Raw genomic sequence first — 55,272 nt, 5'->3', positions numbered from 1 at the left:
TTTTTCGTCGGCCGTCACTTTCATGTCGACCGTGAGGCGCCCGCCGTCTATCAAGCGGCCGAACAGCAATTCGTCGGCCAGGGCGCGGCGAATCGTGTCCTGGATCAGGCGCTGCATCGGCCGCGCGCCCATCAGCGGGTCAAAGCCCTTCTTGCCGAGGTACTTGCGCAGCGTGTCGGTGAAGGTGACTTCGACCTTCTTCTCGGCCAGCTGGGTCTCGAGCTGCAGCAGGAACTTGTCGACCACGCGCAGGATGACGGCTTCGTCGAGCGCCTTGAAGCTGACGGTGGCGTCCAGGCGGTTGCGGAACTCGGGCGTGAACAGGCGCTTGATGTCGGCCATCTCGTCGCCGGACTCGCGCGGGTTGGTAAAGCCGATGGTCGCCTTGTTCATCGTCTCGGCACCGGCATTGGTGGTCATGACGATGATGACATTGCGGAAATCGGCCTTGCGCCCGTTGTTGTCCGTCAGCGTGCCGTGGTCCATGACCTGCAGCAGCACGTTGAAGATGTCCGGGTGCGCCTTCTCGATCTCGTCGAGCAGCAGCACGGCATGCGGTTTCTTGGTGATGGCCTCGGTCAGCAGGCCGCCCTGGTCGAAACCGACATAGCCCGGGGGCGCGCCTATCAGGCGGCTCACGGCATGGCGCTCCATGTACTCGGACATGTCGAAGCGGATCAGCTCAATGCCCATGATGTAGGCCAGCTGCTTGGCGGCTTCCGTCTTGCCGACGCCCGTGGGGCCGGAGAACAGGAAGGAGCCAATCGGCTTGTCGTCCTTGCCCAGGCCCGAGCGCGCCATCTTGACGGCGGACGCGAGCACGTCGAGTGCCTTGTCCTGGCCGAAGACCACGCTCTTGAGGTCGCGCTCCAGCGTCTTGAGCTTGCCGCGGTCGTCGTTGGACACGTTGGCCGGCGGGATGCGCGCGATCTTGGCCACGATCTCCTCGACCTCGGCCTTGCTGATGATCTTCTTGCGCTTGGACGCGGGCAGGATGCGCTGGGCGGCGCCGGCTTCATCGATGACGTCAATCGCCTTGTCGGGCAAGTGGCGGTCGTTGATGTACTTGGCGCTGAGCTCGGCCGCGGCCTGCAGGGCGGCCACGGCGTACTTGACGCTGTGGTGCTCTTCAAAGCGCGACTTCAGGCCCTTGAGGATGTCGACGGTTTCCTGCACGGTCGGCTCGACCACGTCGACCTTCTGAAAGCGACGCGACAGGGCCGCGTCTTTTTCGAAGATGCCGCGGTATTCGGTGAAGGTGGTCGCGCCTATGCACTTGAGCTGGCCCGAGCTGAGCGCGGGCTTGAGCAGGTTGGACGCGTCCAGCGTGCCGCCCGAGGCCGCGCCGGCACCGATCAGGGTGTGGATTTCGTCGATGAAGAGGATGCCGTTGGGCTTGTCCTTCAGCGCCTTGAGCACGCCCTTGAGGCGCTGCTCGAAGTCGCCGCGGTACTTGGTGCCCGCGAGCAAGGCGCCCATGTCCAGCGAATACACATTGGCTTCGGCCAGGATCTCGGGCACGTCTTTCTGCGTGATGCGCCAGGCCAGGCCCTCGGCGATGGCGGTCTTGCCCACGCCAGCCTCGCCGACCAGCAGCGGGTTGTTCTTGCGGCGGCGGCAGAGGATCTGGATGACGCGCTCGACCTCGTACTGGCGGCCGATCAGCGGGTCGATCTTGCCGTCCTTGGCGAGCTGGTTCAGGTTGACGGTGAACTGCTCGAGCGGAGAGGCTTTTTCGTTCTTCTCGCCGCCCTCTTCGTTCTCGGCCGCGCTCTCGCCGGCCTTGGCGGGCTCGGGCGGGTCGCTCTTCTTGATGCCGTGGGCGATGAAATTCACCACGTCCAGGCGGGTGACACCTTGCTGGTGGAGGTAATACACGGCGTGCGAGTCTTTTTCGCCGAAGATGGCAACCAGCACATTGGCGCCGGTGACTTCCTTCTTGCCGTTGCCGGTGGACTGCACGTGCATGATGGCGCGCTGGATCACGCGCTGGAAGCCCAGCGTGGGCTGCGTATCGACATCGTCGGTCCCGGCGACCTGCGGGGTGTTGTCCTTGATGAAGTTGGCAAGCGACTTGCGCAGATCATCCACGTTGGCGGAGCATGCGCGCAGCACTTCCGCGGCACTGGGGTTGTCCAGCAAGGCAAGCAGGAGGTGCTCGACGGTGATGAACTCGTGGCGCTGCTGACGCGCCTCGACAAACGCCATATGCAAGCTGACTTCTAATTCCTGGGCAATCATTGATCTTCCTTTCGGCTTGCTTGGGTTAACTTAACTGACAGATAGTTCAAATATTGGCCGGATTCGCGATTATTCAATGGGCTCGCTGACACACTGCAGCGGATGGCCGTTCTTGCGGGCGGCCTCGGTGACCTGGTCGACCTTGGTGGCGGCCACATCCTTGGAGAAGACCCCGCAGACGCCTTTGCCGTCCAGGTGGATCTTCAGCATGATCTGGGTGGCGGTTTCCCGGTCCTTGTTGAAAAACTCCTGGATCACCACCACCACGAACTCCATGGGGGTGTAATCGTCGTTGAGCAGCACCACCTGGTACATCTGCGGCGGCTTGGTTTTTTGCGGCCGGCGCTCCAGCACGACCGAATCCCCTCCGGCGCCGTTGTCCGGCCTGACGGCGGGTACCGGAGGCTGCGCCGGGGAACTGGGAGATTTGGGAGACTTGGTTGCCATGGAATTCATTCTAGCCACCGATATAGCCCAGTGCGCCTGATAGGGAAATTGGTGGCGGGAACGCGACATTCAAGCGTGATTTTTTGCTTATTTCGTGGACATGAAAAAACCGCCTCGGGATTGCTCCCGGGCGGCTTCAAAATAGAGGGCTGGGCCCGCTTTACATGTGGTCGATCATGACCTGGCCGAAACCGGAGCAGCTGACCTGGGTCGCGCCTTCCATGAGGCGCGCGAAGTCATAGGTGACCTTCTTGGACTCGATGGATTTTTCCATCGAGCTGATGATCAGGTCGGCGGCCTTGGTCCAGCCCATGTGGCGCAGCATCATCTCGGCCGAGAGGATCTCGGAGCCGGGGTTGACGTAGTCCTTGCCGGCGTACTTGGGCGCCGTGCCATGGGTAGCTTCAAACATGGCGACGGTATCGCTCAGGTTGGCGCCGGGGGCGATGCCGATGCCGCCGACCTGGGCCGCCAGCGCGTCGGAGACGTAGTCGCCGTTCAGGTTCAGGGTGGCGATCACGCTGTATTCAGCGGGACGCAGCAGGATCTGCTGCAGGAAGGCGTCGGCGATGCTGTCCTTGACCGTGATTTCCTTGCCGGTCTTCGGGTTCTTGAACTTCATCCATGGGCCGCCGTCGATTTCCACCGCGCCGAATTCCTTCTTGGCCAGGGCGTAAGCCCAGTCACGGAAGCCGCCTTCGGTGAATTTCATGATGTTGCCCTTGTGCACGATGGTCACGCTGGGCTTGTCGTTGTCGATGGCGTACTGGATGGCCTTGCGCACCAGGCGCTCGGTGCCTTCGCTGGAAACCGGCTTGATGCCGATGCCGGAGGTGTTCGGGAAGCGGATCTTCTTGACGCCCATCTCGTCCTGCAGGAACTTGATGAGTTTTTTGGCCTTGTCGCTGCCGGACTCGAACTCGATGCCGGCGTAGATGTCTTCCGAGTTTTCACGGAAAATGACCATGTTGGTCTTCTGCGGCTCTTTGACGGGGGAAGGAACGCCCGCGAAGTACTGGATGGGGCGCAGGCAGACGTAGAGGTCGAGTTCCTGGCGCAGCGCGACGTTCAGGCTGCGGATGCCGCCGCCCACGGGCGTCGTCAGCGGGCCCTTGATCGAGACGACGTAGTCGCGCACGGCATGCAGGGTTTCCTCAGGCAGCCACACGTCGGGACCGTAGACCTTGGTGGACTTTTCGCCGGCATAGACTTCCATCCAGTGGATCTTCTTCTTGCCGCCGTAAGCCTTGGCAACAGCAGCATCGACCACCTTCAACATGACCGGCGTGATATCGGCGCCGGTGCCGTCGCCTTCGATGAACGGAATGACGGGTTCGTCAGGCACATTCAGGGAGTTGTCGGCGTTGACAGTGATTTTTTTGCCTTGGGAAGGCACTTTGATGTGCTGGTACATGTAGGAAAGTCTCCGGTGGGCGCTGTGGCGATGATAGGTACGCCGTGTAGCAGGTTAGGTAAAAACCCCTAAATTCTAGCCGTAAATCCACGGGGGAAAAGAATTTGGGGGCTTGTGTCAACGGCCGGTGAAGGGGCTCCGTTACGGAAGGGCCTCCGAGAAGTTCGGGGTATTTTTTCCAATAACGTTTTCAAGGAAATTCCAAATGAACAAAATCCTCGCTGCTCTGATCGCTGGCCTCTTCGCCGTTGGTGCATACGCACAAGCTCCCGCCGCCAAGCCTGCTTCCGCACCCGCTGCTGCAGCCGCACCCGCTGCTGCTCCTGCCGCATCCGCTGCTCCCGCAGCCGCTGCCAAGCCAGCCAAGATGACCAAGGAAGAAAAAGCTGCCGCCAAGGCCGCCAAGAAAGAAAAAGCCGCTGCCGAAAAGAAGGCAAAGGCTGAAGCCGCTGCTGCCAAGAAGACCGAAGCTGCTGCCGCCAAGAAGGCAAAAGCTGAAGCCGCTGCCGCCAAGAAAGCTGAAGCCAAGAAGTAAATTCCTGGTGACTTCGGTCAAAATGCCCGCCGCGTGCGGGCATTTTTTATGCGCGTCGTTTATGCTGGCAGGTCAACTTCATGCGTGGTGATTCTATGTTTCCAACCCCTGGCGCCTTCTCTTTGGGCAAGGCATTTCGGGCCCTGGCCGGCACTTTTGCCCTGGCCGCCCTGCTCTCCCCGCTGTGCGCCTGGTCCCAGGACGGCCCGCAGATGAACCTGCAGCGCGTCAAGCTGTCGGCCGGCATGCACCTGATTGATGCACAGGTGGCCATCACGCCCGAGCAGCGTCAAATCGGCCTGATGTTCCGCAAGGAGATGCCGCAGCAGGAAGGCATGATCTTTGTGTTCGAGCAGGCCAGCCAGCAGTGCTTCTGGATGAAAAACACCCTGCTGCCCCTGACGGCGGCCTTTGTGGCGGACGACGGCACCATCGTGAACCTGGCCGACATGAAGCCGCAGACCACGGATGCCCACTGCTCGGCCCAGCCGGTGCGCTATGTGCTGGAAATGAACAAGGGCTGGTTCGCGAAAAAAGGCATCAAGGCCGGCAGCAAGCTGGGCGGCCCCATTTTTGAGGCCAGGCGCTGATTTTTCCGTTCGCCCAAAACAAAAAAAGCCGGCTTGAAGCCGGCTTTTTTTTGGGCGCTGGAAGCGCCGCAAGCCTCGATCAGGCGAAGTTGGCTTCCGCGAAGCTCCAGTTGACCAGGTTGGACAGGAAGGTTTCCACGAATTTGGGGCGCAGGTTGCGGTAGTCGATGTAGTAGGCGTGTTCCCAGACGTCCACCGTCAGCAAGGCCTTGTCGGCGGTGGTCAGCGGGGTGCCAGCCGGGCCGGTGTTGACGATGTCCACGGTGCCGTCGGCTTTCTTGACCAGCCAGGTCCAGCCGGAGCCGAAATTGCCCACGGCTGATTTGACGAAGGCTTCCTTGAAAGCGGCGTAAGAGCCGAATTTGGCGTTGATGGCCGCAGCCAGCGCACCGCCGGGTTCGCCGCCGCCGGCGGGCTTCATGCAGTTCCAGAAAAAGGTGTGGTTCCAGATCTGGGCCGCGTTGTTGTAGACGCCGCCGCTGGATTTTTTGACGATCTCTTCGAGCGTCATGGATTCGAACTCGGTGCCTTTTTGCAGGTTGTTGAGGTTCACCACGTAAGCGTTGTGGTGCTTGCCATGGTGGTACTCAAAGGCTTCCTGGCTGTAATGCGGCGCCAATGCGTCGATCGGGTAAGGGAGTGGTGGGAGCTTGTGTTCCATGATTTTCCTCGTGGTGATGAATAAACTGTTGTTGGACGATTGTGAACGCGGTTGCGAACACTGTCCGGACCATTGTAAAAACTAAATCAGCCGGCGCGCCGTGACGGTCAAATCGACCTCGCCGCCGGCAAGGGTAGCGCGCACGGGCTGGCCTTCATGCGTGTTCTCGGGGCTGGTGATCGGCTGTCCCTGCAGGTCGGCCAGCCAGGCGTAGCCTCGCTTGAGGACCAGTTTGGGGTCCAGCAGTTCCAGCCGCAGCTGCGCGCGCTCCAGGCGCTGTCGGCCGCGCAGCAGGTTTCCTTGCACCTCGCGCGGGAAGTCGCCCGCCAGGGATTGCAGCCTCAGCCGCTCGTGCTGCAGGGCCGAACGCACGGCGTGGTTCAAGCCTTGCCCCAGGCCGGCCAACCGCGCATGCTGGCGCGTCACCAGGTGGGAGGGCCGGCTGACCCGGGACGCGGCCCAGTCCAGGCGCTGGTTGTGCGACTGCAGTTGCCGGTCCACGCCGTTTTGCAGGCGCGACAAAGCCAGCGCCAGCGCCCCCAGCCAGATGCTTTGCGGCTGGGCGCAGAGCTCGGCCGCGGCGGTAGGCGTGGGCGCGCGCACGTCGGCGCAAAAATCGGCAATCGTGAAATCGGTTTCATGACCCACACCGCTGATGACTGGGACCGGCGAAGCCACAATGGCCCGCGCGAGTTGTTCGTCGTTGAAGGCCCACAGGTCTTCCATCGCGCCGCCGCCGCGCACCAGCAGCAGCACGTCAACCCGGTCCTGGCCGCGCCTCTGGTAGGCCTTGTGCAGGGCCTCGCGCAACTCGCCCGCGGCCTGCCCGCCCTGCACGCTGGCCGGGTAAATCACCACGGGGATGTGCGGCACGCGCCGCTGCAGCGCGGTCGCCACGTCGTGCAGGGCCGCGGCGCCCAGCGAGGTGACCAGGCCGATAGCGCGCGGCAGCAGGGGCAAGGGGCGTTTGCGGCCCGGGTCAAAAAGTCCCTCGGCCTCCAGTTTGGCCTTGAGCTGCAGGAATTGCTCGAACAGATTGCCCTGCCCGGCCTGCCGCATGGATTCCACCACCAGTTGCAGTTCGCCGCGCGGCTCGTACACGCCCAGGCGGCCTCGCAGTTCCACCAGTTGGCCGTCGCGCGGGGCGAAGTCGAGCAAACCGGCCGCGCGGCGAAACATGGCGCAGCGAATCTGGCCTTGTTCATCCTTGAGGGAAAAGTAGCAGTGCCCGCTGGCGGCGCGGGAAAAGCCGCTGATTTCGCCCTGCACGGCGACCGGGTTGAAGCGCGCCTCCAGGCTGTCGGCGATCGCGCGCAGCAAGGAGCCCACTGGCCAGATACGCACACCGGCCTCGCGTCCCGCCGGAAAAGGCCTCTCGGAACGCGCGGCTGGCTCAAACATGGCTAAACCCCTTGATTTGTCGGGGGTAGTACTCCACAGAGCGCCGTCCCGCGTGGGCGCAAGACCCTGTTTCCTGCGGACGGCGCGATAAATTCGTGTAACTCATTGATTTTGAATAACTTAATTCTGCTCAAATTTTCATCGTTCTGTCATATCCGCGATTTGGCGCGGCTTGGAGGGCGCATCGCCCTTACTTGCTCACAAAGTTATCCACAAGTTCTGTGGGCTATGTCCGACAAAAACAGCATCTTGAAAACATTCATGCGCGATGTGCCGCGCGCCATGCGGCACTGCAGTATCTGTAAGCCATAATCCACCACAAATTATCTGCTTGGAGATGTGCATTGTTTTCGATCATACAAGCCGCAGGCTGGCCGATCTGGCCCTTGGTTGCCTGTTCCGTCTTGGCTCTTGCCCTGGTTATCGAGCGTTTCACCAGCCTCAAAATCCGTAAAGTCGCCCCTCCCAAACTGCTTGACGAAGCCATCACCGTCTCCCGCGCTTCCATTCCTTCGCCCGACGTCGTGGCGCAGCTCGAACAGAACTCGGTGCTCGGCGAAGTGCTGGCCAGCGGCTTTCGCGCGCTGAACAGCAACCCGCGCATCAGTGAGGACGACCTGCGCTCCATCCTGGAAGGCGCGGGGCGCCAGGCGGCGCACAAGCTGGAGCGCTACCTGGCGGCCCTGGCGACCATCGCCTCCGCCGCGCCGCTGCTGGGCCTGCTGGGCACGGTGATCGGCATGATTGAAATCTTCGGCTCCCAGGGCGGCGGCGGTGGTGTCGGCGGCGCGGGTGGCGGCAATCCGGCGCAGCTCGCGCAAGGTATTTCGATCGCCCTCTACAACACGGCTTTCGGCCTGATGGTGGCGATTCCGGCGCTGATCTTCTGGCGCTACTTCCGGGCCCGCGTGGACGGCTACCTGCTGACCATGGAACTGGCCGCCGAGCGCTTCGTGCGCCATCTCAACACGCTCCGAAAATGAACTTCCGCCCGCATCCCCATGATGAGCCGGAGATCAACCTGATCCCCTTCATCGACGTGCTGCTCGTGGTGCTGATCTTCCTGATGCTGTCCACCACCTACAGCAAGTTCACCGAGCTGCAGGTCAAGCTGCCGGTGGCCGATGCCGAGCAGCAGCGCGACTATCCCAAGGAAGTCATCGTCGCCGTGAGCAGCGACGGCCGCTACATGGTCAACAAGACCCTGGTGCAGGGCCGGGGCATAGAGGCGCTGGGCGCCGCGCTGACCGAGGCGGCCAAGGCCGGCAAGGAGAGCGTCATCATCATCAGCGCCGATGCCAGCGCCACGCACCAGGCGGTCATCACCGTCATGGAAGCGGCGCGCCGCCAGGGCCTCACGCAAATCACCTTTGCCACCCAGAGCGCCGCGATGGCCGGGGCGAAATAAGCCCCGGCTTTCCCGGCCCCGACAGCCGCCCTTCCCCGCGAAACGGCCGTGAAACACCTCCTGCAAAACGCCTGGCTCAGCCGTGGAATGCTGGCATGCCTGCTCTGGCCGCTGGCGCAGTGCTACGGCGTGTTGGTGCGCCTGCGCCGTGGGCTGTACCGCCGCGGCGTCCTGCGCTCCGAGCGCTTCAGGGTTCCCGTCGTGGTAGTCGGCAATGTGATCGCCGGCGGCGCCGGCAAAACCCCCCTGGTGATCGCCCTGGTCAGGCACTTGCAGGCGCAGCGGGTGGCCGTGGGTGTGGTGTCGCGCGGCTATGGGCGCACAGCTTCCGATTGCATGGAGGTCACGCCCACCGCGTCGCCCTCGCAAACAGGCGACGAGCCGGCCCTGATCCACCGGCTCACCGGTGCGCCGGTTTTTGTCGCCAGGCAGCGCACGCAAGCCCTGCGGGCCTTGCTTGCCGCTCACCCCGAAACCACCGTGGTGATCTGCGATGACGGCCTGCAGCACTACGCCCTGCAGCGCGACCTCGAGATCGCCGCATTTGACGACCGCGGCACGGGCAATGGCTGGCTGCTGCCGGCGGGCCCGCTGCGCGAACCCTGGCCCGCGCGCCAGCGCCAGGGCCTGGACCTGGTGCTGCATACCGGGCAGCGCCCCGCCTTCGACGGCTTCCAATCCAGCCGGCAACTGGCTGGCGACGCCTGGTCGGCCGATGGCGGGCAGCTTGCGCTGGACGGCTTGCGCGGCCGGCCGGTGACGGCGCTGGCGGGCATCGCCAACCCACAGGCGTTTTTCAGCATGCTCAGGGACCGCGGCCTGATGCTGGAGGCCTGCATCGCCCTGCCCGACCACCATCAATTCAGCGAGGCCGACCTGGCCGGGCTGCAAGGACGCACCGTGCTGTGCACCGAAAAAGACGCCATCAAGCTGTTTGCCCTGCCTGCCGCCGCCGGGCTGGACCTGCTGGCCGTGCCGCTGGTGTTTTCGCCGGAGCCGGCCTTTTTCGCCGCCTTCGATGCGCTGCTGGCGCCCCTGCTTTCTCCAGTACCATCGAAGCATGGACACCAAATTGCTTGAACTGCTGGTCTGCCCCGTGACCAAAGGGCCGCTCGATTACGACCGGGAAAAACAGGAGCTTGTCTCCCGCAGCGCCCGGCTGGCGTATCCCGTGCGCGACGGCCTGCCGGTGCTGCTCGAGAATGAAGCGCGTACCCTGACAGACGAAGAGCTGGGCCTGTGAGCTTTACCGTCCTGATCCCGGCGCGGCTGGCCTCCACCCGCCTGCCCAACAAACCCCTGGCCGACATAGGCGGCGCGCCCATGGTCGTGCGCGTGGCGCAGCGCGCCATGCAAAGCTCGGCCCTGCGCACCGTGGTGGCAACCGACAGCAACGAGATCATTGAAAAATGCGCGGCCTTTGGCGTCGCGGCCGTGCTGACCCGCGCCGACCACCCCAGCGGCAGCGACCGGCTGGCCGAGGCCTGCGGCGTGCTGGGCCTGGCGGACGGGGACATCGTGGTCAACGTCCAGGGCGACGAGCCGCTGATAGACCCGGCGCTGATCAACGCCGTGGCGCACCTGCTGGGCGAGCGCCCTGACTGCGCCATGAGCACCGCCGCGCATTCCATCGACCAATTGGCCGACCTGCAGAACCCGAATGTGGTCAAGGTGGTGCTCGATGCCCGCCACACCGCGCTTTACTTCAGCCGCTCGCCGATTCCGGCGGGCCGCGACTTCGCCGGCAAAGCCTGGTGGGACACCGGCAGCAAGCTGCCCAAGCCGCTGCGCCATGTCGGCATCTACGGCTACCGCGTGGGCTTTCTGCGCGAGTTCCCCCTCCTTCCCCAGGCGCCGCTGGAGCAGCTGGAGCAGCTCGAGCAGCTGCGCGCCCTGTGGCACGGCCACCGCATCGCGGTGCACATCACCGACGACGCGCCAGGCCCGGGCGTGGACACGGCCGAAGACCTGGACCGCGCCCGCAAGCTGTTTTCCTGAGCGCGCGCCCCGCCGGCAAAGCCCCGCCCTGTAAGTTGCTGTCAGGGGTGCGTGCTATCCTTGGGAAAAACGCAAGTGGAAGGCCTGCAGGACGTGCTGGCAGCCCTTCACACCTGCCAAGCAACCCCAGCGGGTGACCGGCGCGCCGGCCTGGGGCTGACTTCACGAATTCATAAAATCCGAGGACATCCATGAGACTGATATTGTTGGGCGCGCCTGGCGCGGGCAAAGGGACGCAAGCGACCTTCATCTGCCAAAAGTACGGCATCCCCCAGATTTCCACCGGCGACATGCTGCGCGCGGCCGTCAAGGCCGGCACGCCGCTGGGCATCGAAGCCAAAAAAATCATGGAAGCCGGCGCTCTGGTCAGCGACGACCTGATCATCAACCTGGTCAAGGAACGCATCGCCCAGCCTGATTGCGCCAAGGGCTTTCTGTTCGACGGTTTCCCGCGCACCATCCCTCAGGCCGACGCAATGAAGTCGGCCGGCGTGAAGCTCGACTACGTGCTGGAGATCGACGTGCCCTTCGAGGCCATCATCGAGCGCATGAGCGGACGCCGCTCGCATCCCGCCTCGGGCCGCACCTACCACGTCAAGTTCAACCCGCCCAAGGTCGAGGGCAAGGACGACGTGACTGGCGAGCCGCTGATCCAGCGCGAAGACGACAAGGAAGAAACCGTGCGCAAGCGGCTGGAGGTCTACAGCGCGCAGACCCGCCCGCTGGTGGACTACTACTCGGGCTGGGCCAAGGTCGCACCCGACGCGGCGCCCAAATACCGCGCCATCAGCGGCATGGGCACGGTCGACCAGATCACGGCGCGGGCTTTCGAGGCCCTGTCAGCTTAAGCAGCCCGCTGGCCCGCAAAAAAGCCGTCCTTGCGACGGCTTTTTTCATGGCGCCTCAAAAAATCGACAGTACCGGGTAGCGCCGCCATTGCGGCTCGGCATAACGCGCGCAGTTCTCGAAGATAAAACCCAGCACCTGCTTGGGGTCGGACAGCAGCTGCGGGTTGGCCGCCTTCCACTGCTCGAAGCGCGCGCGCAGTTCGGGCTCGTCCTTGAGCAGCTGCAGCGCCATGTCTTCGAACACATAGTCCGAGAAGTACTCCTTCTTTTCGAGGATGCTGTTGAAAAACCCCCAGCGGAAAAAACTGTCGTGCGCCTGCGGCTCCAGGGTTTCGACGGCATAACGCGCCTTTTCCTGGTTCATCGGCAGCCACCAGTCGCCGGCCTGCAGTTCCACGGCCTGCAGGCTGGTTTCCAGCGTGAGCTCGTCGTGGAACATGTGGCCTTCATAGGCGCCCGGCCGGCTTTGCACGGCCTGGATGCGGCTGACCTGCGCCTGCACCGTGCGGGCGGCAGCGAGGCGCTCCATGCGAACGCCGTTCCAGTCCAGGCGCTCAACCACCGCGCGCCAGGCCTGCGGAATCACGTAGGCCCGCGGTGCGCGCACAACAGCCTCCTCGGCAAAGTGGGTGAAGTAATCGATCTCGCGCTCCCAGGGCTGGTCCCTGTCGTAGGCCAGGCGCTGGTAGTTGCCCAGCAGGCTGGGCGAGTGCACCGCGGCGTAGCCTTTGAAGCGCAGGCGTGAACGGCGGGTCTCATCGAGCTTCCAGCGAACCGGCCAATGGGCCTTGCTGACCGCCGCCTGCCGGGCCTGCCGCCGCAGCGCCTGGATTTGCGGCGCGTTGGCTACCGTGAACGCCAGCGTCACATCCAGCAGCGCGCGCATGGACTCATAGCGGTCCCTGAACGGCTTGAGCATATGGGTTTCCGGCATAAAACCTATGGTGTGGTGCAGCGCCGCATAGCCGGTCGAAAAGCGCGGTACCTCGAGGAAGTCGGCAATCCCCTGGTCCGGGCTCACCTGCACCGGGTTCACATAGGGGCAGGTCGGCCAGCCGCGCTCTTCCATGCCGCGGTAGATCACCGGCAGCATGCTGTCCCGCAGGAAGGCGCCCAGGCCGCCGCCCAGCTTGTCGGCCTGGGTATGGATCAGCGTCATGGTGTAGCTGTAGTCCGCACCATTGGAGGTGTGGGTGTCGACCATCACGTCCGGGTCCCAGGCCGTGAAGAAGCGGTTGAACAGCTGCGCGTTGAGGCTGTCGCACTTGATGAAGTCGCGGTTCAGGTCCAGGTGCAGGCTGTTGCCGCGAAAGCCGAAAGACTCGGGCCCGTCCTGGTTGACGCGGCTGGTATCGCCCCGGTTGCAGCTGCCGTCAACGTTATAGACCGGGATAAAGAGGTAGACCGTCGTGCCCAGAGCGGCCAGGCGTTCAGGCTCCAGGCACAAGTCGCGCACCAGCGCCATGCAGGCGTCTATGCCTTCGGGCTCGCCGGGGTGTATGCCGTTGTTGTTGAAGAAGACGGCGCGCCCCGTCTGTCGGATTTTCTCGCGATCAAACACGCCGTCGGCGCTGACGATGCCAGCGTGGATGGGCACGCCGGCATCGGAAACGCCGATCTGCGAGAACTGCAACACGGTCGGGCAGCGCCGGGCCAGCGCGTCATAAAACCGGATGCAGGCCTCCCAAGTGGTGGTCTGGTTCTGGTTGCCGAGTTCATACGGGGTTTGCATGGGGTGTCCGCGAGGTCAAAAAAGAATGGAGGTTCGGGGCCGGCACGCCTGTGCGACCGGCCCCGGAGAGATTCAGGCCAGCAGCTGCAGGATCAGGCTCACGCGGGCCTTGACCGGGCTCAGGCCTTCCGAATCCGGAATCGCGTCGGCTGGGGTGGGCAGCACCCGCCCCGCGGCGCAGCGGCTGGCGCGAATTACCTTGATGCCGTCGGCCTGGGCCTTGAGCAAGGCGGCCTGCAGCTCATGGTGCAGGCTGCCGTTGCCGGTTCCGGCCACCACCAGGCCTTGCACGCCCTGCGCCTGCAAAGCCTGCACGATGGCGCCACCGGCGCCGGCATGGTTCATGATGATTTCGACACGGGGCACGGCGCCAGCCAGGCCGGCAATGCTTTTGGCGGCGGCCTGCGCGCGCCCCGCCTGGGCTTGGGGCCAGTTGCGCAGCAGCCTCAGTTGGCCCTCCTCCACATAGCCTATGGGGCCGGCATCGCCCGAACTGAAAGGATCGAGCTTATAGGTGTGCACCTTCTGCACATCCGCTGCGCCGTGGATGACGCCGGCGCATACCGCGACCACGCCCTGCGCGCCCGCGTGGCGCGCCACGGCCACGGCGTCGAGCAGGTTTTGCGGCCCGTCGGGAACCAGCGCCGTGGCCGGGCGCATCGCGCAGGTCAGCACCACGGGCTTGGCCGGCGCCAGCAGCGCCTGCAGGAAAAAAGCGGTCTCTTCGAGCGTATCGGTGCCGTGCGTGATGACAATGCCCTGCACATCGGGCTGCGCCAGGAAATGGCTGACGCGCGCGGCCAGCTTGGCCCATACAGCAAAAGTCATGTCCTTGCTGTCCACCTGGGCCACCTGCTCGGTGAGCACTGAACCGGCTTGCGCCAGAGCCGGGATCGTGGCCAGCAGCTCTTCAACGCCCACCTGGGCGGCGGTGTAGCCGATGTTGTCCGACACGCTGGCGGCCCGGCCGGCAATCGTGCCGCCGGTGCCCAGAATCACAATATTTTGAGGATGCATGGAAAGTGATCTTGCAATCTTTTAAAAACTGGATGAAAATACAGGTACTGGATATTAAAACAGGTCTATACAGGTAAACGGGTTACAGCCCCGGCCTCTTGACCTGACTGAAGAACCAAGGAGTCCCGCCATGAGCATCCTCGCCGATTTCCCGCATTTTCCCTCCGAAGGTCCCAAGCTCACGGCACGCCAGCAACAAATCCTGGAACTGATCCAGAGCGCCATTGCGCGCACCGGCGCACCGCCCACCCGCGCAGAAATCGCCAACGAGCTGGGCTTCAAGTCCGCCAATGCCGCCGAAGAACACCTGCAGGCGCTGGCCCGCAAAGGCGTCATTGAACTCGTCAGCGGCACCTCCCGCGGCATACGCCTGCGCGGCGACACCCTGCGCTCCATCAACGAATCGCGCACCAAACAGTTTTCCCTGCCGTTGCAAAGCCTGGCCCAACTCGCCCTACCTCTGGTAGGGCGGGTTGCTGCTGGCAGCCCGATTCTCGCGCAGGAACATATCGAACAAACCTATTATTTTGAAAGCGGCCTGTTCCAGCGCCAGCCCGATTACCTGCTCAAGGTTCGCGGCATGAGCATGCGCGACGTCGGCATCATGGACGGCGACCTGCTGGCCGTCAAACAGGCGAAGGAAGCCAAGAACGGCCAGATCGTCGTGGCCCGCCTCGGCGATGAAGTCACCGTCAAGCGCTTTCGCCGCAATAAAAACTTAATTGAGCTTTTGCCCGAAAACCCCGACTTCAAGACCATTGTGGTCGAGCCCGGTGAGCCGTTTGAACTCGAAGGCCTGGCCGTCGGTTTGATACGCAACACCATGCTGATGTAAGCCACCCCATCCGGCCACGCACCAGGTGGCGGGCGTTTGGCTGTTGTGGCCAACACCCTGGTGCAGCGGCCCTGCCGGCCTGTCGCCGGTCCGAAATCCTGCCTGTGTAAACCTCTCTCATACAGGAGTTCATCATGGGAATCGTCAGTTTTTCACATTCACCCCTTCTGTCCATCCTGCTGGCCCCCGCACAGGCGCTGGCTGCCTGGTTTGTGCCCGCAACCAGGTCCGGCCGGTATTCCGCGCCTGCGCGTGCCCAGCGCGCAAACGGCCAGCTGGTACTGCCTTTTTCTTCGAACGCCGCCACGGCCCCGCGCGAAACCACCCCAGCCGGCAAGGCCATGCCCAAGAGTCCCACGCCCAGTCGCCTGCGCGTCGTGCGCGAATTCGACGTCAATGTCGGCCCGGCCTGCGCCGGCCGCATGGTCATCTCGGGCCGCATGGCCGACGTCTGCGCGGAGCTTGATCGCATGGCCCAGCGCGAGGCCGCGCTGCAGTAAAAAGCAAGCCCGGCCCACCCTTGCCCCCTGCGGCAAAGGCCCATGATCCCGCGCAGCGCGCGGCCGCCAGACTGAAATATTGCGACAGGTTTCCTGGCGATACAAAATGAGCGCGTTCGGGTAGCCCTTCCCACAAGCAAGAAAAATCTTGCAGGCACAATATCGGCATGAATATTGTGATCCTCGACGACTACCAGGACGCAGTGCGAAAACTGAACTGCGCTGCCAAATTGGAGGCCTACCCCGCCAAGGTCTACACCAACACCGTCAAAGGCATAGGCCAGCTGTCCGTCCGGCTCAAGGATGCTGACGTCATCGTCCTCATCCGGGAACGCACCCAGCTCAGCCGGCAGGTCATTGAAAAACTGCCCAAACTCAAGCTGATCGTGCAAACCGGCCGCGTCGGAGGCCATATCGACGTTGCGGCCTGCACCGAGCGCGGCATCGCGGTGGCCGAAGGCACCGGTTCGCCCACAGCGCCGGCTGAACTGACCTGGGCCCTGGTCATGGCGGCCATGCGCCGCATCCCGCATTACGTGGCCCACCTCAAGCACGGCGCCTGGCAGCAGGCCGGCCTCAAGTCGGCCTCCATGCCGCCGAACTTCGGCATAGGCTCCGTCCTCAAGGGCAAGACCCTGGGCGTGTGGAGCTACGGAAAAATCGGGCAAATCGTCGCCGGCTATGGCCGGGCTTTCGGCATGCGGGTCATCATCTGGGGCCGCGAGGCCTCGCGCGAAAGGGCCCAGGCCGATGGCTACGAAGTCGCCGGCAGCAAAGCCGAGTTTTTCGAACAAAGCGATGTGCTGAGCCTGCACCTGCGCCTGCACGACGAGACCCGCGGCATCGTCACGCTGGAAGACCTGTCGCGCATGAAGACCACCTCCCTGCTGGTCAACACCTCGCGCGCCGAGCTGATAGAGCCCGAGGCGCTGATTGCCTCGCTCAACCGCGGCCGCCCCGGCCTGGCGGCCATCGACGTGTTTGAGTCCGAACCCATCCTGCAGGGCCATGCCCTGCTTCGCCTCGAAAACTGCATCTGCACGCCGCACATCGGCTATGTGGAGCAAGACAGCTATGAGCTGTATTTCGGCGCGGCTTTCGACAACGTCGTCAATTTCATCAAGGGCACGCCCACCAACATCGTCAATCCCGGCGCGCTGCAAGTGCGGCGCTGAGGCGGTGTATTTCCCCTGAAGCGGGGCCGAAACTAGGCTTTGGGGGCCGGCCTGGAGGCCGGCGCATCGAGGTCGAACTCGATGAGGTTGCTGAAATCGCCGGCTTCGGGCGCCATGTCCGTCATGGCGATGGCAGGCAGCGGCGCAAGGGCGTCGCCGGCTTCCTCCTGGCTCAGGTCAATGTCCAGCCCCAGCCTCGGTGAAACAGGCGGCCGCGTCAAGTCCAGGCTTGGCACAATTTCCGTGGAAAAAGCGGCAGCCCCGACGACCGGAAGCGCAACGGGAAGCGGCGGCGGCGCCTCCTGCAAGCGGGCAGACAGGGGCAGGATGTTGGTCGGGCCAAAGCTGCTCGCCTGCGGCAGGGCGGCAGCCAGGCTAGGCGCCCCGGGTGCCGGCGCGCCGGCGCCCTCCCCGGGCTCGGCGGGCCGGGTCACAATCTTCTTGGCGATGGAGTGAAGCAGCAGCAGCTCACGGTAAGCCGCGAGGCTAAACACCTCACTGCGCGAATCCGGTTTGCGAAAGATGGACTCTTCCAGCACATCCAGCACCTTGGGCGTGGGCCACAGCGACTCGATGCGCGTGAGGGCCGCCACGTAATACTCCAGGCCGTGCGTGTCCATCGCATAGTCGTCGAAGGCGGGCACCTGGGCATTGAACATGCGGTGAAAGCCCTTGCGCAGCGCGTCGTAGTCGTCCTTGCGGCCCAGGCTGTGGTAGAGGTCGAACAGGTCCAGATAGACCAGCGCGCTGGTTTCCACGTTGTCCATGATGTGCAGGCGCAGGACATCCACCGCCTTGTCGGGATGGCCCAGTGAGACGAAAAAATCCGCCTGCTGCTGGACATCAAACAGCTCTTCGGCATTGACGATGCGGGGCATGCCGCTCAAGCCGCCCAGGCTGGGCAGGAATTCGGGACGGTCCACGGGCTCAGCCGGCCTGGAGGCGGGCAGCTTGCGCGTGCTTTCAAATTGAAGCGCGTCCAGGTCCAGGTCCACCGCCGGCATCGGCGCAGGCGCAAGGCCGGCAGACCGGGAAGCCGGCCCCGTCTCATCCGCAAAACCGCTGGGCTTGCCCTGGCCGGCCTCCTTGTCCCACCAGTGGCTCAGGCGCAGCGCGTGCTGGCGATCGCGCCTCCAGAAAAAGCCGGCTGCCAGCAGCGCGAGCAACAAAACAGCGCCCAAGGCATACACCAGCCAGTTGCTGTAGCGCTCCTGGCGCGCCTGCTCCAGCTGGCCGCGCAGGTCCGTCACGGCCTGTTCCGTTTTGCGGCTTTGCGCCAGCATCGCGGCCACGTCGGACTCCAGGGACTTGAGCCGCTGGCTGTCACGCACCATGTCTTGCGGCTGGGCGTTAAGCGCCTGCCACAGCGCGGCCGCGGAAGCCCGTTGCTGGGCATCAGCGGAAGGCAGCGTCAGCAGCTCCGGCGAGGCGCGAAGCGCAGGGTCGCGTTCAGCGGCCAGATCAACGGGGGCCAGTTGCAGGCGTGGCCCCGGTTTGCGCACGGGCGCTGGGGGGGGTGCCTGTTTGCCGACCCTGCGGGCCGGCGGCATGGTCAATGAAGAGGCCATGGCGGTGCTGGGACGGGTTTGCGGCTTGGCCTTCGATGTCCCGGCCTGGGATGGCGCTGCAGTACCCGCCGCAGCAACAGCCGGCGCTTGCGCGAATGTCGAGGGCACCGGGACGCTGTTGTCGCCCAGCATCTCGGCCAGCAACACGTATTTGCGTGAATTTTTTTGCTGGCAGCCTTCGCGCGCATACAGCGTCACGACCGGCTCATCGAGCACGACAGTCGTACGGATGCGGACCAGGACTTCACCGGCACCGGCGCCCGGCGAGATCGAGGTGCGCACCTTGTCGGGGGAAATCTGGCTGTCGCCGAAAAACACCTCGGCGGAGAGGCAAACGGAAGATGGGTTTTCAGCGCCGTCCAGTTGCGCGCTCAGCGTGACATCGAGCGGGCCGCCCACGATGGCCGCACCGCGCACGCGGCCCAGGGATGCGGCCAGCGCGTTGGCGGCAAGCACCATCAACAAAGCGCCAAGCAGGCATTTCAGAGACTTCTCGGCGGATTTCATGGGGTGGGCGAATTTTGCCACGCGCCTTCGCCGAAGACGCTCAGCCATAATTCGGCCATGAAAGTAAATTTTGCAAATGTGGGAATAGTTGGCACCGGCGCGATGGGACGCGGCATTGCCCAGATCGCCGCGCAGGCCGGCAGCACCGTCAGGCTCATGGACGCGCAAGCGGGCGCCGCCGAAAAAGCGCGCGATGCCATCTGCACCCAATGGGACAAGCTGGTTGAAAAAGGCCGCCTCGAAGCCGCGGCGGCCGCCGCGCACAAGGACCGCCTGCTGCTCGCCGGCACCCTGGCCGATCTCTCAGGCTGCGACCTCGTCGTCGAGGCCATCGTCGAGCGCCTGGACGTCAAGCGCGCGCTGTTCGCCGAACTGGAGGCACTGGTGCCAGCGCAGACGGTGCTGGCCAGCAACACCTCTTCGCTGTCCGTGACCGCCATCGCGGCGGCGCTCAAGCACCCCGAACGCCTGGCCGGTTTTCACTTCTTCAACCCGGTTCCGCTGATGAAAGTGGTCGAGGTGATCGCGGGCCTGAAAACCAACCCCAGCGTGTGCGAGGGCCTGAGCCAATATGCCCGGCAAATGGGCCATACCCCGGTGCAGGCGCAGGACACGCCCGGCTTTATCGTCAACCACGCGGGCCGGGGCTACGGCACCGAGGCGCTGCGCATCGTCAGCGAAGGCGTCGCCGATTTCGCCACCATAGACCGTATCCTGCGCGACCAGGCCGGCTTCAAGCTGGGCCCCTTTGAGCTCATGGACCTGACCGCGCTCGACGTCTCCCATCCGGTGATGGAGTCGATTTACCACCAGTACTACGAAGAGGCACGCTACCGCCCCAGCGTGATCACCGCGCAGCGCCTGGCCGGCGGCATGCTGGGCCGCAAGACCGGTGAAGGCTTTTACCGCTACGCGGACGGCGCCATGCAGGTGCCCGCCGAACCCGCAGTGCCCCAGGTTACCGAACTCCCTCCGGTCTGGGTCTCGCCCCGTGCCTCGCGCCGCGTGGAACTGCTGCAGTTGCTCAAGAACCTGGGCGCCAAGATCGAGACCGGCGCCTCAGCCTCGCCGCAGGCCTTGACACTGGTCGCCCCGCTGGGTTTTGACATCACCACGGTCGCCGTCGTCGAGCGCCTGGACCCGGCCCGCACCGTCGGCATCGACATGCTGATCGACGACGCGGCCACCAAGCGCCGCGTGCTGGCCACCAACCCGGCCACGCGCAGCGACATGCGCGACGCCGCCCACGCGCTCTTTGCCCGCGACGGCAAGGCGGTCAGCGTGATCCGCGACAGCGGCGGCTTTGTCACCCAGCGCGTGGTGGCCACCATCGTCAACATCGCCAGCGACATCTGCCAGCAGGGCATCTGCAGCCCGAAGGACCTGGAGACCGCCGTGACGCTCGGGCTCGGTTACCCCCTGGGCCCGCTGGCCATGGGCGACCGCTACGGCCCCACCAATGTGCTGGAGGTGCTGTTCAACATGCAGACCGTGTACGGCGACCAGCGCTACCGCCCCTCCCCCTGGCTGCGGCGCCGCGGTGCCATCGGCTTGAGCCTCATGCATGTGGAAGAATGAAACACCCCCGTCGGATGCTCACTTCGTGTAGCACCTTCCCCCCTCGAGGGGGCGGCGCCTGCGGCCTGGCGAAGCCAGTTCCGCGGCCCCCACTGGCGTGGGAATCCGCTCTCCAGCTACCCCTTCTTTCGCATTGGAACAAGTGACATGGCAGGCGCAATCAAGAGTACCAGCGAGGGCCAGACCCTTATCCTGACGATCAGCAACCCGGAGTTCAAGAATGCCCTGGGGCCCGACATCTATGCTGCGGGCATTGAAGCCCTGAACGCCGCCGAGAACAACCCCGAGATCCGCAGCGTGGTCATTACCGGCGAAGGCGCGATTTTCTGCGCGGGCGGCAACCTGCAGCGGCTGGAGGCCAACCGCCGCGAGGCGCCCGAGGTGCAGGCGCAGAGCATAGAAGGCCTGCACAACTGGATAGATTCGATACGCACCTACCCCAAGCCAGTGATCGCCGCCGTGGAAGGCGCGGCCGCCGGCGCCGGTTTTTCGCTGGTGCTGGCCTGCGATTTTGTGGTGGCGGCCGACAACGCCGTGTTTGTGATGTCCTACAGCACCGTGGCGCTGTCGCCCGACGGCGGCGGCAGCTGGGCGCTGGCACGCGCCCTGCCGCGGGCGCTGGCCAGCGAACTGCTGATGAGCGGCGAACGCATAGGGGCGCGCCGGCTGCATGACTTCGGCCTGGTGAACCGGGTCACAGCCCCGGGCGAAGCCCTGGCCCAGGCCCGGGAACTGGCCGAAAGCCTCAATGCGCGCGCGCCCAATGCGCTGGCCAGCATCAAGGAACTCATCAACGAGGCGGCCGGCAACACGCTGAACCAGCAACTGGCCCGCGAGCAGGACCACTTCGTGCGCAACCTGCACGACGCCAATGCGGGCGAAGGCATAGACGCCTTCCTGAACAAGCGCACGCCGCACTACCGCTAAGCGGGCCTTTTGCGGGCAGGCCAGTCACAGGCCGCCCCGCCACCATTCCCCGGCACCCTGCCGGGCGACACCCATGCGACAGCCCGCTGGCGCCGGACGGGTCCCTCAAGCGACAATGGACGTCTTGTTAGTCACTCAAAAGACAGACCATGGACGATCCCATTCTTACGATAGAGGAACGAGAGGCCATCAACAACGGCCGCTGGTTTTCATCCCTGTCCCCATCCCTGAGGCACGACATATTCCGATGCGCCTACGTCAAACGCTACAAAGACGGCGAACTCATCAGCGCCCGCGGCGATGTGCCGGAAGAATGGATCTCCTGCGCGCGGGGCGCCATTCGCGTGAGCTCGACCTCGATTTCGGGCAAGCAGGTCACGCTGACCTATGTGGAGCCGGGCCTGTGGGTCGGCGACGTGGCGATCTTCGACGGCGAGCGGCGCACCCACGACTCCTATGCCCATGGCGAGACCACGCTGCTGTGCGTCTCGCGCGCCGACCTGCGCAAGATCTTGAGCCAGCACGTCGAGCTCTACGAAGCCTTGCTGCGCCTGCATGCGCGCCGCATACGGCAGCTCTTCGGCCTGGTGGAAGACCTCAACACCCTGCCCCTGCGCGCGCGCCTGGCCAAGCAGTTGCTGCACCTGGTGCGCAGCTACGGCGTGCCCAGCCTGGCGGACGGCGGAGAAGTGCGCATAGGCCTGCAGCTGGCGCAGGAAGAACTGGCCCAGTTGCTGGGCGCCTCGCGCCAGCGCGTGAACCAGGAACTCAAGGCCATGGAGCGCGAGGAAGCCATACGCATAGAGCCGGGCGGCCTGGTGGTACGCAACCGGCAAGCCCTGATGCGCATTTCCGAAGCCGAAATCGAAAAATAAACACACGGGGACGAGCCCTTTCAGCATGAGCAACTTCGACCACTTTGTCGGCACCCGGGCCGTGTCCGGCGCGCACGCGTTTGACCTCGACGCGCTCACTGCTTACCTCAGCAGCCACCTGCCCGGCTTCAAGGGCCCGCTGACGGCGGAAATCTTCAAGGGCGGCCAGTCCAACCCGACTTACAAGCTGCTCACGCCCGGCGCGTCTTACGTGATGCGCGCCAAACCGGGGCCCGTGGCCAAGTTGCTGCCTTCGGCCCATGCGGTGGAGCGCGAATTCAAGGTCATGCAAGGCCTGCAGGGCACCGATGTGCCGGTGCCGAAGATGTATTGCCTCTGCGAAGACGAGTCCGTGATAGGCCGCGCCTTCTACGTGATGGAGTTCGTCGAAGGCCGTGTGCTCTGGGACCAGTCCCTGCCCGGCATGGACAAAACCCAGCGCGCCGAGATTTACGACGAAATGAACCGCGTGATCTCCGCCCTGCACAAGGTGAAGTTCGCCGAGCGGGGCCTGGCCGACTACGGCAAGCCCGGCAACTACTTTGAGCGCCAGATAGGCCGCTGGAGCAAGCAGTACATCGCCTCCATCACCCAGCCCATCGCCGAGATGGACAGCCTGATGCAATGGCTGCCGGCCAACATCCCGGCCAGCGCGTGCGATGAAAGCCTGGTCTCCATCGTGCACGGCGACTTCCGGCTCGACAACCTGCTGTTCCATGCCACCGAGCCACGCGTGCTTGCGGTGCTCGACTGGGAACTGTCCACCCTGGGCCATCCGCTGGCCGACTTCAGCTACCACTGCATGGCCTGGCACATCCCGCCCGGAGCCTTCCGCGGCATCGGCGGGCTGGACGTCGAAAGCCTGGGCATTCCCAGCGAATCCGAATACATACGCCGCTACTGCGAGCGCACCGGCCTGGCCACACCCGAAGCGCTCAAGGCCGACTGGAATTTCTACATGGCCTACAACCTGTTTCGCATCGCGGCCATCCTGCAGGGCATCGCCAAGCGCGTCGAAACCGGGACCGCCTCCAGCGCCCAGGCCGTCAGCTCGGCCGCCGGCGCGCCGCTGCTGGCCAAGATGGCCTGGGGCTTTGCCCTCAAGAGCCAAGGCTGACATCAGCCCTCCCCTATACAACAACACCGCCCCACACCCCTTCTGGAGATTTCATGGACTTCAACTACACCCCCAAGGTACAGGAACTGCGGGCGCGCCTGCTCAAGTTCATGGACGAGCACATCTACCCGAACGAGGCGCGCTTCTTCCGCGAGATCGCCGAGAACCGCGCCAAGGGCAATGCCTGGGTGCCGACAAAGCTGGTCGAAGAACTCAAGCCCAAAGCCCGCGCGGCCGGCCTGTGGAACCTGTTTTTGCCGCACTCGCCGCGCGCGCCCGAAGGCCTGTCCAACCTCGAGTACGCGCCGCTGTGCGAGATCATGGGCCGCGTGCCTTTCGCGGCCGAGGTCTTCAACTGCTCGGCGCCCGACACCGGCAACATGGAAACCATCGCCCGTTACGGCTCCGAGGCCAACAAGGACCAGTGGCTGGATCCGCTGCTCAAGGGAGAGATCCGCTCGGCTTTCCTGATGACCGAGCCGGAAGTTGCTTCGTCGGACGCAACCAACATCCAGTGCCGCATTGAGCGCGACGGCGACCACTATGTGCTCAACGGCCTCAAGTGGTGGTCCTCCGGCGCGGGCGACCCGCGCTGCGCCGTCTACATCGTCATGGGCAAGACCAATCCCGACGCCGGCCGCCACGAGCAGCAATCGATGATCCTGGTGCCAGCCAACACGCCCGGCATCACGGTGATCCGCCCGCTGTCGGTCTTCGGCTACGACGACGCGCCGCACGGCCACATGGAGGTGCGCCTGGTCAATGTGCGCGTGCCCGCGGCCAACCTGCTACTGGGTGAAGGCCGCGGCTTTGAAATCGCCCAGGGCCGCCTCGGCCCCGGGCGCATACACCACTGCATGCGCAGCATAGGCATCGCCGAGCGCGCGCTGGAGCTGATGTGCAAGCGCCTGAACAGCCGCGTCGCCTTCGGCAAGCCGATTGCCAGCCAGTCGGTCTGGCACGAGCGCATCGCCGAGGCGCGCTGCATGATTGAGCAAGCCCGCCTGCTGACGCTCAAGGCCGCCTACATGATGGACACCGTGGGCAACAAGGTCGCCAAGGCCGAGATCGCGATGATCAAGGTGGTGGCGCCCAATATGGCCTGCCAGATCATCGACTGGGCCATACAGGCCCACGGCGGCGGCGGTGTGTCGGACGACTTTCCGCTGGCTTACGCCTACGCCAGCCAGCGTACCCTGCGCCTGGCCGACGGCCCGGACGAGGTGCACCGCGCCTCGCTGGCCAAGCTGGAACTGGCCAAGCACCTGCTCATGCCCGGCGAAGTGGAAATGCCGATCACGCGCGGCGCCTGAGGCGGACGCCTCTTACAAGGTAAGGTCGTTGGACAGGCCGGCGATCGCCGACTCGCAGGCCGTGGTGAAAATCAGGGCCGCGTGCTCCAGCGTGGGCATATCGGCCGGGGTGTACTGCATGCGCAGATAGGCCTTGCCGCGCAGCACCATCAGGATAAAGGGCACCTGCGGGTCGGGTGCCGGCTCGGGCCAGGACATCATCAACTCGACCAGTTGCGGATCCAGCCAAGCCATCGCATTCGAACGATGGTCGGCCATCACCGCATAGCGTTCCCAGAAAGGCTTGGGCAGGCTTTCCCAGCCGACTTCGGGGTACATGGCCAGCCAGCGCACCTCTTCCGGCATGTTGGGATCGGCGGTGGTCTGCAGGGTGTCGGTATAGGCCTGGTAGGCCTTTTTTTCCAGCGCATCCTTCAGGGCCCGGTTCATAACCAGGACGGTGACGTCGTCGTTGACCTTGATCTCGCCGCGGGCGCGCAGTTCCTCGCCGCGGATGTAATCGCGCGAGGGGCGGCCGCGCTCCATTTTCCAGGGCTTGCCACCCACATTGCCCTTGAGTGCAAAACCCTTGCCCTGCCCCATGCCGGTGAAAGAAAAGCCGCGGGTCCCGGCCCATTCGGACACGGCTTCATCCGACGTAGCCGCATCGCCGGCATCCGCCTTACCCGCAACAAAGACTTTCTTCAGCCGCTCGAACATGGTTTTCGCTTTTCTCTTAAAGTGCAGCGACCATCATAGTAGTCAAGGACACCCCGATGATCAATGTTTACTCATGGCCCACGCCCAACGGCCATAAAGTCCACATCATGCTGGAAGAATGCGGCCTGCACCTGGGCCGCGACTGGCAGGCCATTCCCGTCAACATCGGCACCGGCGACCAGTTCAAGCCCGAATTCCTGGCCATCAGCCCGAACAACAAGATCCCGGCCCTCGTCGACCCGGTCGGTCCCGACGGCCAGCCCATCTCCGTCTTCGAATCCGGCGCCATCCTGCTTTACCTGGCCGCCAAGACCGGCAAGCTGCTGCCGAAAACCGACCGCCTGAAATTCCAGGTGCTGCAGTGGCTGATGTTCCAGATGGGTGGCGTCGGACCCATGATCGGCCAGACCCACCATTTCCGCCAGTATGCGCCCGAAAAAATTGACTACGCGATCAAGCGCTACACCAACGAAACAAAGCGGCTTTACGGCGTGATGGACAAGCAGCTGTCCACCCACGCCTTCATCGCCTGCGACGAATACAGCATTGCCGACATCGCCATCTTTCCCTGGCTGCGCAACTGGGAGAACCACGGCATAGACTGGGCCGACTACCCGCACCTGAAAAAATGGTTCGACCTGATCAGCGAGCGCCCCGCCGTGCAGCGCGGCGTCAAGGTGCTGGCCGAGCTGCGCAGGCCCATCACCGACGACAAGGCGCGGGAAGTGCTGTTCGGCAAAACCCAGTACGAAAAGCGCTAAGCTGGGGCCTGCCGGCCGGGCCGGCGGCCGGCGATTGAAGGTATGATTCGCGACGAGCTGGAAACGGTGGCCGCCCCTGCGCGGCCTTGCCCCGGCTTGCACACACAGACTGCCCGTAGCTCAGTTGGATAGAGCATCAGCCTTCTAAGCTGAGGGTCGGGGGTTCGATCCCCTCCGGGCAGGCCAGACATGGCGCCAGCCGCGCCTCACCCCTATACCCGCGAACTTCGCTGACACCGCCGGCCAAGGCCGGAGGTATATATTCGGGGTTACGGCCGCGAGCCCGAAGGCCGTCAAAACCAAGGAGGCGAGCAAACATGCCCAGACCAACCATGCTGCTGGTGGAGGATAACCCCGCTCACGTCGAGTTGACGTTGGTGACGCTGCAGGAAAACGGCGCCGACCATGAAATCATCGTCGCCCGCGACGGCACGGAAGCCCTGGACTACCTTTTCTGCGAAGGTGCCTACAGCGGCCGGCCGTCCGACCAGCCACCTGAACTGGTCATGCTGGACCTGAATTTGCCCGGGCTCAGCGGCGCGGAAGTCATGCAGCGCATGCGCGGCGACCCCCGCACCTTCTTTGTGCCCGTGGTCATCCTGACCTCCGAGCCCAAATACTCCCCGATCGTGAAGGAAATCCAGGGCGGCCTTAACAGCTATGTGCGCAAGCCGCTGCATTTTCGGGATTTCCAGGAAAAGCTGGAACAGGTGCGCGAATATTGGCGCACGTCCAACTTCGGGCCGCTCAAGTCCTAAGGGCCGCACCCCGTTGGGCCCAAGGCCCGGGCTTTTAAGGCGAACCAGGCGGACATGAAAAAGCCCACTGGCGTGGGCTTTTTACGGGGAAATGATGGTCGGAGTACAAGGATTCGAACCTTGGACCCCCTGGTCCCAAACCAGGTGCGCTACCAGACTGCGCCACACTCCGACTAGTCAAATATTATAGCCCGAACCCGCTACACTTTCCCGCGGCCGCCCTCATTTTTTCCATTCACTGGATCGCACCATGAAACTTCGCCGTGTTGCCCAGCCTGGTCCGCACCGGCCCGACATAAAAGCGTGCCACGGCAAGCCTGGTGCCGCATGAGGATGGAGGCTGTCATCAGGGCCGTATCCGGGGTGGACAAAGGCCTGACCCGCATGACCACGGTGTTCGCTCTGCTGGTGCTGCCGCTGGCGGCGCTGCTGCTGGCCCAATGGCCGCTGCGTGAACTCGTGCAAGCCTATTCGCGCCAAGCCAATGACGCCGCGCAGGTGCTGTTCGCGCTGTATGTGGCGGTGGCTGTGACCGCGGCCTCGAGAAGCCACGCCCACCTGGCCTCCCTGCAGCCGCATCCGAGCGGCGTATCCCGGCCGCGCTGGCATGCCTGGGCATTGCTGGCCTGCGTCACGCCCTGGGCGCTGTTCATGCTCTGGGCCGGCTGGCCGCTGGTCGCGGCCTCGGTGGCTTCTTTTGAGCGGTTTGGCGAAACGCTCACGCCGGGTTATTTTGTGATCAAGCTCGCCATGGCGCTGATGCTCCTGCTGGTATTGGCCGAAGGCCTGCTCGAACTGCTGCCGCACGGCCGCGCGCCGGGCTCGCCATGAGCCTCACCGGCCCCCTCGCGGGCGTGTGGATGCTGCTGGCGCTGGGCGCACTGATTCTCGCCACCGGCCTGCCAGTCTGGGCCTTGCTGATAGGCGTGTCCAGCCTGTTCGCGGCGCTGGGCCTGGCCACAGGGGCTTTCGACCTCCAGATTCTGCAAGCCTTGCCCGTGCGCACGCTGGGCCTGCTGGAAAATGATTTGCTGCAGGCCATGCCGCTGTACGTTTTTATGGGCGTGCTGCTGCAACGCCTTACGGTGGCCGATGCCCTGTTTTCCGCGCTGTTACGGCTGTTCCGCCCGCTGGCCGGCGCGCATGCCCTCTCGGCCCTGGGCGTGGGCGCCCTCATCGCCCCCATGAACGGCTCGGTCGCCTCCAGTTCGGCCCTGCTCTCGCGCCTGGTAGCCCCGCGCATGGCTCACCTGGACACCGCCCGGGCCGTTTCCATCATCAGCGTGGCCGCCACCATAGGCGTGGTGGTTCCGCCCTCTCTGGTATTGCTGCTGCTGGGTGACGCCATGATGCTGGCGCACCTGGAAGCCAGCCGGCTGCCTGGTTATCTGCAGGCCGGCCAGCGCATCATCAACACCCAGGACGTGATGCACGCCGCGCTGCTGCCCGCCCTGTGCGTGCTGGCGCTCTGGGCCCTGGTGGCCTGGCGCCAGGCACGCAAGCTCAGGGAAACGCCGCCGCAAGCCCCCGCCAGCCGGTCGCAGACGGCCATCGCCCTGGCCGCAGGCGGCACCATCCTTGTGCTGCTGGCCGGTGTCTTTACCGGAAAGCTTTATGCGGTGGAGGCGGCGGCCACCGGCGCGATGCTGCTGGTCGCCACGGCCCTCATCGGCCGTTCGCTGCCGGCCTCCGGCTGGCGGCTGGTGCTGGCCGACACGCTCAAACTCAGCGGCGCGCTGTTCGCGCTGCTGGTGGGCGCGACCACCTTCAGCCTGGTGTTTCGCATATTCGGCACCGACCGCTGGCTTAACGGCCTGCTGCTGGGCTCCACACTGCCGCCGGGCCTGACGGCGGCGCTGGTGCTGTTGCTGGTGGCCCTGTGCGCCTGGGTGCTGGATGCCTTCGAGATGATTTTTGTCATCGTGCCCATCGTCGCGCCCGCGCTCATCGCGCGCCTGGGCGACGCCCAGCAGGCGGCGGTGCTGCTGCTCCTGGTGCTGCAGTTGAGTTTCCTGATTCCGCCCATGGGTTATGCGGTGCTGATGGCCCGCTCCCGCTCGGGCCTGCCGGCTATTTCAAGCCGGCGGCTGCTGGGTGCGCTGTGGCCCATGCTGCTGGTCCAGGTCGCGCTCACGGCGGCGGTGTTCGCGTTTCCGGCCACCGTGCACTGGCTGGATGCAGCCGCCCCCGCGGCTTCCGCGCAGGCGCCCATGGCCGACGATGAAATTGCGCGCCAGATGCGGGAGATGTCAGGCGCCGAACCCCTGGAGCCAGGCGCGGCCACCGCCCCGGCCGCGCCCTGAGTCGTTTCAAAATAGGGTCCTCTGAATAGCCTTCGCCAAAAAAGGAGACCGCAATGGCCGTGAAGATCGTCAGGCTGGGTACAGCCCGCAGCGCCAACGAGGGATTGCGCATAGGCACGGTGCGCAGGCCGCCGCGCGGCGTGCCCAAGACCGAGTTCGCCTCGCAGGATTGGTACGACGTCTGGTACCCCAACCTCGCGCCCAGCGTGGAGACCATGAAGCTGGGCCAGAGCGTGGAATCCGACAAGGACTGGGCCGCCTTCAGCAAAAAATACCGGGCCGAGATGAACGAGCCCGATGCCAGCCGCAACCTGGACCTGCTGGCGGCGCTGTCGCACCAGGCCAACTTCGCGGTGGGCTGCTACTGCGAGAACGAGGCGCGCTGCCACCGCTCGCTGCTACGGGATCTGCTCAAGGAGCGCGGTGCGCTCCTTGCCTAGCCTGTTTCAGAAGTCTGTCAGAGCTTGACGTATTCGTACTCGAGCGGGTTGGCATTGATGCCGCGGTCCGGTGGTGCAATCCACGCAGCCATCTTGCCGGGCTCCGTGACACGGTTCATCAGGCTTTTGACAAACGCCGTGTCGGCCGCCGTGGGCAACCACTGGTCTTTCCTGGCCTCAAAATCGGCTGCGCTAATCGGGTTTCCCTGCGGGTCGGTGAAATTGCCGGCCCAGGCGCCGACCTCGCGGCGAAAGCGCGTCGAAGGCAGGGTCAGCTCAAAGTCCACGCCGGCGCGCTTGATGCCCATGTTCCAGCGCGTCACGCCGACATTGCAATCCTTGACGTATTCAAGGCGCGTGATTTCATTCATGCCGTTGCGAGTCGAGATGGTCTCATTCTTGAAGCCACCCTGCCCGTCAGGCACCACGATGCTCATCTCGGTTTCCAGCTCCAGGTGGTCGGCGAACTTGGCTTCGTCGGGCCGGCCCTTGATGCCGTTGCTGAAGTAGTTGGCGGCGTTCGACGAGGCTTCCGAGCCGAACAGGTCCAGCGAGGAGGTGAACCAGAAATTCATGAACTTCTGGATGGTGGGCAGGTCGATCACGCCGGCCTTGCGCAGCGTGGCGACGTCGTCGGTGTCCAGCTCCTTCATCACTTCCAGCGTGCGCTTGATGACGCGACCCACGCCGGTTTCGCCGACAAACATGTGGTGGGCCTCTTCGGTGAGCATGAAACGCGTGGTGCGCGCCAGCGGGTCGAAGGCGGACTCCGCGAATGACTTGAGCTGGAACTTGCCGTCGCGGTCGGTGAAGTAGGTGAACATGAAAAAGCTCAGCCAGTTGTCCATGGGCTCGTTGAAGGTGCCCAGGATGCGCGGCTTGTCGGCGTCGCCGCTGTGGCGCATCAACAGCTCTTCGGCTTCCTCGCGGCCGTCACGGCCGAAGTGCGCATGCAGCAGGTACACCATGGCCCAGAGGTGCCGGCCCTCTTCCACATTGACCTGGAACAGGTTGCGCAGGTCATAGAGCGAAGGCGCGGTATGGCCCAGCAGGCGCTGTTGCTCGACCGAAGCCGGCTCGGTGTCGCCCTGGGTCACGATGAGACGGCGGAAGGTGGAGCGGTACTCACCGGGCACGTCCTGCCAGACGTCCTCGCCCATGTGGTCGCCAAAGCCGATCTTGCGGCCCTCTTCCTTGTCGGCCAGGAAGATGCCCCAACGGTAGTCGGGCATGGGCGTGTAGCCGTAGCTGGCCCAGCCCGAAGCGTCCACACCGACGGCGGTGCGCAAATAGACTTCCTTGGCCTTGAAGTCGCTGGGGCCCATCTCGTCCCACCAGTTCAGGAAGGCCGGCTGCCAATGCTCGAGCGCGCGCTGGAGCTGGCGGTTTTCGCCCAGGTGGACGTTGTTGGGAATCAGGGCTTGGAGGTCTATGGTGCTCATGATGTTTCCTTAAATCCGTTTCCAGTCGAACTTGGCTTTTTTGCCGGTTCCAAACAATTTCAACGCACCGTCTTCTCCCACCGCATTCGGGCGAATGAATATCCAGTTCTGCCAGGCCGAGAGACGGCCAAACACGCGCGTCTCCATGGTCTCCTTGCCCGGGAAGCGCAGCGAGGCCTCCATGCCGGTCATGGCGTCGGGCGAGAGCGAGGCGCGCTCTTCCAGCATGATGCGAATTTCGTCTTCCCAGTCGATGTCATCGGGCGTCAGGGTCACCAGGCCCAGGGCCAGCGCCTGGTCGGCGCGCAGCGGGCTGTCGCCGAGTTTTTGCAGCTGGGAAATCGTGGCCTCATCTTCGCAAAAGCGGGTTTGCAAACGCGTCAGGCCGTTGACAGCCGGGAACCAGCCGAAGTTGGCCGGGCTCAGTTGCAAGGCCGGGGCGCTGTCGGGTACGTCGGGCAAATCGAGCATGTAAATGCGGTCGCAGGCCAGGGCCAGTTCATAGAAGGTGCCGGCAAAACACGAACCAGCATCCACCAACGCGATCAGCGAACGGCTGGTGACGTCCAGCCGCGCCAGCGTGCGGCGCAGCGCGCCCGTGGTTTCTTTCACCAGCCAGTGGTCTTTCAGTTTGGCCAGCACTTCGTCCATGCGCATCACCTGGCCGGCGTCGCCGGTGGTCTTGATAACCCAGGTGCCAACTTCGAGCTCATTGGTGCGCAGGTTCAGGATGGCGTCGTCGAGTTCACGCTGCAGCTTGAGCGGGTACCAGCTGGCGCCGGCCGCTTCAATCGCTTCGGGTGTGGACTCAATGGCTGCCGCCGGAGCCTTGACGGTGATGGTGGCGATGCGCTTTTCGCGGTCCACCTGCGCGTCGACCACGCTGTAGTGGTAACCGCTGTCGTCGATCAGCGCCTTGAGCGGCGTCAGTTCTATGCCCTTGGCGCCGGCCCGTGTGGACTGCGCGCGCAGCGCCTGGATTTCGGCGGCCAGCAGCTCGCCGAACTGCTGCGGCTTGGCATGGGCGTCGATCAGCTTCCAGTCCTTGGCGCGGTCGGCGCGCACGCCCTCGGAGGTCGTGCAGAAGATGTCGGCCAGGTCGCGGCGCACCTTGCGCTTGTCGGTCACGCGGGTCAGGCCGCCGGTGCCGGGCAGCACGCCCAGCAAGGGCACTTCCGGCAGGCTCACAGTGGAGGAACGGTCGTCCACCATGATGATGCGGTCGCAGGCCAGGGCCAGCTCGTAACCGCCGCCGGCGCAGGCGCCGGTCACCGCGGCAACCGCCTTCAGGCCGTCATGGCGCGAGGAGTCTTCCAGGCCGTTGCGGGTTTCGTTGGTGAACTTGCAGAAGTTGACCTTCCAGCCGTGTGTCGAGAGGCCCAGCATGTAGATATTGGCGCCCGAGCACCAGATCTTCTCCTTGCCCGACTCGAACACCAGCACCTTGACGGCCGGGTGCTCGAAGCGCACGCGGTTGATGGCATCGTGCAGCTCGATGTCCACGCCCAGGTCGTAGCTGTTGAGCTTGAGCTTGTAGCCGGGCTTGATGCCGCCGTCTTCATTGATGTCGAGCTTCAGGCGCGCAACGTCGCCCTCCACGCTCAGCGTCCAGTGCTGGTATTTGCCCGGATGGGTGGAGAAGCTCACGAGCTCGCGCTCCTGGCCGGCAATGACCTGTTTGAATAAAAGCGGCTCTGTCATGGCGTTCATGGGGTTGTCTCCGGTTAGGTTCGTTCTGCGGTGTCGCGCACGGATGTTTTGGGAACGGCGCGTTCCAGGTCTTTCAAGCTTTGTTTCAGTGTGCGCGCGGCGGTATCAACCACGGCGTCGGCGCGGGCATACAGCGCTTCGCGGCTCGAGAGGATGCGGCGTATGTCTTCCATGGCCTCGTCGGTCGCGCCGCGCGTCGTGTCAAAGGGCCGCATGTCACCCTGGGCCACCACGCGGGCCATGTGCTCCTCGGGGCTGGCTTTGAGCCAGACACAGTAAAAGCGGCTTTGCAACAGGTCGAAGGTTTCGCGCTCGCTGACGATGCTGCCGCCCGTGGTCATGACCACGCCTTCCGGGTGGTCCTCGGCGATGCGGAACAGCGCGCGCCGCTCATAACGCCGGTAGCCGGCCTGGCCATGCAGCAGCAAAATTTCGTTCATGCTGGTGCCGGCCTCGCGTTCGATCTCGCGGTCCAGCTCGATAAAAGGCACGCCGCGCTCAGCCGCCAGCTGGCTGCCCAGCGTGGATTTACCGGCCCCGCGCAAGCCTATCAGCGCCACGCGCCGCTCGCGGCCCAAGGAATCGCTGAGGCCGAAAGTGCCGCCCAGCAAGCTGTAAGCCTGGTCCAGCTGGGCGTCGTCGAGCCGCGTCAACAGGCCCTGCACGCGGGCCAGCGCCGGTCGCGGGGCGTCCTGCAGCAGCTCCAGGATGGAGATGTTGAGCGCGCGGGCGGCGGCTTCGAGTGAATTGATGGAGACATTACCCTTGCCGCTTTCCACGTCGGCCAGAAAGCGCTCGCTCAGGCCCGAATCCGAAGCCAGCTGCTTGCGCGTCATGCCGCGGCGGGCACGCCAGGCCCGAACGCGGGCGCCCAGTTCACTGAGCGTGGCTTTCGATTCCTGTTCAGACATGATTTCCAAGAGACACCCGTTTGAAAAAATTAGGTCTTTATGCAACTTTTACCGTTGCGCCCCACATTAATTGCAGTATACTTCACTTTAACTTGATGTAAAGCAGTTTATTGCATCTTTTTTCTGGAGACTTTTTGATGAAACTCAAAATCCTTGTAGGCACCATGACCAGCACCGCTGACTATGTCGCACAAGCAATTCAGATGGATTGCGCGGATTTGGTGAGTGATATTGAGGTCGAGCTGATGGACAATCTGGACATCAGCGTCTTCGACGCGGCCCAGGCAGAAGATGCACTTTATCTCATCTGCAGCTCCACCTATGGCTCGGGCGACGTGCCCGACAACGCGCGCGCCCTCTATGAATCACTGGGCAGCAACCCGCAATTCCTCGGCCATGTGCGCTACGGCGTGATCGCGCTGGGCGACCGCACTTATATGCAGACTTTTTGCTTCGGCGGCAAAAAGTTCGACGAACGCCTGCAGGACCTGGGCGCGCAGCGCATAGGCGAGATCTGGTGCCACGACGCAAGCAGCGGCACCATGCCGGAAACCGAAGGCACCGAGTGGTGCCGCCAGTGGCTCACCGGCGCCCTGCAGACATTGGGGGCCAGTCCCGCCACCGCCTGACATACAAAAGAAGACCCCGTAGCGCTTGATCAGCGTGCGCAAGCAGCTACCAAAATAACAGCAATCTGGAGACAAGCATGCAAACAAGCAGCGCAGACCATTCGGCAAGCCCGCCCCGGGTGAGCATCCCGCGCGACTACAACGCGGCGCACGACCTGCTGGCACGCAACACCACGCGCCCCGGCAAAGTGGCTTTTAGGGACGCGCTGAGCGGCGAGCAACTGAGCTACGGCGAACTTGCCGAACAATCCCACCGTTTTGCCAATGCACTGCGCGCCCAGGGCTTTGCACCCGAAAGCCGCGTGCTGCTGGCCATGCTGGACACGCCGCAGTGGCCGGTCGCCTTCCTCGGCTGCATACTCGCGGGCGTGCTGCCCATCGCGGCCAACACCTTGCTCACCACGCAGGACTTTGAATTCATGCTGCGCGACTCGCGCGCCCGGGGCCTGATCGTCTCGCACGCCCTGCTGCCGGCCTTCGAGCCGCTGCTGGGGAAAGTCGACACGCTGAAAACAGTGGTCGTCGCCGGCGTCGACGACTGCGCGCCGCATGCCACCCTGGCCGGCCTGCTGCGCGCGGCGCCGGCCACGCCCACCGTCACCGCCACCTGCGCCGACGACGCCTGCTTCTGGCTGTATTCCAGCGGCTCCACCGGCACGCCCAAGGGCACGGTGCACCTGCACAGCCATTTGATCCAGACGGCCGAGCTCTACGGCCGCGGTGTGCTGGACATACGCGAGTCCGACGTGGTGTATTCCGCCGCCAAGCTGTTTTTTGCCTACGGCCTGGGCAATGCGCTGACCTTCCCCATGAGCGTGGGCGCCACGACAGTGCTGCTGCCGGCGCGCCCGGCGCCGGCCGATGTTTTTGCCCTGCTCAAAAAATACCGGCCGACGATTTTCTACGGCGTGCCCACGCTGTATGCCGCCCTGCTCGCCGACCCGGCCAAGCCGGCGAAGTCCGAACTAAGCCTGCGCGTGTGCACCAGCGCGGGCGAGGCCCTGCCCGCCGAGATCGGTAAAAAATGGACGGCGCAGTACGGCTGCGAAATCCTGGACGGCATAGGCTCGACCGAGATGCTGCACATCTTTTTGTCCAACCGGCCTGGCCAGGTGCGCTACGGCACCACCGGCCAGGCGGTCCCGGGCTACGCCCTGCGCATCATGGGTGACGACGGCCGCGAATGCGCCGACGGCGAGATCGGCGAGCTGCAGATCAGCGGCCCCAGCGCCGCCATCATGTACTGGAACAACCGCGCCAAGACCAAGGCCACCTTCGCCGGCGAATGGACCAAGAGCGGCGACAAGTACACCCGCGACGCCGACGGTTTTTACACCTATGGCGGGCGCAGCGACGACATGCTCAAGGTCGGCGGCATCTATGTCTCGCCCTTCGAGGTCGAGGCTTGCCTGATGACGCACCCCGCCGTGCTGGAAGTGGCGGTCATCGGCGTGGCCGATGCCGACGAGCTCGTCAAACCCAAGGCTTATGTGGTGTTCAAGGCCGGCCAGAGCGCCACCATGGACGAGCTCAAGGCCCATGTGAAGCAGCAGCTCGCGCCCTACAAATACCCGCGCTGGATAGAGTTCGTGAGCGAACTGCCCAAGACGGCCACCGGCAAGATCCAGCGCTTCAAGCTGCGCCAGCCGCGCTGAAGCGCCGCGCGCAAGAGAACCCGGCGTGCGGCAACAGGGCACCGCAAAAAAGTGCAAACCGGCCCAAATCAGGCATGGTCATTGCTTTAGATGTAAACAATTTAATCCTCAATCTCGGGTTTTACACTAGGGCCGGCCACACAACGCACGCTTACTATTCGTCTAACAGTTTTCAGCCTCAACCAGGAGCTATTCCATGACCTCACGCCGACTTGTACTGACCCGCAGCGCCGCCATGATAGGGGCGGCCTCCACCGGCCTTTTGCTCCCCGAAATCGTGCGCGCGCAGTCCGGCAAGGTGCGTGTCGGCTTCATGCTGCCCTATACCGGTACCTTCGCGCAGCTGGGCGTGGCCATTGAAAACGGCTTTCGCATGGCGATCAACGACCAAGGCGGCAAGCTGGGCGGCCGCGAGATCGAATTCTTCAAGGTGGACGACGAGTCCGAGCCGTCCAAGGGCATTGAAAACGCCAACAAGCTGGTGCAGCGCGACAAGGTCGACGTGCTGGTCGGCACGGTGCACTCGGGCGTGCAGATGGGCATCCAGAAGGTCGCGCGCGACAGCGGCGTGCTGAGCCTGATCCCCAATGCCGGCGTACACGCCGCCACACGCAGCCTGTGCGCGCCCAATGTGTTCCGCACCTCCTTCACCAATTCCCAGCCCACCCGCGCCCTGGGCAAGGCCATGGTGGACCGCGGCCACAAGAAGGCCGTCTGGATCACCTGGAAATACGCGGCCGGCGACGAGGCTTTTGAAGGCTTCAAGGAAAGCTACACCGCCGCGGGCGGCACCATCGTCAAGGAACTGGGCCTGCCCTTCCCGCAAGTCGAATTCCAGGCCCTGCTGACCGAGATCGCGGCGATCAAGCCCGATGCCGTGGCCTGCTTCTTCGCCGGCGGCGGCGCCGCCAAGTTCATCAAGGACTACGCCGCCGCGGGCCTGAAGGAAAAGATCCCGCTGTACGGCTCCGGCTTCCTGACCGAAGGTGTGCTCGACGCCGCCGGCCCCGCGGCCAACGGCATCATCACGACCATGCACTACAGCGACTCGCTGCCGACCCAGCGCAACGGCCAGTTCCGCCTGAGCTACGCCAAGACATTCAAGATGCAGCCCGACGTGTACGCAGTGCAAGGCTACGACACCGGCCTGCTGCTGATTCAGGGCGCCAATGCCGTCAAGGGTGATTTGAGCAACAAGCAGGCCCTGTACAAAGCGCTGGAGGGCGCCGTCATCGACAGCCCGCGCGGCAAGTGGACCATGAGCCCCTCGCACAACCCGGTGCAGGACATGTACCTGCGCGTGGTCGAGAACAAGGAAAACAAGGTGATTGGCGTTGCCGCCAAAGCCTTGGCCGATTCCGGCGCCGGCTGCAAGATGGGTTGATCTTGGCCCCCACGGTCGCTCACTGCGTGTAGCTCCCTTCCCCCGAGGGGGCCGCTGCGCCTGCGGCCCGGCAAAGCCGGTTCCGCGGCCCCTGCTGGCAGGGAAGGATCGGGGCTCGGCTCCGTCCCTTTTTTTTATATAGCTGGCACGGACCCTGCTGGCTGGCTTCTGGCAATGCTATCTTCAAGCCCATGACGCTCACCACCTACCTCCTCTATGTCGCAGCCGTCGCGCTGCTGATCCTCACGCCCGGCCCGACCATGCTGATGTGCATGACGAATGCGCTCAACCACGGCCCGCGCAAAGCCATGACTTCGGTGGCAGGCAGCGTGGCCGCGGTGCTGTGCGTCATGCTGCTCTCGGCCATGGGCCTGGGTGCGCTGCTAGCGGCGTCAGAGACCGCCTTCACGGTCGCCAAGCTCATTGGCGCGGCCTACCTGATCTGGCTGGGCATCAAGACCTTTCGCAGCGAAGCGGCCGTGTTTGACGGCACGGCCAGGGACGACAGCCCCTCGCAGCGCCGCTCGTTTTTCCTGCGCGGCTTCCTGGTCGGTGCCAGCAACCCCAAGGCTGTGCTGTTCTTCGCGGCCTTCTTCCCGCAGTTCCTGAACCCGGCCGCGCCCTTTGTTCCGCAGTTCGCCATCCTGGCCCTGACCTTTATGGCCTTTGAGTTCACGGTGCTGACCTGCTGCGCGCTGGGCGTCTCGCGCATCGCGCCGCTGCTGCGCTCCAGCCGCGCCGTGCGCTGGTTCAACCGGGTATCGGGCGGACTCTTCACCCTGATGGGCAGCCTGTTGTTGTTCACACGTCGCCACACATAAACCTGATTTATGGATCTAGCCAACTTCCTCATCCAGTTGCTCAACAGCGTCCAGTACGGCCTGCTGCTGTTCATGCTGGCCGCCGGCCTGACGCTGATCTTCGGCATCATGGGCGTGGTCAACCTGGCCCATGGCAGTTTTTACATGCTGGGCGCCTACCTGGCCTGGTCGCTCAGCACGCTGACGGGCAGCCTCACGCTGGCCATTTTGCTGGGCGCGGTGCTGTCGGTCGTCTTCGGGCTGGCGCTGGAGTGGCTGCTGTTTCGCCACTTCTACAAACGCGATCACCTGGACCAGGTGCTGCTGACCTTCGGCCTGATCTATATCTTTGAGGAAGTGCGCTCCATCCTCTGGGGCGACGACGTGCATGGCGTGACGATTCCCGATGTGCTGAGCGCCTCGGTGCCACTCACCGAGAACCTCTCCTACCCGGTCTACCGGCTCTTCATGTCGGGTGTCTGCATCGCGCTGGCCCTGGGCCTTTATTTCATGATCTCCAAGACCCGGCTCGGCATGAAGATACGCGCCGGCGCCTTCAACCGCGACATGGCCGAATCGCTGGGCATCAACATCAAGCTGATCCATGCCGTGGTGTTCGCGCTGGGCGTGGGCCTGGCGGCAGTGGCCGGCATGATTGCCGCGCCGGTCGCCAGCGTCTACCCCAACATGGGCTCGCAGGTGCTGATCATGTGTTTTGTGGTGGTGGTGATAGGCGGCATAGGCTCGGTGCGCGGCGCGCTGATTTCCGCCTTGCTGGTCGGCCTGGTGGACACCTTTGGCAAGGTGCTGCTGCCTTCGATGGCGGGCATGCTGGTTTATATGTTGATGGCGGCCGTGCTGCTGTGGAAACCCGAAGGCCTGTTCAAACAATGAGCACAGCAAAAGCAAACCTTGAAATCCTGCCGCGTGGCGTGCAGGTGGCGCTGGGCCTGGGGCTGATCGCGCTGGTCGCCTTTCCTTTTGTGGGCACCGACTTCTACACCCAGATGGTCATGCGCATGATGATCATGGCCATCTTCGCGATGAGCCTTGATTTGCTGCAGGGCGTGAGCGGCCTGGTGTCGCTGGGCCATGCGGCCTACTTTGGCCTGGCAGGCTATGCGCTGGCCTTCCTGACGCCGGCGGGCACGCCCGTGAGCCTGTGGTGGACGCTGCCGCTGGCCGTACTGGCCTCCGGCCTGGCCGCGCTCATCATCGGCTTTTTTGTGGTGCGTACACACGGCATCTACTTCATCATGGTCACCATGGCCTTCGCGCAGATGGTGTTCTACCTCTTCTTCGACAACAAGGCCCTGGGCGGCTCCGACGGGCTCTACGTCAACTTCAAGCCCAGCGCGGCCGTCTTCGGCTGGACGCCCTTCGACCTGGACAACAAGCTCACGCTCTACTACTTCACCTTGGGCGCCATGCTGCTGGTGTACGCCTTTTTGCGCCGCCTGCTCTGGAGCCCCTTCGGCCGCACGCTGGCCGGCATACGCGTCAACGAGCACCGCATGCGCGCCATGGGCTTCGGCACCTTCGGCTACAAGCTCTCGGCCTTCACGCTGGCCGGCGCGCTCGCGGGCCTGGCCGGCTACCTGTGGGGTACGCAGACCGGCTACATCAACCCCGAGCTCATGGGCTTTCACATGAGCGCGCACGCCATCATGATGGTCATCCTCGGCGGCATGGGCAATTTCGCGGGCGCCATCGTCGGCGCCTTCGCGTTTGAATACCTGCTGCATGTGTTCAAGGATCTCCCGACCCTCGGAAGCGTGAACCTCGGCAAGCACTGGCAGCTCTGGATGGGCCTGTTCATCGTGCTGCTGGTGGTCTTCGCGCCGCGCGGCATCCTGGGCCTGGTCGAAAAATTCACCCAGCGCAAATCCAAGGCGGAGGCCGGCCATGAGTGAAGTGCTGCTCTCGGCGAAGAATCTGACAAAACGCTTCGGCGGCTTGGCTGCGGTCAATGACGTCTCCATCAGCCTCTGGCGCAACCACATCCACGCGGTCATAGGCCCCAATGGCGCGGGTAAGTCCACCCTGACGAACTTGCTCTCGGGCGACCTGCCGCCCACATCGGGCAGCGTCACCCTGGGCAGCCATGACGTAACCGGCTGGACGCCCGAAAAAATCTCGGGCAAGGGCCTGGGCCGCAGCTACCAGAAGACCAATATCTTTTTGCCCTTCAGCGTCTGGGAAAACGTCAGGCTGGCCTCGCAGTCGCGCGCGCCGAATGCCGCGCGCTGGCTGCAGCGCGCCACCGGCTTCGCGGCGGTCAACGCCCGCGCGGAAGAGGCGCTGGAGCTGGCCGGCCTGCAGCACCGCAAGCACAGCATCGCCGGCACCATCAGCCACGGCGAGCAGCGCCAGCTCGAGATCGCCATGACCCTGGCCACCGAGCCGCAGGTGCTGCTGCTCGATGAACCGCTGGCCGGCATGGGCGTGGCCGAGGCCGAGCGCATGGTCGCCCTGCTGCTGGCCATCAAGAAAAACCACGGCATCCTGCTGGTCGAGCACGACATGGACGCGGTCTTTACGCTGGCCGACAAGCTCACCGTGATGGTCAACGGCCAGGTGATCGCCAGCGGCACACCGGCGCAAATCCGCGCCGATGCCGGCGTGCAGGCGGCTTACCTTGGCGAGGAGCACTGATGAACGCCCCCGAAAAACAGATCGACATCCTGATCGGCGCCCAGGACATCAACACCTACTACGGCGCCAGCCACGTGCTGCGCGGCATTGACTTTCACGTCGCGCGCGGCGAGACGATTGGCCTCATGGGCCGCAACGGCATGGGCAAGAGCACCCTACTCAAAAGCATCATGGGCCTGGTCAAGCCGCGCTCAGGCACGGTTGCGATCAACGGCCGGCCCATGACGGGCGCCCCGCCCTACGAAATCGCCCGCCTGGGCATCGCCTACGTGCCCGAAGGCCGCGGCATTTTCGGCAACCTCAGCGTGGTCGAGAACCTCAAGATGGCGGCACGCGCCGGCACCCAAGGCCAGCGCGACTGGACTTACGAGCGCGTGCTCGAGACCTTTCCGCGCCTGAAGGAACGCCTGGGCCACGGCGGCCAGCAGCTCTCGGGCGGCGAACAGCAGATGCTGACCATAGGCCGCGCGCTCATGACCAATCCGGATGTGCTGATCCTGGACGAAGCCACCGAAGGCCTGGCGCCGCTGATCGCGCGCGACATCTGGCGCATCTGCGGCCTGATCCGCGAGACCGGCATCAGCAGCGTGATCGTCGACAAGAACTGGAAGCACGTCACCCAGATCACCGACCGCAACGTGATCCTGGTCAAGGGCCAGGTGGTGTTTGAAGGCAGCTCGGCCGAGCTGCATGCCAAGCCTGAGTTGCTGGCGCAATACCTGGGTGTATGAATCGGAAGTCATCTACGGTATGACTGAAACTTTGGCCAGCAACAGAATTCCCAGGCGCTCTTCCATCTGTCCCCGGTGGCCGCTGCTGCTGGTCGGCAAAGTCGGCAAGCTCAAGGCACAGATGCGCGAGCGCAACGCGGCGCCGGCCTGAACGAACAGTTCGTCAGGGAGCGCGGCATGAAGGTATCACCGACCACCTCAGCGCTGGGCCTCACCGTGCTGGCCATGCTCGCCTTTGCGGGCAACTCACTCCTGTGCCGCCTCGCACTGCGCAGCACACCGATCGACGCGGCCAGCTTTACGGCGCTTCGCATCGCCTCGGGTGCGCTGGTGCTCTGGCTTTTCATTTCGTGGCGCGGCGTTACGGCGACCGGCAACTGGCCATCGGCCGGTGCGCTGTTCGTGTACGCTGCCGCATTTTCTCTGGCCTACGTCAGCCTGCCGGCAGCCACGGGTGCACTGCTGCTGTTCGGCTCGGTGCAACTCACGATGCTGGGCACCGGGCTGGCCCGCGGCGAACGGCTGGACGCCAGGCAAAGCGTTGGCCTGGCAATTGCCGTGGCGGGCCTTATCGCGCTGTTGCTGCCCGGCGCCGCCGCACCAAGCTTGCCATCAGCCTTGCTGATGCTGCTGGCCGGCATGGCATGGGCGGTGTATTCGCTGCGCGGAAAACGCGCCGGTGATGCAACACGGGCCACCGCAGGAAACTTCCTGCGCGCCACACCGCTGGCACTGTTGTTAGCCGGGTTGATGTTCCCGCAACTGATCTGGGACATGCGCGGGGCGGCGTATGCGATGACCTCTGGCGCGATCACTTCCGGGATGGGCTACATCATCTGGTACGCGGCGGTGAAGCGGCTTCCCGCCACTACGGCGGCCTCGGTACAACTTTCAGTGCCGGCCATCACCGCGCTGGGCGGCGTCGTCTTTCTTGGAGAGCCGCTGGGCTGGGCGCTCGCGGCCTGCTGCGCGGCCATTCTGGGCGGTGTTGCGTTGGCCGCACGCCCTTCGCGGCCAAAAAGCTAAGAACCTGTTTACGATCTAAAGCAGCAAGCGCAGTTCCCTCGCCGCATCCAGCAACAGCGGCAGCAATTCCTTCCGCATCACCTCCACGCGCAAGCGTTGCGGCGAGGACACCACATTGAGCGCGGCCACCGTGCGGCCCTGCATGTCGCGCAGCGGCACGGCCAAGGCGTGCACGCCCAGCTCATGCTCTTCGCTGGCCAGGCAGTAGTCGTCCAGCCGCACCTGCTCGACCAGGGCCTTGAGCTTGCGCGGGTCTGTGGTCGTGTGCAAGGTCAGCCGCGCTAGGCTGCCATGCTCGGCTTTTGCCTTGAGCCAGGCACTGAACTCGCTTTTGGTCTTGGCGGCCAGCAGGACGCGGCCGGTGGACGTGGCATGCGCGGGCAGGCGCGCGCCCAGATGCAGGCCGTAGGCCAGCACCCGGGCCGGCGCCGCCTTGGGGTCGCCGGAGGATTTCCACTCAAAGCCGCTGCGCCCGATGATGACGACCTCGTCACCATCCAGCACCGCGACCGAAAACGACTCCTGGACCTGCGCGGCCAGCCGGTTCAGCGCCGGCTGGATGGCGCGCGGCAGGCGCGCCGTCGCAAGGTAGCTGCCCGAAAAGCGCAGCACCTTCGGGGCCAGCCAGAAATAGCTGCCGTCGGTTTCCAGGTAGCCCAGATGCGTGAGCGTGAGCAGGTGGCGGCGTGCCGCCGCGCGCGTGATGCCGGCGCGCTCGGCCGCCAGCGTGGCATTGAGGCGCTGGCGCTGGGTGTCGAAACTCTCCAGCACGGCCATGCCTTTGGCCATGCCCTCGATCAGGTCGGGCTTGGCGATCGGGAAAGCGCCGGGTTTCGCAGTGCTTCGGGAAGTGACCATTGCGCGATCATCGCACAAACGGGCCGCACATCGTGCAAAGGCGTTTTGCGGCGCTGGCGGTTCCGCATGCGCCGGCCTACCCTCAAGGCTGACAGATTCATCGGAGACAAGACATGCGTGTACAGGTAGCCATCGTGGGTGGTGGCCCCGCCGGGCATTTGCTCGGCCAACTGCTTTATAAAGCCGGCATCAGCGCCATCGTGATCGAGCAGCGCAGCCAGGACTATGTGCTGGGCCGCATACGCGCCGGCGTGCTCGAGCAGGGCACGACCGACCTGCTCGACGAAGTCGGCGTAGGCAGCCGCATGCATGCCGAGGGCCTGGTGCATGGCGGCATCTCGCTGAGCTTTGGCGGCGCGCACCACCGCATAGACCTGCAAAAGCTCACGGGCGGCAAAAGTGTCATGGTCTACGGCCAGACCGAGGTCACGCGCGACCTCATGAATGCCCGCGCCGCCGCCGGCCTGCCGACCGCCTATGAGGCCGAAAACGTCAGCCTGCATGACTTCGACGGAACGCGGCCCAAGGTGCGTTATGTGCAGCACGGTGTGGCGCACGAGGTCGAATGCGACTTCATCGCGGGCTGCGACGGCTTTCACGGCGTGAGCCGCGCCAGCGTGCCGGCCGGTGCGCTGAAAACCTTTGAACGGGTCTATCCCTTCGGCTGGCTGGGCGTGCTGTCGGAGACCCCGCCCGTGGCCGAAGAGCTGGTCTACAGCAACCACGCGCGCGGCTTCGCGCTGTGCAGCATGCGCAGCCACACGCGCAGCCGCTACTACGTGCAGTGCGCCCTGGACGACAAGGCTGAACGCTGGAGCGACGACGCCTTCTGGGACGAGCTGCGCCGTCGCCTGGCGCCTGAACTCGCCGAAAGCCTGGTGACCGGCCCCTCGATTGAAAAAAGCATCGCGCCGCTGCGCAGCTTTGTGGCCGAGCCTATGCGCTTTGGCCGGCTCTTCCTGGCCGGCGACGCCGCCCACATCGTGCCGCCCACGGGCGCCAAGGGCCTGAACCTGGCGGCCAGCGACGTGCGCTACCTGGCGCGCGCGCTGGTGGATTTTTATGCCGGCGACGAGACGGGTATCAACCGCTATTCAGAGACCTGTCTGCACCGCGTCTGGAAGGCCGTGCGCTTTTCCTGGTGGTTCACCTCGCTGATGCACCAGTTCCCGGATGGCGGCGAATTCGGCCACAAGCTGCAGGAGGCCGAACTCAACTACCTGATCCATTCGCCGGCGGCCGCGACCTCGCTGGCGGAGAACTATGTGGGTTTGCCGCTTTAAGTTCAGCCGGTCCGGCGTGGCGCTTGTCAGGCCGCGCGCGCCGCGCTGATCGCCTGCCGGGCCCATGCCAGCAGCTGCGCCGGGTCATCGAGCAGCTCGGCAGGCGCGGCGTAGTACTTGCGCACCTGCACCACGCCGTTTTTGGTGGCGTAGCTAAAGGGCTTGGAGCCCTTCTTCTCATAGGCCGGCCGCGAGCTGTCGTCCACCCGGAAGTACAGGGTGTTGCCCATGATCATGGCGAACTGGTGTGCGCCGTGTTTCATCGCGTGGCCGCCAAAGAACTTTCCATCGCGGATGTCTCCGAGCGGCGCCAGCAGTTCACGCACATAGGCGACGAATTCGGTATTTGCGCTCACGCCGCCCGCTCCGCTGCGGCTGGGGAGATTTCCTGTCTTGGTTTCATGGCAGCCATTATGGCGATGGACGCCTGCCGCCCGCGATGCATTGCGGGTCGTTGAAGGTGGCCGGGTTGTTGCGGTCGCAGGGAATGCTGCAGTTGCTCGCGCCCCGGCAAGCGGACTTGAGGGATTCCTTCGCGGTCTGCTCCCAATTGATATCGGCGCAGGCGCTGAGCAAAGCGGCCAGGGCCGCGGCGATGGCAAGACGTTTCATGGGAAGTTCCTGAACAAATAAATCAAGCGCCATCGTCCGGCCGGGAAACCAGCAGGTCCCCGGGCTGGCAATCGAGAAATTCGCAAATACGCATCAGCGTGTCAAAGCGCACACCCTTGACCTTGCCCTGCTTGAGCAGGGACAGGTTGGCTTCGGTGATACCGACGTAGGCGGCCAGGTCCTTGGACTTGGCCTTGCGTTCGGACAGCATCACATCGAGTTTGACGACGATGGGCACGCGCGAAAACGAAGAAGACTTAAACGAACTGCGCGTTCTCTTCGGCCAGCGCCACGGCCCTGGCCATCACGGCGGCGATCTGCCACACCATGCCGGCGAACAGCAGGGTCAGCAACTCGTTGCTGCCCAGGCCCAGCGACAGCGCGCGCTGCCCGGCCGGCGCCCCCGCGGTCAGCACCACCGTGACCAGCGTGGAGGCCAGCACACCGGTGACCACCGACGCAAAAATGCCGGCGGCAAAACCACGCAAATACTTGACAGTGCGCAGGCTGAAATACTCGGCCTGCGAAAAACCCGAGAAGCAGCGCATGGCGCAGACCAGGCCATAAGAGGCGCAGCACACCGGCAACACGCCCAGCAGCACGGCCAGGCATTTTTGCCCCAGGGTGACCTCCATGGCCGCAGCCTGCGCGGCCTGCAGCGGCAGGCCCGCGCGCATCAGCAGGCTTTCCACCGGCGTGCTGAGCAGGTGGTAGGCCACGGCCAGCGGCAATGCCACCGCGAGCAAGGCACAAGCCCAGGCCAGCACGCTGCTGATGCCCTGCACATCAGGCCCGGAAGGGGCCAGGGGAGTTGCTGTGTGTTTCAAGGGAGCACCTCTTGTCTTGTGAAGAGGGCCTCAGTGTCGCAGAATAATTTCTGTAAAACAATAATTAATATCTTTAAAACAGAAATTATTCAGGCTATTTTTAGCGCTTTAGCGACAACCCGGGGCACCGGCGGCAAGGCTTTGGGGTAAATTGCCCCCACACCATGCCCAGCTCCAAACCGCCCGCCGCCCGCAAAAACCCCTCCCCGCCCGTTCCCCTGCTGCCGCTCAAAGGCGTGCGCGTGCTGAGCCTGGCGCTTAACCTGCCCGGCCCGGCGGCGCTGATGCGCTGCAGGCAGATGGGCGCGCGCTGCGCCAAGCTGGAGCCGCCCCCGCCCTCGGGCGACCCCATGAAGCTCTACAACCCGGCGGCTTATGCCGCGCTGCACGCCGGTGTGCGCATCGCCACGGCCGACCTCAAGACCGAGCGCGGCCAGGCCTTGCTGCACCGCGAACTCGCAAAAACCGACGTGCTGCTCACCTCCTTCAGGCCCTCGGCGCTGGCCAAGCTGGGCCTGGGCTGGAAGGCCTTGCACAGGCAGCACCCGCAGCTGAGCCAGGTCGCCATCGTCGGTAGCCCGGGCACGCGCGCCGAAGAACCCGGCCATGACCTGACCTACCTGGCCGAAAACGACCTCGTCACCGGCCTGGACCTGCCCGCCACGCTGTACGCCGACATGGGCGGCTCGCTGATGGCCAGCGAAGCCGTGCTGCAGGCCGTGCTGCACCAGCGCGCCAAGGGCAAGGGCGCTTACCTCGAGGTCGCCCTTTCCGCCGCTGCCGGCTACCTGGCCCTGCCGCGCAACTGGGGCCTCACGCAGCCCGGCGCGGCCGTGGGCGGCGGCCATGCGGGCTACCGCCTCTATGCCTGCAAGGACGGCCGCGTAGCGCTCGCGGCGCTGGAGCCGCATTTCGCGGCCAGCCTGTGCGCCGCCGCGGGCGTTGAGGCGCCCAACATGAAGGCCATGTTTGCGCCGGCCACGCATGCGGCGATTGAGGGCTGGTTCAAAGCCAGGACACGCAAGGAGCTGGACGCGCTGGCCGTGGAGAAAGACATCCCGCTGCATACGCTGGCACGGTGATGCACGCATGAGGAAGCAGGGAACGATTGCACGCTGGGATGCAGGCCGCGGGTTTGGATTTATTCGCGGCCAGGCGGCAGGCGCCGATGTCTTTTTTCATCTGAGGGATATACGTGGCGGCATGCAACCGCGAGAAGGCATGGCTGTCAGCTTTGAAGAAATTCACGTCGGTGGCAAAGGTCCGCGCGCAATGGCGGTTGAAGCGATGGATGCGGGGCCTCCCGCCAACGGCCGCGCCCCACCGCGAAGCCCTGCCCACTCCCGCCCTGAAAACAGGAATACCCCCCGACGGCGGCACCCAGGAGGGCAAACCACCGTTCAGACGACCGGACCTGGCTTCGGGTCGCTGCTGATCGTCAGCATGGCCTACGGCGGTTTGCTACTTTGGGCCGTCTGGCAATCGCTATTGCCATGGTGGGTATTGCCGGCGTCGTTCGTGCTCAGCCTCCTGACGTTCTGGATGTACTGGGTGGACAAGCGCGCGGCGCAAACCGGCCAGTGGCGCACACCCGAGAGCACACTGCAATTGCTGGCACTGGCTGGCGGCTGGCCAGGCGCATGGCTGGCGCAGCAGGTCCTGCGGCACAAGTCGAGCAAGCTTTCTTTTCGGCTTGTCTACTGGCTGATGGTTTTAGCGCACGGCTTGTTTCTTGGAGCCTGGCTTTTTTGGCCGCCTCTCAGGGCGGCCCTCCTGGCCTGGCGCTAGTGGCAGGCGATCAGGTCGCCTGAACCGTCAAGGTTTACGAAGCCCGCCGCGCCAGCACCACCATCGCCGCCCCCAGCAGCAAGGCGCCCACACCCTGCTGCGCGCTCAGCGGCTCGGCAAACAGCCAGGCCGCGGCGACGGCGGCCACCAGCGGTTCGACCAGCGTGCCGATCACCGTCGCGGTCGGCGACAGGCGCCGCGCGCCCCAGGCAAAGGCCAGGTAGGCGATCGAGGTGGTGAAGATGCCGGTGTAGCCCACCTGCAGCCAGGCCGTCGTGTGTTGCGGCCAGGTGATGCCCTGCGCAACGGCCAAGCCCAGCATCAGCAGCGCGGCCGCGCTCATGCTCCAGGCCGAGGCGGTGACGGCCGGCAGTTGCGCGGGCATGCGCGCATTGCCCAGCACCACCAGCGAATACAGCCCGGCCGAGGCCAGCGACCAGGCCAGGCCGGCCGCGTAGTGCGCCGGCAGGCTCAAGCCTTCGCCGGGCATGGCGATCAGGCCCACGCCAGCCAAGGCCAGGCCCAGCGCCAGCAGCAGCCGGCCGCTGGCACGTTCATAACCGCGCAGTACCGAGAGCAGCGCAACGATCACGGGCGCGCAGCAGATCGAGATCACCGTGGGCAGGGCCGCGCCTATGTGGCTCATGGCAATAAACCAGCTGGTGACGTTGAGCGCCATGGCCAGGCCCGTGCCCATGACCAAGGCCTGGCCGCGCCGGGGAAGATGCCGCCACTGCGCCGTGCGCGGTGCAGCCGGCAGCTGCCGCCAGTGCCACCACCACAAGAGCGGCAAACCAAGCGCGAAGCGCGCCAAAGACAGGCTGTAGGGCGCCATGCCCCCGGCCATCACAGACTGGGCGACCAGGGCGCCCACGCCCCACAAGACACCCGCAAGCAGTACACCGCCCCAGGCCAGGGCGGCCGATGTTTGGGTTTTCATGAAAATTTTCTCCGTCCGTGCGCCTGCCGCGAACGGGATCACCGCGAAAAAGCAGGCAGGCGCGTCAACTCAAGGCCGCGCGCTTGTCCCGCTGGAACAGGCACGGCCCAAGGGCGCAGCCCGGCATCAAGCCGGGTGCATCACAGAGCGACGGAGGGGGGAGAAAGCTGGAGATGCATGGGTCGCATCATAACGAAGACGAGGCTGAGGCGCCGCCGTAACCCAGGCCGGCCCGCGCAGGCCGCTCAAACACCTGCCGGACGAAGGCATACAAGGCCCAGAGCAGCAGCAAAGGAATCACCAGCGTCTGCAGCACAAAGATCACGATGAGCTTGATGATGTGCTCGGTGGCCTGCTCGGCCGCATGCTTGAGGTTTTCAACCTGTTTGCCCACGTCGCCGTTCTTGGCCAGCCAGTCTTTCATGCTCTCGACCAGGCCACGCTTGTCGGGAGCGACAGCCGCCGCGGGGTTGAGTTGCCCGGCCTGGCCGGTGGCGCTGTCTATCAATTGCTGGCTGGCCGCGTAATCGGCCGCAAGGAATTTTTGCCACAGCAGGTCGCTGCCCAGCGTCACCACCGGCACGGCAAAACGCAGCATCAGCAAAATCACCAGCAGCCTGGACAGCCAGAGCGGCACCCGTGCCCTGCGCAAATGCAGCCACCACCAGGCCAGGGCCGCGGCGCTCAAGGCCAGCGACACCGGCCAGTAACTGCCTATGCTGATCAGCGCCTTCTGGATGCCGAAGGCGACGCTGGCCGCCAGCATCAGGTGCGAGAACTGCTCCACCAGGTCGTTGACCGGGTCCAGGATCTGCCCGGGCGTGAAGGTCACGCCGACGCCAAAAGGCTGCACCGAGGCCTCGGTGCCCTGGGCCACGGAGATCACCGCATTGAGCAGCCGCGCCGTGGCAAAGCTGACCAGCGCGCGCTTGAGGCCGGCATCAACCTGCCGCATGGCCGGCGCGTCCAGCGGCGCCAGCCAGGCGCAGGCCGTGACGGCCGCCATGGTGAAAGCCACAAGGGCTCTGCGTGCGATGAGCATGGGGTTTCTCCTGATGACGATAGCAGTGGGCATCATGCCAAGGCGGCTGAGCGGCAGGTCCATCTTGCCGGAAAGGCCGGGTTAGTCGCTGCTACTTGCCCAGATATACATCTTCAGTAGACATGTGGCTACTAGCTCAAACGCGCACTACTCTGGTAATTAAAAACAGACACAAATATCTTGCGAGGGAACAAAATAGGAGGTAGGGATGTTCGCCCACAAGAATCAATGGGAGCAATAGCTTGTCTGAGCTTTATGTACTGACGGATTTCGACAATTTGGACAGCGCATTTGCAAGAATGCCAATTAACGCCATTGTCATGAGCATTGCTTCAAACATTCCAATTAACATTACGCAGCATTACACTGACATCAATGTACGTCTTTATGGCGGCTGGCGCGAAGGACCTCGGCTTACACGTCGCGCGCAGTTAATAATTCCTCAACTGCAGACCCATTTTCCGTGCACGTTCACTCCAACCGGCGGGACTAGAATTCAGTTGCAGGCCGAATTGGCATTTGGCCCGTTGTGCATTCCCAATGTCGTGCTGAACAATACATTGGCACACGACCGACCACTGAGACGCTTTTACAGCAAGCAAATACCATGGAGTCAGTGTGCCAACCCTGGCCTGTGTGGGCTTAGTCCTGTCGCTTCGCTTCAGCACGACACTCCTTGCACGCAAAATACTTGCGGGATGACTGCGGGGGACATTCTTATGCGAAGTGAGCAGAAGATGGTCGACACCTGCATTGTGGCGGATATCGCCCACTTGGCCTATTCAACCCAAGCATCTCACATAGTGGTCTTGTCATCAGATACCGACATGTGGCCAGGGGTCTTAGCAGCGCTAGCAGCCGGATCTCAAATTATTCAAATTCATACAAAGCGAGGCGGTATAACTCAGCCTCATTTAGTTCGAACAATACCCCGACAGCTTGTAACGGGCTACACAGAGCATTCTATTTAGCGAGGGTATATGGACATCAATGACTTCAAGAGAATACTGTGCGCTTTTGCTGACGAACAAAAAGATGTTGATGTTAGGCAAGGAAAAGTCGTCGCTTCGATTCGTGACGACATCATCGAAGCCAATCTAACTTACTCCGAAGAGGGTAATTTATTAGTTGAAGAGAACGAACAAAAAAGTCCGGCCCGAACTTGGCTTTTAACCAGAATAGCCAAGCTTCCTCAACTTGCCGATCGAATACTTGCTGTCACCCCAGAGCCGCAACCCTTTGTCACGCCATCAGGATTCCTCGTAGACGACCTCGCTGCCACTGCAGAGTTAGACTCGGAAGAACCTTTGTCGGACGTACTGCATACGTTGTCGAAGCGAATCAACAATCCGATTCCTGGTGCAACCTCAGTCCTTTATCTAACTTCCGATGCGGGAGAAGGAAAAACAACACTCATTGGTCTCGCAGCTCGGAATCAAGCAAAGCAATTAAAAGAAAAAAAAGCTCAACGGCTTCTAGTTCCCATTCCTCTTGGGGGTAAGGCGTTCCTAACCTTTGATGATGCCGTTATCTCTGCTTTGTCGAATCGCTTGAGATTTCAGTATCTTTATTACAGCGCCTTCCTTGAGCTAGTTAAGCTCGGCGCAATTGTTCCTGCCTTTGACGGCTATGAGGAAATGCTGATTGAGAACAATAAAGATGAAGCAGTTTCAGCGCTTAGCGATCTTATTAAGAGCCTCGACTCGAAAGGGAGTGTTCTTGTTGCAGCCCGAAAAGCCTTTTTCGAGTATCAAAGTTTCCGTACCCAAGCGCGACTTCTAGATGCTTTAGGCGAGCACTCTATTTCATTTTCTCGTCTAAAAATCTCTCGCTGGAGCAAAACTAAATTTTGCGAGTACGGTCAACTAAGGGGCGTGGCAGATGCTGCCAGCATCTATGAGTTAGTTGCAGCTCGACTTTCTGTCGATCATCCTTTGCTCACACGTGCAGTGCTAGTTAAAAGACTATTCGATATCTCTGAGGAAATAGATGATAGAAATGAATTAGTCCGCCAGTTGTCTCTCAATCCAGAAGATTTCTTTTTCAACTTCGTGAACGTGATCATCGCTAGAGAGGCAACTGAAAAATGGCTAAACCGCTCATCACAAGATGTCGGAGAGCCTTTGATCGAGCTGTCCGAACATCATCAACTATTGCGGGAATTTGCAATAGAAATGTGGCAATCAAGCACCAACTCTCTTAAGTACGACATTGTCGACTTGTTGGTCGATTTATTCTGCGAGTCTACAAAAAAGTCTGCCTTAGCCACCCGTCAAATAAAAGAACGAATCAAGCAACATTCGCTTCTAGTCGTCGATAGCTCGAGAGGGCCAGCAGTGGCTTTCGATCACGAAGATTTTCAGAATTTTTTCCTGGGGGAAGGATTTGGAGCGCTGCTTGCCAGAGGAGTGCAAGCAGAGATTCGCTCTTTAATGTCCATCAACGTCTTACCTCTGGCAACAGTGGAGCAATCTGTTCGGGCATACAAGAGATTTGGTGGGCATCTCGCCCCCACTCTTGCTGTACTTCAAACGATTAGCAATTCCGAGACGGGATACTCTTACGTTAAAGAGAATTGCGGTGCAACTCTTGCATGGCTTGCTGAGGACTCATCTCGTGACAATCAAACTGTAACTCTTGACGGTGTGGCATTCCCTGCCAATAGCTTGGCTGGAAAATCGCTTTCCAATGTCATCTTCAATGGTTGCACTTTTCATCCCACCACCATCAGGGATTGGCGAGATGGAAAAATCATCTTTAATAAGTGTCATTTCGAGCGGCTTGATTTTTCGGATCAAGGATTAAAAGATATCGAGTTCCGGCATTGCACATTTGATGCCGTAATGGATCTTAAAAGTAACGAGCAAATATTCGAACCCGCTCATATCAATAGAAAGCTCCGCGACGCAGGCGGACAGCTAGCCGATGGCTCATTTGGTAACCCATCTGATCAAGCGGATGATGACCGAATCTGGGAATTGCAACGATTTCTTCGGATTTTTCTTAGAACTACGCACGTAGACGAGGACGTAATTAAGCTCCGACTAGGTAAAGCAATTAGTCCTGACTTCTTCAAGCAAACACTGCCAGACTTAGTAGGTCTTGGTGTGCTTATAGACGTTCCATGGAAAGGTGGTGGTATTCAAAAGAGGTATCGATTGAATATTCCGCTATCTGAGCTTCAACAAGCGTTAGAGAAAGCCCATGGAAAGTATGAAGACTTCCTTACCCTCTTAACAAAACCCGATTGATTAGTTGAAACGCCGGAACGGCGGAATGAACTCTACGAAAGTACGAGAAGTAAGAGGGAGCTGATGTGAGATAGCCCGCCGGCCCGGCGCTTAACGGCCCTTGCGGCCGGAAGGCTTGCCGCCCGCGCCCTGGGCCAGCGGCGGCAGGCCGGTGTGGCGTGTCAACAGGCGGCCCTTGACCACTGGCGCAGCCTTGGCCGGGGTGGCGGAGGTGGCCGTGGAGTTCTTGCGCCGCGCGCTGGTATAGCTGCCGTCGGTCAGGGGCTGGAAGGTCGGGATCAGGTGGTGCTTGCCGTTGCCTATCAGGTCGGCCCGGCCCATGGCCTTGAGCGCCTCGCGCAGCACCGGCCAGTTGTTGGGGTCGTGGTAGCGCAAAAAGGCCTTGTGTAGCCGGCGGCGGCGTTCGCCGCGCACGATGTCCACCGTCTCGCTGTCGCGTGTGATCTTGCGCAGCGGGTTTTTGTTGGTGTGGTACATGGCCGTGGCCGTGGCCATGGGGCTGGGGTAGAAGGTCTGCACCTGGTCGGCCCGAAAGCCGTTCTTCTTGAGCCAGATCGCCAGGTTCATCATGTCTTCGTCGCTGGTGCCCGGGTGGGCCGCGATGAAGTACGGGATCAGGAACTGCTTCTTGCCGGCCTCCAGCGAGTACTTCTCGAACATCTGCTTGAACTTGTCATAGCTGCCGATGCCGGGCTTCATCATCTTGGTGAGCGGGCCCTGCTCGGTGTGCTCGGGCGCGATCTTGAGGTAGCCACCCACGTGGTGGGTGACGAGCTCCTTCACGTACTCGGGGCTTTGCACCGCCAGGTCGTAGCGCAGGCCGGAGCTGATGAGGATTTTTTTCACGCCCTTCAAGGCCCGCGCGCGGCGGTACATCTTGATCAGCGGGTTGTGGTTGGTGTTGAGGTTGGGGCAGATGCCCGGGTACACGCAGGACGGCTTGCGGCAGGCGGCCTCGATCTCGGGCGACTTGCAGCCTATGCGGTACATATTGGCGGTGGGCCCGCCCAGGTCGGAGATCGCGCCGGTAAAGCCCTTGACGGTGTCGCGTATCGCCTCGATCTCGCGGATCACCGAGTCCTCGGAGCGGCTCTGGATGATGCGGCCTTCGTGCTCGGTGATGGAGCAGAAGGTGCAGCCGCCAAAGCAGCCGCGCATGATGTTGACCGAAAAGCGGATCATCTCCCACGCGGGAATCTTGGTCGCGCCGTCGTGGCTGCCGTTTTCGTCGGCGTAGCGCGGGTGCGGCGAGCGGGCGTAAGGCAGGTCGAACACATAGTCCATCTCGGCCGTGGTCAGCGGGATGGGCGGCGGCGTGATCCAGACGTCGCGCGCGGTGGCGCCTTCGCCATGGGCCTGCACCAGCGCGCGCGCATTGCCGGGGTTGGTTTCCAGGTGCAGCACGCGATTGGCGTGGGCATACAGCACCGGGTCGCTCTTGACCTGTTCGTAGGACGGCAGGCGTATCACGGAACGATCGCGCGGCGGAACCTTGATCTTGCCCTGCGCGGTATGCACGGTGGACGGGAGATTGGGGTTGGCCACAAAGGTCAGCGGCTTGATCGCCGGGTTGGCCGCGGAGCCTGCCGATTCGGCCTTGACCGCCACTTCGGCCGCTTCGTCTTCGCGCGCGCAGCTGGCGCCCTGCTCGCGCGCCTGGTCGGAAATCATCAAATACGGGTTGACGTGGGCCTCGACCCGGCCCGGCGTGTCCACGCTGGTGGAGTCGATCTCGAACCATCCCTGGGCGCTTTCGTCGCCGCTGCGGCGTATGAAAGCCGTGCCGCGCACGTCGGTGATGCTGGCGACCGGCTCGCGCGCGGCCAGGCGGTGGGCGATTTCGACGATAGCGCGCTCGGCATTGCCGTAAAGCAGCAAATCGCATTTCGCGTCGACCACCACGCTGCGGCGCACCTTGTCGGACCAGTAGTCATAGTGCGCGATGCGGCGCAGCGAGCCTTCTATGCCGCCCAGGATGATGGGCACGTCCTTGTAGGCCTCGCGGCAGCGCTGCGAATACACCAGGGCCGCGCGGTCGGGGCGCTTGCCGCCCACGTCGCCGGGGGTGTAGGCGTCGTCG

At 63.6% G+C, this 55,272-nt stretch carries 55 protein-coding genes and 2 tRNA genes (2 of these 57 running past the window's edge); 36 read left to right on the top strand and 21 right to left on the bottom strand.

Annotated elements, in window-relative coordinates; translation table 11 throughout:
• The 3 genes from clpA to icd form a co-directional block, all read right to left on the bottom strand.
• On the bottom strand, nt 1-2,241 hold the 5' portion of the coding sequence (clpA, locus tag BLQ85_RS00815) for an ATP-dependent Clp protease ATP-binding subunit ClpA (RefSeq protein WP_007872500.1). The gene continues 96 nt to the left of window position 1, outside the view; only the first 2,241 of its 2,337 coding nucleotides appear in the window; it begins with the start codon at nt 2,239-2,241; the stop codon falls past the left edge of the window.
• A 69-nt stretch (nt 2,242-2,310) separates the two neighbouring features.
• On the bottom strand, nt 2,311-2,688 hold the full coding sequence (gene clpS / locus BLQ85_RS00810) for an ATP-dependent Clp protease adapter ClpS (protein WP_074574175.1): 378 nt from the start codon (nt 2,686-2,688) through the stop codon (nt 2,311-2,313).
• Between the two features lie 160 nt (nt 2,689-2,848).
• Nucleotides 2,849-4,102 (bottom strand): NADP-dependent isocitrate dehydrogenase, encoded by a 1,254-nt coding sequence (gene icd / locus BLQ85_RS00805; RefSeq protein WP_007872496.1) that lies wholly within the window; start codon nt 4,100-4,102, stop codon nt 2,849-2,851.
• 205 nt (nt 4,103-4,307) lie between these two features.
• Between icd and BLQ85_RS00800 the strand changes: the two genes are divergently transcribed.
• Together BLQ85_RS00800 and BLQ85_RS00795 are read left to right on the top strand one after the other, a co-directional pair.
• Complete coding sequence (locus tag BLQ85_RS00800) at nt 4,308-4,637, top strand: cell envelope biogenesis protein TolA (protein ID WP_074574174.1); 330 nt, start codon at nt 4,308-4,310, stop codon at nt 4,635-4,637.
• A 95-nt stretch (nt 4,638-4,732) separates the two neighbouring features.
• On the top strand, nt 4,733-5,227 hold the full coding sequence (locus BLQ85_RS00795) for a DUF192 domain-containing protein (protein ID WP_254779627.1): 495 nt from the start codon (nt 4,733-4,735) through the stop codon (nt 5,225-5,227).
• Between the two features lie 79 nt (nt 5,228-5,306).
• Here the strand turns inward: BLQ85_RS00795 and BLQ85_RS00790 are convergent, their stop codons facing one another.
• Together BLQ85_RS00790 and xseA are read right to left on the bottom strand one after the other, a co-directional pair.
• A complete protein-coding gene (locus tag BLQ85_RS00790; protein WP_074574173.1) occupies nt 5,307-5,888 on the bottom strand; it encodes a Fe-Mn family superoxide dismutase in 582 nt (193 codons plus the stop codon).
• An 81-nt stretch (nt 5,889-5,969) separates the two neighbouring features.
• Nucleotides 5,970-7,289 carry an exodeoxyribonuclease VII large subunit gene (xseA, locus tag BLQ85_RS00785; RefSeq protein WP_074574172.1) on the bottom strand — a complete coding sequence of 440 codons (1,320 nt, stop codon included), beginning with the start codon at nt 7,287-7,289 and terminating at the stop codon, nt 5,970-5,972.
• Nucleotides 7,290-7,633: 344 nt separating this feature from the next.
• Between xseA and BLQ85_RS00780 the strand changes: the two genes are divergently transcribed.
• From BLQ85_RS00780 to adk, 6 genes are all read left to right on the top strand, one after another.
• Nucleotides 7,634-8,272, top strand: a complete 639-nt coding sequence (locus BLQ85_RS00780; protein ID WP_074574171.1) for a MotA/TolQ/ExbB proton channel family protein — start codon at nt 7,634-7,636, stop codon at nt 8,270-8,272.
• The gene (locus BLQ85_RS00775; protein WP_074574170.1) at nt 8,269-8,697 is read left to right on the top strand and encodes an ExbD/TolR family protein; all 429 of its coding nucleotides are present in this window, start codon (nt 8,269-8,271) and stop codon (nt 8,695-8,697) included. Before BLQ85_RS00780 ends, BLQ85_RS00775 begins: the two co-directional genes overlap by 4 nt.
• An 87-nt stretch (nt 8,698-8,784) precedes the next feature.
• A complete protein-coding gene (gene lpxK, locus BLQ85_RS00770; protein ID WP_254779690.1) occupies nt 8,785-9,777 on the top strand; it encodes a tetraacyldisaccharide 4'-kinase in 993 nt (330 codons plus the stop codon).
• Complete coding sequence (locus BLQ85_RS00765) at nt 9,758-9,940, top strand: Trm112 family protein (protein WP_007872480.1); 183 nt, start codon at nt 9,758-9,760, stop codon at nt 9,938-9,940. Before lpxK ends, BLQ85_RS00765 begins: the two co-directional genes overlap by 20 nt.
• Nucleotides 9,937-10,695, top strand: coding sequence for a 3-deoxy-manno-octulosonate cytidylyltransferase (kdsB, locus tag BLQ85_RS00760; RefSeq protein ID WP_074574168.1), 759 nt, complete (start codon nt 9,937-9,939; stop codon nt 10,693-10,695). The genes BLQ85_RS00765 and kdsB overlap by 4 nt, the downstream gene beginning before the upstream one ends.
• A gap of 191 nt (nt 10,696-10,886) precedes the next feature.
• The gene (adk, locus tag BLQ85_RS00755; RefSeq protein WP_074574167.1) at nt 10,887-11,543 is read left to right on the top strand and encodes an adenylate kinase; all 657 of its coding nucleotides are present in this window, start codon (nt 10,887-10,889) and stop codon (nt 11,541-11,543) included.
• Nucleotides 11,544-11,598: 55 nt separating this feature from the next.
• Here the strand turns inward: adk and BLQ85_RS00750 are convergent, their stop codons facing one another.
• On the bottom strand, nt 11,599-13,275 hold the full coding sequence (locus BLQ85_RS00750) for a M14 family zinc carboxypeptidase (protein ID WP_074574166.1): 1,677 nt from the start codon (nt 13,273-13,275) through the stop codon (nt 11,599-11,601).
• A gap of 72 nt (nt 13,276-13,347) precedes the next feature.
• A complete protein-coding gene (locus BLQ85_RS00745; RefSeq protein ID WP_074574165.1) occupies nt 13,348-14,292 on the bottom strand; it encodes an asparaginase in 945 nt (314 codons plus the stop codon).
• Nucleotides 14,293-14,422: 130 nt separating this feature from the next.
• On the opposite strand from BLQ85_RS00745, the gene lexA reads away from it, so the two are divergent.
• From lexA to BLQ85_RS00730, 3 genes are all read left to right on the top strand, one after another.
• Nucleotides 14,423-15,127: a transcriptional repressor LexA gene (lexA, locus tag BLQ85_RS00740; RefSeq protein WP_007872461.1), complete on the top strand. Its 705-nt coding sequence runs from the start codon at nt 14,423-14,425 to the stop codon at nt 15,125-15,127.
• A gap of 134 nt (nt 15,128-15,261) precedes the next feature.
• A complete protein-coding gene (locus BLQ85_RS00735) occupies nt 15,262-15,627 on the top strand; it encodes a hypothetical protein (RefSeq protein ID WP_074574164.1) in 366 nt (121 codons plus the stop codon).
• Nucleotides 15,628-15,794: 167 nt separating this feature from the next.
• Complete coding sequence (locus tag BLQ85_RS00730) at nt 15,795-16,802, top strand: D-2-hydroxyacid dehydrogenase family protein (RefSeq protein ID WP_007872458.1); 1,008 nt, start codon at nt 15,795-15,797, stop codon at nt 16,800-16,802.
• A 32-nt stretch (nt 16,803-16,834) separates the two neighbouring features.
• Here the strand turns inward: BLQ85_RS00730 and BLQ85_RS24030 are convergent, their stop codons facing one another.
• On the bottom strand, nt 16,835-18,877 hold the full coding sequence (locus BLQ85_RS24030; RefSeq protein WP_074574163.1) for a hypothetical protein: 2,043 nt from the start codon (nt 18,875-18,877) through the stop codon (nt 16,835-16,837).
• 57 nt (nt 18,878-18,934) lie between these two features.
• Between BLQ85_RS24030 and BLQ85_RS00720 the strand changes: the two genes are divergently transcribed.
• The 5 genes from BLQ85_RS00720 (at nt 18,935) to BLQ85_RS00700 (ending at nt 24,687) form a co-directional block, all read left to right on the top strand.
• Nucleotides 18,935-20,455 (top strand): 3-hydroxyacyl-CoA dehydrogenase, encoded by a 1,521-nt coding sequence (locus tag BLQ85_RS00720; RefSeq protein ID WP_074575077.1) that lies wholly within the window; start codon nt 18,935-18,937, stop codon nt 20,453-20,455.
• Nucleotides 20,456-20,602: 147 nt separating this feature from the next.
• Nucleotides 20,603-21,382 (top strand): oxepin-CoA hydrolase, alternative type, encoded by a 780-nt coding sequence (locus BLQ85_RS00715; RefSeq protein ID WP_074574162.1) that lies wholly within the window; start codon nt 20,603-20,605, stop codon nt 21,380-21,382.
• A gap of 149 nt (nt 21,383-21,531) precedes the next feature.
• Complete coding sequence (locus BLQ85_RS00710; RefSeq protein ID WP_007872449.1) at nt 21,532-22,257, top strand: Crp/Fnr family transcriptional regulator; 726 nt, start codon at nt 21,532-21,534, stop codon at nt 22,255-22,257.
• A 25-nt stretch (nt 22,258-22,282) separates the two neighbouring features.
• On the top strand, nt 22,283-23,374 hold the full coding sequence (locus BLQ85_RS00705) for a phosphotransferase (protein ID WP_074574161.1): 1,092 nt from the start codon (nt 22,283-22,285) through the stop codon (nt 23,372-23,374).
• 53 nt (nt 23,375-23,427) lie between these two features.
• Nucleotides 23,428-24,687, top strand: coding sequence for an acyl-CoA dehydrogenase family protein (locus BLQ85_RS00700; RefSeq protein ID WP_074574160.1), 1,260 nt, complete (start codon nt 23,428-23,430; stop codon nt 24,685-24,687).
• 12 nt (nt 24,688-24,699) lie between these two features.
• On the opposite strand, the gene BLQ85_RS00695 is transcribed toward BLQ85_RS00700, so the two are convergent.
• The gene (locus tag BLQ85_RS00695; RefSeq protein WP_074574159.1) at nt 24,700-25,386 is read right to left on the bottom strand and encodes a hypothetical protein; all 687 of its coding nucleotides are present in this window, start codon (nt 25,384-25,386) and stop codon (nt 24,700-24,702) included.
• A gap of 56 nt (nt 25,387-25,442) precedes the next feature.
• Here BLQ85_RS00695 and BLQ85_RS00690 point away from each other — a divergent pair, with 56 nt between their 5' ends.
• The 3 genes from BLQ85_RS00690 to BLQ85_RS00680 all read left to right on the top strand — a co-directional run bounded on the left by BLQ85_RS00690 (nt 25,443) and on the right by BLQ85_RS00680 (nt 26,905).
• Entirely contained in the window at nt 25,443-26,147 is a 705-nt protein-coding gene (locus BLQ85_RS00690; RefSeq protein ID WP_074574158.1) for a glutathione binding-like protein, read from the top strand.
• Nucleotides 26,148-26,256: 109 nt separating this feature from the next.
• Nucleotides 26,257-26,333 (top strand) — tRNA-Arg (locus tag BLQ85_RS00685).
• Between the two features lie 131 nt (nt 26,334-26,464).
• Nucleotides 26,465-26,905 (top strand): response regulator, encoded by a 441-nt coding sequence (locus tag BLQ85_RS00680; protein ID WP_074574157.1) that lies wholly within the window; start codon nt 26,465-26,467, stop codon nt 26,903-26,905.
• Nucleotides 26,906-27,000: 95 nt separating this feature from the next.
• On the opposite strand, the gene BLQ85_RS00675 is transcribed toward BLQ85_RS00680, so the two are convergent.
• Nucleotides 27,001-27,077, bottom strand: a tRNA-Pro gene (locus BLQ85_RS00675).
• 212 nt (nt 27,078-27,289) lie between these two features.
• Between BLQ85_RS00675 and BLQ85_RS00670 the strand changes: the two genes are divergently transcribed.
• Genes BLQ85_RS00670 through BLQ85_RS00660 form a run of 3 tightly spaced genes read left to right on the top strand, consistent with a single transcriptional unit; the run spans nt 27,290 to nt 29,648 of the window.
• On the top strand, nt 27,290-27,736 hold the full coding sequence (locus BLQ85_RS00670; RefSeq protein WP_139200841.1) for a hypothetical protein: 447 nt from the start codon (nt 27,290-27,292) through the stop codon (nt 27,734-27,736).
• Nucleotides 27,733-29,208 (top strand): TRAP transporter large permease subunit, encoded by a 1,476-nt coding sequence (locus tag BLQ85_RS00665; protein WP_074574155.1) that lies wholly within the window; start codon nt 27,733-27,735, stop codon nt 29,206-29,208. Before BLQ85_RS00670 ends, BLQ85_RS00665 begins: the two co-directional genes overlap by 4 nt.
• Before the next feature lie 53 nt (nt 29,209-29,261).
• Complete coding sequence (locus BLQ85_RS00660) at nt 29,262-29,648, top strand: DUF488 domain-containing protein (protein ID WP_074574154.1); 387 nt, start codon at nt 29,262-29,264, stop codon at nt 29,646-29,648.
• 17 nt (nt 29,649-29,665) lie between these two features.
• On the opposite strand, the gene boxB is transcribed toward BLQ85_RS00660, so the two are convergent.
• From boxB to BLQ85_RS00645, 3 genes are read right to left on the bottom strand one after another with little or no spacing between them, the layout of a single operon-like run.
• Complete coding sequence (gene boxB / locus BLQ85_RS00655; protein ID WP_074574153.1) at nt 29,666-31,090, bottom strand: benzoyl-CoA 2,3-epoxidase subunit BoxB; 1,425 nt, start codon at nt 31,088-31,090, stop codon at nt 29,666-29,668.
• A 9-nt stretch (nt 31,091-31,099) separates the two neighbouring features.
• Entirely contained in the window at nt 31,100-32,791 is a 1,692-nt protein-coding gene (gene boxC, locus BLQ85_RS00650; protein WP_074574152.1) for a 2,3-epoxybenzoyl-CoA dihydrolase, read from the bottom strand.
• 23 nt (nt 32,792-32,814) lie between these two features.
• Nucleotides 32,815-33,711, bottom strand: coding sequence for a helix-turn-helix transcriptional regulator (locus BLQ85_RS00645; protein WP_074575076.1), 897 nt, complete (start codon nt 33,709-33,711; stop codon nt 32,815-32,817).
• Between the two features lie 137 nt (nt 33,712-33,848).
• On the opposite strand from BLQ85_RS00645, the gene BLQ85_RS00640 reads away from it, so the two are divergent.
• From BLQ85_RS00640 to BLQ85_RS00600, 10 genes are all read left to right on the top strand, one after another.
• Entirely contained in the window at nt 33,849-34,340 is a 492-nt protein-coding gene (locus tag BLQ85_RS00640) for a flavodoxin domain-containing protein (protein WP_074574151.1), read from the top strand.
• A 77-nt stretch (nt 34,341-34,417) separates the two neighbouring features.
• A complete protein-coding gene (locus BLQ85_RS00635; RefSeq protein WP_074574150.1) occupies nt 34,418-35,995 on the top strand; it encodes a benzoate-CoA ligase family protein in 1,578 nt (525 codons plus the stop codon).
• A gap of 196 nt (nt 35,996-36,191) precedes the next feature.
• Nucleotides 36,192-37,379 (top strand): ABC transporter substrate-binding protein, encoded by a 1,188-nt coding sequence (locus tag BLQ85_RS00630; protein WP_007872404.1) that lies wholly within the window; start codon nt 36,192-36,194, stop codon nt 37,377-37,379.
• Between the two features lie 191 nt (nt 37,380-37,570).
• A complete protein-coding gene (locus BLQ85_RS00625; protein WP_074574149.1) occupies nt 37,571-38,200 on the top strand; it encodes a LysE family translocator in 630 nt (209 codons plus the stop codon).
• Between the two features lie 9 nt (nt 38,201-38,209).
• On the top strand, nt 38,210-39,073 hold the full coding sequence (locus BLQ85_RS00620; RefSeq protein ID WP_074574148.1) for a branched-chain amino acid ABC transporter permease: 864 nt from the start codon (nt 38,210-38,212) through the stop codon (nt 39,071-39,073).
• Entirely contained in the window at nt 39,070-40,092 is a 1,023-nt protein-coding gene (locus BLQ85_RS00615; protein ID WP_074574147.1) for a branched-chain amino acid ABC transporter permease, read from the top strand. Before BLQ85_RS00620 ends, BLQ85_RS00615 begins: the two co-directional genes overlap by 4 nt.
• Entirely contained in the window at nt 40,085-40,834 is a 750-nt protein-coding gene (locus tag BLQ85_RS00610; protein WP_074574146.1) for an ABC transporter ATP-binding protein, read from the top strand. The genes BLQ85_RS00615 and BLQ85_RS00610 overlap by 8 nt, the downstream gene beginning before the upstream one ends.
• Nucleotides 40,834-41,565: an ABC transporter ATP-binding protein gene (locus tag BLQ85_RS00605; RefSeq protein WP_074574145.1), complete on the top strand. Its 732-nt coding sequence runs from the start codon at nt 40,834-40,836 to the stop codon at nt 41,563-41,565. The genes BLQ85_RS00610 and BLQ85_RS00605 overlap by 1 nt, the downstream gene beginning before the upstream one ends.
• 19 nt (nt 41,566-41,584) lie before the next feature.
• Nucleotides 41,585-41,716 carry a hypothetical protein gene (locus tag BLQ85_RS24890; RefSeq protein ID WP_256375414.1) on the top strand — a complete coding sequence of 44 codons (132 nt, stop codon included), beginning with the start codon at nt 41,585-41,587 and terminating at the stop codon, nt 41,714-41,716.
• Between the two features lie 26 nt (nt 41,717-41,742).
• Nucleotides 41,743-42,591, top strand: a complete 849-nt coding sequence (locus BLQ85_RS00600) for a DMT family transporter (RefSeq protein WP_074574144.1) — start codon at nt 41,743-41,745, stop codon at nt 42,589-42,591.
• A 15-nt stretch (nt 42,592-42,606) separates the two neighbouring features.
• Here BLQ85_RS00600 and BLQ85_RS00595 read toward each other — a convergent pair whose 3' ends face one another.
• Nucleotides 42,607-43,449: an IclR family transcriptional regulator domain-containing protein gene (locus BLQ85_RS00595; protein WP_074574143.1), complete on the bottom strand. Its 843-nt coding sequence runs from the start codon at nt 43,447-43,449 to the stop codon at nt 42,607-42,609.
• A 113-nt stretch (nt 43,450-43,562) separates the two neighbouring features.
• On the opposite strand from BLQ85_RS00595, the gene pobA reads away from it, so the two are divergent.
• A complete protein-coding gene (gene pobA / locus BLQ85_RS00590; protein ID WP_074574142.1) occupies nt 43,563-44,732 on the top strand; it encodes a 4-hydroxybenzoate 3-monooxygenase in 1,170 nt (389 codons plus the stop codon).
• 26 nt (nt 44,733-44,758) lie between these two features.
• On the opposite strand, the gene BLQ85_RS00585 is transcribed toward pobA, so the two are convergent.
• From BLQ85_RS00585 to BLQ85_RS00570, 4 genes are read right to left on the bottom strand one after another with little or no spacing between them, the layout of a single operon-like run.
• Nucleotides 44,759-45,088: a TfoX/Sxy family protein gene (locus BLQ85_RS00585; protein ID WP_074574141.1), complete on the bottom strand. Its 330-nt coding sequence runs from the start codon at nt 45,086-45,088 to the stop codon at nt 44,759-44,761.
• 55 nt (nt 45,089-45,143) lie between these two features.
• Nucleotides 45,144-45,344: a hypothetical protein gene (locus BLQ85_RS00580; protein WP_074574140.1), complete on the bottom strand. Its 201-nt coding sequence runs from the start codon at nt 45,342-45,344 to the stop codon at nt 45,144-45,146.
• Nucleotides 45,345-45,366: 22 nt separating this feature from the next.
• The gene (locus tag BLQ85_RS00575) at nt 45,367-45,582 is read right to left on the bottom strand and encodes a helix-turn-helix domain-containing protein (protein WP_074574139.1); all 216 of its coding nucleotides are present in this window, start codon (nt 45,580-45,582) and stop codon (nt 45,367-45,369) included.
• 19 nt (nt 45,583-45,601) lie between these two features.
• Nucleotides 45,602-46,171, bottom strand: a complete 570-nt coding sequence (locus BLQ85_RS00570; RefSeq protein ID WP_139200840.1) for a DUF2975 domain-containing protein — start codon at nt 46,169-46,171, stop codon at nt 45,602-45,604.
• Between the two features lie 164 nt (nt 46,172-46,335).
• Between BLQ85_RS00570 and BLQ85_RS00565 the strand changes: the two genes are divergently transcribed.
• The gene (locus BLQ85_RS00565; protein WP_074574137.1) at nt 46,336-47,253 is read left to right on the top strand and encodes a CoA transferase; all 918 of its coding nucleotides are present in this window, start codon (nt 46,336-46,338) and stop codon (nt 47,251-47,253) included.
• A gap of 7 nt (nt 47,254-47,260) precedes the next feature.
• On the top strand, nt 47,261-47,959 hold the full coding sequence (locus tag BLQ85_RS00560; RefSeq protein WP_074574136.1) for a DUF1294 domain-containing protein: 699 nt from the start codon (nt 47,261-47,263) through the stop codon (nt 47,957-47,959).
• Between the two features lie 34 nt (nt 47,960-47,993).
• Here BLQ85_RS00560 and BLQ85_RS00555 read toward each other — a convergent pair whose 3' ends face one another.
• Nucleotides 47,994-48,899, bottom strand: a complete 906-nt coding sequence (locus BLQ85_RS00555; protein WP_074574135.1) for a DMT family transporter — start codon at nt 48,897-48,899, stop codon at nt 47,994-47,996.
• A gap of 187 nt (nt 48,900-49,086) precedes the next feature.
• Nucleotides 49,087-49,941, bottom strand: coding sequence for a hypothetical protein (locus BLQ85_RS00550; RefSeq protein WP_074575075.1), 855 nt, complete (start codon nt 49,939-49,941; stop codon nt 49,087-49,089).
• Nucleotides 49,942-50,921: 980 nt separating this feature from the next.
• On the opposite strand from BLQ85_RS00550, the gene BLQ85_RS24025 reads away from it, so the two are divergent.
• Entirely contained in the window at nt 50,922-53,192 is a 2,271-nt protein-coding gene (locus BLQ85_RS24025; RefSeq protein WP_139200839.1) for a hypothetical protein, read from the top strand.
• 90 nt (nt 53,193-53,282) lie between these two features.
• Here the strand turns inward: BLQ85_RS24025 and BLQ85_RS00545 are convergent, their stop codons facing one another.
• Nucleotides 53,283-55,272, bottom strand: the 3' portion of a protein-coding gene (locus BLQ85_RS00545; protein WP_074574134.1) for a YgiQ family radical SAM protein. The gene runs 380 nt beyond the window's last position; 1,990 of the gene's 2,370 nt are visible here — the last part of the coding sequence; its start codon lies beyond the right edge, outside the window; the stop codon is at nt 53,283-53,285.

This window comes from Polaromonas sp. JS666, assembly GCF_900103405.1.
Taxonomy (GTDB): domain Bacteria; phylum Pseudomonadota; class Gammaproteobacteria; order Burkholderiales; family Burkholderiaceae_C; genus Polaromonas.
Note: the sequence above shows the minus strand (reverse complement) of the source record. Positions and strands in the feature narration are given on the sequence as shown.

Excerpts from the sequence above, each read along its gene's own strand:
- BLQ85_RS00560 (WP_074574136.1), top strand. The coding sequence starts at position 47,261 with ATGAGGAAGCAGGGAACGATTGCACGCTGGGATGCAGGCCGCGGGTTT.
- BLQ85_RS00695 (WP_074574159.1), bottom strand. The coding sequence starts at position 25,386 with ATGTTCGAGCGGCTGAAGAAAGTCTTTGTTGCGGGTAAGGCGGATGCC.
- BLQ85_RS00750 (WP_074574166.1), bottom strand. The coding sequence starts at position 13,275 with ATGCAAACCCCGTATGAACTCGGCAACCAGAACCAGACCACCACTTGG.
- BLQ85_RS00610 (WP_074574146.1), top strand. The coding sequence starts at position 40,085 with ATGAGTGAAGTGCTGCTCTCGGCGAAGAATCTGACAAAACGCTTCGGC.
- xseA (WP_074574172.1), bottom strand. The coding sequence starts at position 7,289 with ATGTTTGAGCCAGCCGCGCGTTCCGAGAGGCCTTTTCCGGCGGGACGC.
- BLQ85_RS00555 (WP_074574135.1), bottom strand. The coding sequence starts at position 48,899 with ATGAAAACCCAAACATCGGCCGCCCTGGCCTGGGGCGGTGTACTGCTT.
- BLQ85_RS00665 (WP_074574155.1), top strand. The coding sequence starts at position 27,733 with ATGAGCCTCACCGGCCCCCTCGCGGGCGTGTGGATGCTGCTGGCGCTG.
- boxB (WP_074574153.1), bottom strand. The coding sequence starts at position 31,090 with ATGAGCACCATAGACCTCCAAGCCCTGATTCCCAACAACGTCCACCTG.
- BLQ85_RS00800 (WP_074574174.1), top strand. The coding sequence starts at position 4,308 with ATGAACAAAATCCTCGCTGCTCTGATCGCTGGCCTCTTCGCCGTTGGT.
- BLQ85_RS00710 (WP_007872449.1), top strand. The coding sequence starts at position 21,532 with ATGGACGATCCCATTCTTACGATAGAGGAACGAGAGGCCATCAACAAC.
- BLQ85_RS00580 (WP_074574140.1), bottom strand. The coding sequence starts at position 45,344 with ATGAAACGTCTTGCCATCGCCGCGGCCCTGGCCGCTTTGCTCAGCGCC.
- lpxK (WP_254779690.1), top strand. The coding sequence starts at position 8,785 with ATGCTGGCATGCCTGCTCTGGCCGCTGGCGCAGTGCTACGGCGTGTTG.
- BLQ85_RS00735 (WP_074574164.1), top strand. The coding sequence starts at position 15,262 with ATGGGAATCGTCAGTTTTTCACATTCACCCCTTCTGTCCATCCTGCTG.
- BLQ85_RS00705 (WP_074574161.1), top strand. The coding sequence starts at position 22,283 with ATGAGCAACTTCGACCACTTTGTCGGCACCCGGGCCGTGTCCGGCGCG.
- adk (WP_074574167.1), top strand. The coding sequence starts at position 10,887 with ATGAGACTGATATTGTTGGGCGCGCCTGGCGCGGGCAAAGGGACGCAA.
- BLQ85_RS00630 (WP_007872404.1), top strand. The coding sequence starts at position 36,192 with ATGACCTCACGCCGACTTGTACTGACCCGCAGCGCCGCCATGATAGGG.
- BLQ85_RS00690 (WP_074574158.1), top strand. The coding sequence starts at position 25,443 with ATGATCAATGTTTACTCATGGCCCACGCCCAACGGCCATAAAGTCCAC.
- BLQ85_RS00765 (WP_007872480.1), top strand. The coding sequence starts at position 9,758 with ATGGACACCAAATTGCTTGAACTGCTGGTCTGCCCCGTGACCAAAGGG.
- BLQ85_RS00605 (WP_074574145.1), top strand. The coding sequence starts at position 40,834 with ATGAACGCCCCCGAAAAACAGATCGACATCCTGATCGGCGCCCAGGAC.
- BLQ85_RS24890 (WP_256375414.1), top strand. The coding sequence starts at position 41,585 with ATGACTGAAACTTTGGCCAGCAACAGAATTCCCAGGCGCTCTTCCATC.
- BLQ85_RS00680 (WP_074574157.1), top strand. The coding sequence starts at position 26,465 with ATGCCCAGACCAACCATGCTGCTGGTGGAGGATAACCCCGCTCACGTC.
- BLQ85_RS00775 (WP_074574170.1), top strand. The coding sequence starts at position 8,269 with ATGAACTTCCGCCCGCATCCCCATGATGAGCCGGAGATCAACCTGATC.
- BLQ85_RS00550 (WP_074575075.1), bottom strand. The coding sequence starts at position 49,941 with ATGCTCATCGCACGCAGAGCCCTTGTGGCTTTCACCATGGCGGCCGTC.
- BLQ85_RS00615 (WP_074574147.1), top strand. The coding sequence starts at position 39,070 with ATGAGCACAGCAAAAGCAAACCTTGAAATCCTGCCGCGTGGCGTGCAG.
- BLQ85_RS00660 (WP_074574154.1), top strand. The coding sequence starts at position 29,262 with ATGGCCGTGAAGATCGTCAGGCTGGGTACAGCCCGCAGCGCCAACGAG.
- pobA (WP_074574142.1), top strand. The coding sequence starts at position 43,563 with ATGCGTGTACAGGTAGCCATCGTGGGTGGTGGCCCCGCCGGGCATTTG.
- BLQ85_RS00715 (WP_074574162.1), top strand. The coding sequence starts at position 20,603 with ATGGCAGGCGCAATCAAGAGTACCAGCGAGGGCCAGACCCTTATCCTG.
- boxC (WP_074574152.1), bottom strand. The coding sequence starts at position 32,791 with ATGACAGAGCCGCTTTTATTCAAACAGGTCATTGCCGGCCAGGAGCGC.
- BLQ85_RS24030 (WP_074574163.1), bottom strand. The coding sequence starts at position 18,877 with ATGAAATCCGCCGAGAAGTCTCTGAAATGCCTGCTTGGCGCTTTGTTG.
- BLQ85_RS00670 (WP_139200841.1), top strand. The coding sequence starts at position 27,290 with ATGACCACGGTGTTCGCTCTGCTGGTGCTGCCGCTGGCGGCGCTGCTG.
- BLQ85_RS00795 (WP_254779627.1), top strand. The coding sequence starts at position 4,733 with ATGTTTCCAACCCCTGGCGCCTTCTCTTTGGGCAAGGCATTTCGGGCC.
- BLQ85_RS00600 (WP_074574144.1), top strand. The coding sequence starts at position 41,743 with ATGAAGGTATCACCGACCACCTCAGCGCTGGGCCTCACCGTGCTGGCC.
- BLQ85_RS00635 (WP_074574150.1), top strand. The coding sequence starts at position 34,418 with ATGCAAACAAGCAGCGCAGACCATTCGGCAAGCCCGCCCCGGGTGAGC.
- BLQ85_RS00700 (WP_074574160.1), top strand. The coding sequence starts at position 23,428 with ATGGACTTCAACTACACCCCCAAGGTACAGGAACTGCGGGCGCGCCTG.
- lexA (WP_007872461.1), top strand. The coding sequence starts at position 14,423 with ATGAGCATCCTCGCCGATTTCCCGCATTTTCCCTCCGAAGGTCCCAAG.
- BLQ85_RS00595 (WP_074574143.1), bottom strand. The coding sequence starts at position 43,449 with ATGGTCACTTCCCGAAGCACTGCGAAACCCGGCGCTTTCCCGATCGCC.
- clpS (WP_074574175.1), bottom strand. The coding sequence starts at position 2,688 with ATGGCAACCAAGTCTCCCAAATCTCCCAGTTCCCCGGCGCAGCCTCCG.
- BLQ85_RS24025 (WP_139200839.1), top strand. The coding sequence starts at position 50,922 with ATGGACATCAATGACTTCAAGAGAATACTGTGCGCTTTTGCTGACGAA.
- BLQ85_RS00565 (WP_074574137.1), top strand. The coding sequence starts at position 46,336 with ATGCCCAGCTCCAAACCGCCCGCCGCCCGCAAAAACCCCTCCCCGCCC.
- BLQ85_RS00790 (WP_074574173.1), bottom strand. The coding sequence starts at position 5,888 with ATGGAACACAAGCTCCCACCACTCCCTTACCCGATCGACGCATTGGCG.
- BLQ85_RS00625 (WP_074574149.1), top strand. The coding sequence starts at position 37,571 with ATGACGCTCACCACCTACCTCCTCTATGTCGCAGCCGTCGCGCTGCTG.
- BLQ85_RS00745 (WP_074574165.1), bottom strand. The coding sequence starts at position 14,292 with ATGCATCCTCAAAATATTGTGATTCTGGGCACCGGCGGCACGATTGCC.
- BLQ85_RS00645 (WP_074575076.1), bottom strand. The coding sequence starts at position 33,711 with ATGTCTGAACAGGAATCGAAAGCCACGCTCAGTGAACTGGGCGCCCGC.
- BLQ85_RS00720 (WP_074575077.1), top strand. The coding sequence starts at position 18,935 with ATGAAAGTAAATTTTGCAAATGTGGGAATAGTTGGCACCGGCGCGATG.
- BLQ85_RS00730 (WP_007872458.1), top strand. The coding sequence starts at position 15,795 with ATGAATATTGTGATCCTCGACGACTACCAGGACGCAGTGCGAAAACTG.
- icd (WP_007872496.1), bottom strand. The coding sequence starts at position 4,102 with ATGTACCAGCACATCAAAGTGCCTTCCCAAGGCAAAAAAATCACTGTC.
- BLQ85_RS00640 (WP_074574151.1), top strand. The coding sequence starts at position 33,849 with ATGAAACTCAAAATCCTTGTAGGCACCATGACCAGCACCGCTGACTAT.
- BLQ85_RS00620 (WP_074574148.1), top strand. The coding sequence starts at position 38,210 with ATGGATCTAGCCAACTTCCTCATCCAGTTGCTCAACAGCGTCCAGTAC.